Source organism: Cryobacterium sp. TMT1-2-1, assembly GCF_004403955.1.
Lineage (GTDB): Bacteria > Actinomycetota > Actinomycetes > Actinomycetales > Microbacteriaceae > Cryobacterium > Cryobacterium psychrotolerans.
The window spans coordinates 1-56,519 of sequence record NZ_SOHC01000024.1 but is presented as its reverse complement, the minus strand read 5'-3'; the positions used below and the strand labels follow the sequence as shown (position 1 = coordinate 56,519).

Below are 56,519 nucleotides of genomic sequence, written 5' to 3'. Positions count from 1 at the left end.
GCGGCGCTGGTTGTCGTGCACGTCCCAGGTGAGGGTGGGGTTGTCCGGGTCGCCGGTGTAGTAATCCTGCGTGTAGATCTCGATCCGGTGCCCGTCGGGGTCGCGCAGGTACAGGTAGAACGCGTTCGAGACGCCGTGCCGGCCCGGACCGCGCTCGATCTTGTCCGATTGGCGCAGGGCTCCGAGGTGGTCGCAGATGTGCAGGATCTGGTGCTGCTCGTGCGTGGCGAAGGCGATGTGGTGCAGGCGCGGGCCGTCGCCGCCGGTGAGGGCGACGTCGTGCACGGTGGGCTTGCGGTACATCCACGCGGCGTAGGTGGTGCCCTCGGCATCCTGGATGTCCTCGGACACGGTGAAGCCGAGGCCCTCGTGGTAGGCGCGGGCGGCCTCGACGTCGGGGGTCATCACGTTGAAGTGGTCGAGGCGGGAGATCGCCCCGGCACCGTGCACGTCGTAGCGGCGGGTGAAGCGTTCGACGTGCTCGGAGTCGTAGAAGAACTCGACCGGGAAGCCCAGCGGATCCTCGACCCTGACCGCCTCGCCGACGCCGCGGGTCGCGCCGGCCGGGCGTGGCTCGACGCGGGCGCCGAGCTCGCGGTAGTAGTCGGCCGCAACCGCGACCTCGTCCTGCGACCGCACCCGGTAGGCGAGGGCGGCGAGGGCGGCGACCGGGCCGAGGCGCAGCACCAGGGAGTGGTGCAGGTATTCCTCGAAGGCGCGCAGGTAGATGGCCTCGTCGTCCTCGTAGGTGACGACGAGCCCGAGCACGCCCACGTAGAACGCGCGGGACTCGGCGAGGTCGGTCACGATCAGCTCCGCGTAGGCGGCGCGGATGATGTCCGGCGGGGTGGAGGTGGGCTGGGGGTTCATGGGAGATCTCCTCGTTGAGTGGGTTCGTGACGGTGCGGGACGGGGCCCCGCCCGTGAGGGGTCGCATATCGACCTTCCTGACGGCAATGAAGGTCGATATGCCACCCCTCACAGCCCGAGCGGGGGCTAGCGCGCGCCGAAGCGGGGGGTGTGCACGACGCCGAGCGAGATGTGCACGGCCTGCTGGTCGGTGTAGAAGTCGATCGACCGGTAGCCGCCCTCGTGGCCGAGACCGGAGGCCTTCACCCCGCCGAACGGCGTGCGGAGGTCCCGCACGTTGTGCGAGTTCAGCCAGACCATGCCGGCCTCGACCGCGTGCGCGAAGGTGTGCGCGCGGGTGAGGTCCGAGGTCCAGAGGTAGGCGGCCAGCCCGTACTTCACGCCGTTGGCCAGTTCGAGGGCCTCCGCGTCGGTGTCGAACGGGGTGATCGTCACGACCGGGCCGAAGATCTCCTCCTGGAAGATCCGCGCCGTCGGGGCGACATCCGCGAACACCGTCGGCGCCACGTAGTTGCCCTCCGGAAGGCCGGCCGGGCGGCCGCCGCCGGCGAGCAGGCGGCCCTCGGACTTGCCGAGCTCCACGTAGCTCATCACCTTGGCGAAGTGCTCGGGGTGCACGAGCGCGCCCACCTCGGTCTTCGGGTCGTGCGGGTCGCCGACCACGATCTGCTGGGCGCGCGCCGCGAAGCGGGCGCAGAAGTCCTCGTAGATGCTGCGCTCGACCAGGATGCGGCTGCCGGCGGTGCAGCGCTCGCCGTTGAGCGAGAAGACACCGAACAGGGTCGAGTCGATCGCCGCGTCGAGGTCGGCGTCGGCGAAGACGACGGCGGGCGACTTGCCGCCGAGCTCCATCGACATGCCCTTGAGGTTCGCGGCGCAGTTGCGGTAGATCAGCTGGCCGGTTGTGGTCTCGCCGGTGAACGAGATCAGGGGGACTCTCGGATGCTTCACCAGCGCGTCGCCGGCCTCCTCGCCGATCCCGTTGACCAGGTTGAACACCCCGGCGGGCAGCCCGGCGGCGGCGAAGATCTCCGCCCACAGGCTCGCCGACAGCGGAGTGAACTCGGCCGGCTTGAGCACGACGGTGCAGCCGGAGGCCAGCGCGGGGGCGAGCTTCCAGCTCTCCAGCATGAACGGGGTGTTCCACGGGGTGATCAGGCCGGCGACACCGACCGGCTTGCGGTTGACGTAGTTGATCTGCCGCCCGGGCACGCTGTACGTGTCGTCGGCCTGGGCCACGATCAGGTCGGCGAAGAAGCGGAAGTTCTCGGCCGCGCGGTGCGCCTGGCCGAGGGCCTGCGTGATCGGCAGCCCGGTGTCGAAGGTTTCGAGTTCGGCCAGCCGGGCATCCTGCGCCTCGATCGCTTCGGCGATGCGGTTCAGCACCTGCGCGCGGGCGCGGGGGAGCATCCGGGGCCAGGGCCCGTCGGTGAACGCGCGCGTCGCCGCGGCGACGGCCAGGTCGATGTCCTCCGCCTGCCCGGCGGCGGCCGTGGCGTAGCTCCGGTTCGACACCGGGTCGAGCACGTCGAACGTCTTCCCCGACACGCTGTCGACGAACTCGCCGTCGATGAAGTGCTGGATCCGGGTCGGCAGGTTCTCCGGGATGTAGTGGGCGGCGGCCGCGTGGTGGGTGGGCGCGGCGTGCATCTGGGCCGCGCGGGCGGCGGCGGAGGCGGGGTCGGGCATGGTCATGCTCCCTTCACGGTGAAGCCGTCGACCGGGGAGAGGTATTTCTCGCCCGCGGCCAGCAGCCTGGTCATTTTTTCGATGCCTTCAGGCGTCGGCGTGATCAGCGGCGGGCGCACGAAACCGGATGCGATCAGGCCGCGCTGCTCGAGCACCCATTTGCCCGGCGCCGGGTTGGTCTCGACGAAGAGCAGGTCGACGAGCGGGTGCAGGCCGTAGTGGATCTCCCGTGCGCGTTCGATGTCGCCCTCGATCCACGCGTTGTACATCTCGACGTGGGCGACCGGGGCGATGTTCGAGGTGGCGCTGATGTAGCCGACGCCGCCGAGGGCGAGCAACGGCAGGCAGAGCAGCTCGATGCCGCTCCAGACCAGCAGGTCGGGACCGCAGAGCTGGAGCACCCGGGAGAAGTGCTCGAAGTCCTTGGTCGTCTCCTTGACGCCGACGAAGTTGTCGAAATCGCGGTAGAGGCGCGCGATGGTCTCCGGGCCGATGTCGACAGCGGTGCGGCTGGGCACGTTGTAGGCCACGATCGGCAGGTCGGGGAACTCCTCGGCGACCGTTTTGTACCAGACGTAGAGCGCCTCCTGGGTGGGGCGGGCGTAGTACGGCGTGATGATCAGGGCGGCGTCGACGCCGGCATCCTGCGCGGCAGCGGTGAGCTCGAGGGTCTCGTCGAGCTTGGCCGAGCCGGTGCCGGGCATGAACGGCACCCGGTCGTCGATCGCGGCGGCGACCGTGCGGATGGCGTCGGCGCGCTCGGCGATGGTCTGCGAGCTGGGCTCGCCGGTCGAGCCGCCGATCGAGATTCCGTGGGTGCCGGATGCCAGCTGCCAGTTCACGAGGTTGACCAGGCCCGCGTGGTCGACGGCCCCGTCCGCGGTGAACGGCGACATCAGGGGCGCGATGGAGCCCTTGATCTGGGCTGGATTGCTGCGGAACTTCATTGTCTCTGCTCTCTGATCCGGTGCTTGCGTGCCCGGATCGGTGTTACGCGTGGTGGGCGAGGAAGGCGTCGAGGGTGGACAGGCGGTGGTTGCGGGCGCAGAGCTCGATGTCGAGCGGGTCCGCTCCGCCCTCGATCAGGTCGAGCAGCGCGTCGTGCTCGGCGACGGATTCGGGGGCACGGCCCGGCACGAAGCTGAAGGTCGAGCTGCGCAGCGCGTTCAGGCGGGTCCAGCCGCGGTGCACCAGGTCGAGGATGTGCGGGTTGGGGCAGGTCTCGAACAGGAGCGTGTGGAACTCGGCGTTCAGCCGGGTGAAGCTGGCCGGTTCGAAGTGGGTGAGGTTCTCCCGCATCGCCTGGTTCACGGCCCTGGCCTTGCGCAGGGTGACGACGCTGATCGTGGGGGCGGCGAGGGCGGTGGCGTACCCCTCGACCAGGCCGAGCGTCTGCATGGTGACTTCGTACTCGGCGGCGTTCAGCATGGCCACCTGGGCGCCGACATTGCGTTCGAAGGTGATCAGGCCCTCGGCCTCGAGTTTCCGGATGGCCTCGCGCACCGGAACCGCGCTGACCCCGAGGTCGCCGGCGATCTGGCCGAGCACGAGCCGGTAGCCCGGGCTGAACCGGCCGTCGGCGATGCGCTCCCGAATCCACCCGTAGGCGAGCTGGGACTTGCTCACGCCGGCGGCATCCGAGGCGCTCATGCGTCCCGCTCCTCCAGGTAGCGTGCCCGCCAGGCCGCGTTCATCGGGTACAGGCCGTCGACGCCCTCGCCGGCGGCGACCATGGCGGCGATGAACGTTTCCTCGCGTTCCTGTTCGATCCCCGCGGTGACGACTTCCTCGACCAGGTGCGGCGGGATGACGAGCAGCCCGTCGGCATCGCCGACGATGACGTCGCCGGGCTGCACCGACGTGCCGCCGCAGGCGACGGTCACGTCCACGTCCCAGGGAACGTGGCGGCGCCCGAGCACGGCCGGGTGCCCGCCGGCGTGGTAGGTGGGGATGTCCAGGGCGGAGACGGCCACGAGGTCGCGCACGCCGCCGTCGGTGACGAGGCCGGCGGCTCCGCGCACCTGGGCGCGCAGGGCGAGGATGTCGCCGACCGTGCCCGTGCCGCGCTCGCCGCGGGCCTCCATCACCAGCACGTCGCCCGGGCCGAGCCCGTCGAAGGCGCGTTTCTGGGCGTTGTACCCGCCGCCGTGGGACTCGAACAGGTCTTCCCGGTTCGGAATGTAGCGCAGCGTGCGGGCGCGGCCGACGAGGCGGGCCTCCGGCCGGGTCGACCGGAGCCCGTCGATGGACACGTTGTTCAGGCCGCGCTTACGCAGCTGGGAGCTGAGGGTGGCCGTGCCGACGCTGTTGATCCGGGCGATGAGCTCGGGCGTGAGGGTGAACGCGGCCGGGGCATCCGCCGGCGCGTCCGCGGGGGCATCCGCCGACACGAGGCCGGCGGCCTCGGCCGAGCCCCAGGCCTCCGCGCGCTGCAGGTCGTCGACCCTGGGCCCGGCGCCCCACGGGGCGAGCGGCACGGTGCCCCCGGTGATGGGGGTGACGAGACGGCCCGTTGTCGGCGCGCCGGGGGCGTCGGGGGCATCCACCTCGACCTCGACGACGTCGCCGGGCGAGACGACGGATGACCCCGCCGGAGTTCCGGTGAGGATGACGTCCCCGGGCTCGAGCGTGATCAGCTGGGAGAGGTCGGCCACCAGCCGGCCGAACGGAAAGAGCAGGTCGGCGGTCGTGTCGTCCTGCACGAGCTCGCCGTTGACCCAGGTGCGCAGGCGCAGGCCGGCCGGGTCGAGGCCCTCGGCGGGCAGGAAGACCGGGCCGAGCGGGGTGAAGCCGTCGCCGCCCTTGGAGCGCAGGTTCGAGCCCTTATCGGCGTGGCGCAGGTCGTAGACGCCCAGGTCGTTGGCCGCGGTGACGTGCGAGACGGCCGCCCAGCCCTCCTCGGGTGTGACGCGGCGGGTGAGGCGCCCGATGACCAGCGCGATCTCTCCCTCGAACGCGAGCAGCTCGCATCCGGCCGGGCGTTCGACCGGAGCCCCGCTCACGGCGAGCGAGGTGGCCGGCTTCAGGAAATACCCGGGCTGCTCCGGAGTGCGGCCGCGCTGGGCGACGCGGCTCGGGTAGTTGAGGTGCACGGCAATGATCTTGCCCGGCGCACCCCCTGTGCCGTGTTCGCCGGCACCCGGAACCTGTGGAATCAGCATGATCTGGTGGTCGCTACCGATCGAGGCGTCACTGCCATGGAATACTCCCTTGTATCTCCGATACGATCCGGCCAACGTATCACAGATCGTATATCATCCGCACTCGAGCCGCCGGTGGATCCCCTCGCCGAGAATCGCCGATTACGCCGAGAATCCCCGGTGCAACGGCGACTGTCGGCAGGAACGGCGACTCTCTGGCGCCCGGTGATCGACCGCCGGAACCTGCGCGCATCCGCGAAGTGCGGGCCGGCACGGACCGAATGCAGCGGATCTGAGCGTATTTTCGTCCGGCTGCCGCGGAATCCGTCGTCGTCAGTCACCGAGACGACTCTCTTCCGCTGCGGCCGGGCGAAGTTCTTGCTCAGACCGGCTAGATTTGAAGCAGACTTTCCGAGGAGGCATTGTGTTGCACATTTCAGAATCCGAATTGCTCGCGCAGGTACCCAACGAGCTGTACATCAACGGCCGGTGGGTACCGGCTGCCGATGGCGGCACGCTCCAGGTGTTCGACCCCGCCACGGGCAAGGTGATAAAGACGATCGCCGACGCCCGGGTCGAAGACGGCGCCGCCGCACTCGACGCCGCCGTGGAGGCTCAGGACAGCTGGGCCGCCACCCCGCCGCGGGTGCGCGGCGAGATCCTGCGCCGCGCGTTCGACCTGCTGCAGGAGCGCAAGCACGAGTTCGCGATGCTGATGACGCTCGAGATGGGCAAGCCGCTGGCCGAGGCGCACGGCGAGGTCGCCTACGGCGGCGAGTTCCTGCGCTGGTTCAGCGAGGAGGCCGTGCGGATCAGCGGCCGCTACGGCACCAACCCCGAGGGCACCGGCCGGATGATCGTCACCCAGCACCCGGTGGGGCCGAGCTTCCTGATCACCCCGTGGAACTTCCCGCTCGCCATGGCGACCCGGAAGATCGCCCCGGCGCTCGCCGCCGGCTGCACGGTCGTCATCAAGCCGGCCGAGCTCACCCCGCTGACCACCCTCTACCTGGTCAAACTGTTCGAAGAGGTCGGTCTTCCGGCCGGTGTCGTCAATGTGATCACGACCTCGACCTCCTCGGCCGTGGCCGGGCCGATCATCGCCGACCCGCGGCTGCGCAAGCTCTCCTTCACCGGCTCGACCGCCGTCGGCCAGAAGCTCATCCAGCAGTCCGCCCAGGGCGTGCTGCGCACCTCGATGGAGCTCGGCGGCAACGCCCCGTTCATCGTGTTCGAGGACGCAGACCTCGACCGGGCCGTTGACGGGGCGATCATGGCCAAGTTCCGCAACATCGGCCAGGCCTGCACCGCCGCGAACCGGTTCGTCGTGCACGCCTCCATCGCCGAGGAATTCGCGCGCCGCGTCACGGAGCGTGTGAACGGCTTCACCGTCGGGCGCGGCACCGAAGACGGCGTCACGATCGGCCCGCTGATCAACGACGACGCCGTGGCGAAAGCCGACACGCTCGTGCAGGACGCCGTCCGGCGCGGCGCCACGCTGCTCACCGGCGGCTCCGCGATCGAGGGCGTCGGCACCTTCTACCAGCCCACCGTGATCAGCGGGGTGAAGGCCGGCAGCGACATCCTGCGCGAAGAGATCTTCGGGCCGGTGCTGTCGATCATCCCGTTCGTCGACGAGGATGACGCGGTGCGGATCGCCAACGACACCGAATTCGGGCTGATCAGCTACGTGTTCACGAAGGACCTGGCCCGCGGGCAGCGGATGATTGAGCGCCTGCAGACCGGCATGATGGGGCTCAACATGGGCGTCATCTCCAACGCGGCCGCCCCGTTCGGCGGGGTCAAGCAGTCGGGTCTCGGCCGTGAGGGCGGCTTCGAGGGCATCCACGAGTACCTCTCGACGAAGTACACGCTCACGCCCGATCCCTTTACCGTCTAGCCCCGCCCCGCCCCACCCTGAGGAGCTCCCGCGCACCGCGCGGGAGCTCCGGCTGCGTGTGTCCGTGTCCGTGTCCGTGTGTGTGTGTGTGTGACTAACTCAGGAGAATCGGTGTCGCATCCGGAACTTGCCGCGCTGGTCCGCGGACTGGGGACCCGCGGGAACGGATTCTCCTGAGTTGGCCACAACGGCCGGCGGGCACGAGGGGGCGCGTGGGCCGCGGCCTAGACTTTGCGGATGCCCGTCATCGAGATCACAGAGCTCAGCGACCCGCGGCTGGCCGACTACGCGCACCTGACCGATGTGGCGCTCAAGAAGGCCCGCGGCACCGAACACGGGCTGTACCTCGCCGAGTCGTTGCTCGTCTTCGAGCGGGCGCTCCGGGCCGGGCACCAGCCGCGCTCGGTGCTCGCCCTCGGCGGCTCTGCCGAGGAGGCCCTGGCCGCCCTCGGCGATCGGGCCGCAGACGTTGCGGTTTTCGTCGGGCCGGGGGAGCTGCTCGCGGAGCTGACCGGGTACATCCTGCACCGCGGCCTGATTGCCTCGATGCACCGGCCGGCCCTGCCCGACCCGGACGAGCTGCTCGCCGGCGCCCGCCGCATCGTCATCCTCGAGGACGTCGCCGATCCCACCAACGTCGGGGCCATCTTCCGCTCGGCCGGCGCGATCGGCGCGGACGCGATCCTGGTCACGCCGCGCTGCTCCGACCCGTTCTACCGCCGCGCCATCCGGGTCTCGATGGGCACCGTGCTGCAGGTGCCGTGGACCCGAGTCGGCGACTGGCCGGCCACCCGCGGGCTGCTGACCCGGCACGGCTTTCATGTGGCCGCGCTCGCCCTGACCCCGGATGCCGTGAGCCTGCGTGACTTCGACGGCCGCGCGCACGAGCGGCTCGCCCTCGTGCTCGGCGCCGAGGGGCACGGGCTCACCGACGAGGCGCTCGCGGCATCCGACACCGTGGTGCAGATCCCGATGAAGCACGGCATCGACTCGCTCAACGTGGCCGCGGCCAGCGCCGTCGCCATGTGGGCCCTCTCCGACTAGCCCCGACCCCCCGCGAAACCGCAGTTGTGCGCGTTAAAACGCCCGCTTAGCGCGCACAACTGCGGTTTCGCGGGGGTGTCCTAGGCTGGGGACATGAGCAACGAAGCCGTAATCGTGGATGTCGTCCGCACCCCGTCGGGCCGCGGCAAGCCCGGCTGCGCCCTCTCCGGCGTGCACCCCGCCGACCTGCTCGCGGGCGTGCTGGGCGAGCTGGTCAGCCGCAACGGCCTCGATCCGGCCCTCGTCGACGACGTGATCGGCGGATGCGTCAGCCAGGCCGGCGAACAGGGCTTCAACATCACCCGCACCGCGCTCCTCGCCGCGGGCTTCCCCGACTCCGTCCCCGCCGTCACGATCGACCGGCAGTGCGGCTCCAGCCAACAGGCCGCCACCTTCGCCGCCCAGGGCGTGATCGCCGGCAGCTACGACATCGTCATCGCCTGCGGCGTCGAATCGATGAGCCGGGTGCCGCTCGGCTCCTCCCTCAGCGGAAAGGACCCCTACGGCGAGCTCCTCCGCGAGCGCTACCCGGAGGGCCTGGTCAGCCAGGGCGTCTCGGCCGAGCTGATCAACGAGAAGTGGGGCCTCGGCCGGCAGGAGCTCGACGCCTTCGCCGCCCGCTCGCACCGCCTCGCCGCGGCCGCGGCCGGGCGCGGCGACTTCGCCCGCGAGATCGTGCCCGTGGCCACGCCGGACGGCAGCGTGGTCAGCCTCGACCAAACCGTCCGGGCCGGCACCACCGTCGAATCCCTGGCCGGCCTCCAGCCGGCCTTCCGCACCGACGCCCTCGCCGAGCGCTTCCCCGACCTCGACTGGCAGATCACCGCCGGCAATTCCTCCCCGCTGACCGACGGCGCATCCGCCGCGCTGATCATGAGCGCCGCCCGCGCCGAACAGCTCGGCCTCACCCCCCGCGCCCGCTTCCACAGCTTTGCGGTCACCGGCAGCGACCCCCTGCTCATGCTCACCGGCGTGATCCCGGTGACCCGCCGCATCCTCGACCGCGCGGGCCTCGGCATCGACGACCTCGACGCCTACGAGGTCAACGAGGCCTTCGCCTCCGTGCCGCTGGCCTGGCTCCAGGACCTGCACGCCGACCCGGAGCGGCTCAACCCGCGCGGCGGCGCGATCGCCCTCGGCCACGCGCTCGGCTCCTCCGGAACGCGCCTGCTCGGCACCCTGCTGAACCACCTCGAAGCCACCGGCGGCCGCTTCGGCCTCCAGGCAATGTGCGAAGGCGGCGGCATGGCCAACGCCACCATTATCGAAAGGCTCTAACCCCATGCAGATCGACGCATGCTCCGCCCTCGTCACCGGAGGCGCCTCCGGCCTCGGCCTGGCCACCGCGACGGCCCTGCACGAGGCCGGCGCCATCGTGGTGCTGCTCGACCTCCCCGGATCGCCGGGCGAGCGGATCGCCGCCGATTTCGGCGGTCGCGCCGTCTTCGCGCCGGGCGACGTGACCAACCCGGCCGACGTTCAGGCCGCGGTGGATGCCGCGACCGCGCTGGCCCCGCTGCGGATCGTCGTCAACTGCGCCGGCATCGCCCCCGGCGCGCGCACGGTCGGCCGGGGCGGCCCGCTGCCGCTGGAGGACTTCGAACGCGCCATCCGGATCAACCTCGTCGGCACGTTCAACGTGATCCGGCTGGCCGCCGCCGCCATGCAACAGACGGAACCGCTCGGCGGCCCCGGACAGGGAGCATCCGAGCGCGGCGTGATCGTGAACACCGCGTCGGTCGCGGCCTTCGACGGCCAGATCGGGCAGGCCGCTTACGCGGCGTCCAAGGGCGGGGTGGCCGCGATGACACTGCCGCTCGCCCGCGAGTTCGCCCAGTCGTTCATCCGGGTGATGACCATCGCGCCGGGCATCTTCGACACCCCGATGATGCAGGGCATGGCGCAGGAGGTGCGGGACTCCCTCGGCGCGCAGGTGCCGCATCCGTCCCGGCTCGGCGACCCGTCCGAATATGCGGCCCTCGTGCGCCACATCGTCGAGAACCCCATGCTCAACGGCGAGACCATCCGGCTCGACGGCGCCATCCGGATGCAGCCGCGCTGACCGTTCCGTGAACCGCCGAGGTTCAGGTTGAGTTGCGGAGAAAGTGCCTTCAATGTCGAAACGAAGGTACTTTCTCCGCAACTGAATCGAGTGATTCCGCGAGGGGGCGACTCCGTCCGGCCCGGGGCGCTCAGCCGAGCAACTCCGGCCGCTTCCACGCCGCCCCGTGCACGTGCTGGTCGAGGAAGGCGAACACCGTTTCGTACCAGACGACGGCGTGCTGGGGCTTCAGCACCCAGTGGTTCTCGTCGGGGAAGTACAGGAATTTGTGCCGAGTGCTCCCGTCGGGCTCGGCGTGATGCTCGGCGAGTTCGGACCACAGCCGCAGGCTCTCGCCGATCGGCACCCGGTAGTCGTGGTCGCCGTGGATGACGAGCATCGGCGTCGCGATCTCGCGCACGCTGTGGTGCGGCGAGTTGTCGATCATGCCCTGCGGCGAAAAGATGCTCTGCCAGTAGTGCGAGCTGTCCGTCGTGCCGTTGAACTGGTCGAGCGCCCACAGGCTCGCGTGGCTGACGATGGCGCGGAACCGGTCGGTGTGCCCGGCGACCCAGTTCGCCATGTACCCGCCGAACGAGCCGCCCAGCGCGGCGGTTTTCGTGGCGTCGATGTCGGCGCGGGCCTCCGCGGCATCCGTGATCGCCAGGAGGTCGGTGTACGGCCTGGCGCCCCAGGCATCCCAGCCGCGGGCGATGAAGTCGAGCCCGTAGCCGGTCGAGAGCGCGGGGTCGGGCAGCAGCACCGCGTAGCCCCGGGCGACCGCGAGCAGCGGGCTCCACCGCCAGCTCCAGGCGTTCCAGCTGTTCAGCGGGCCGCCGTGGATCCAGAGCAGCAGCGGCGCCGGATGCTCGGCCGAGGCCCCCTCGGGCAGCAGCAGCCAGGCCCGAACCCGCGCGCCGTCCTCGGCCGACGTCTCGACCTCGGTGATCGTGCCCGGGGCGGCCGGCAGCGTCGCCGGCGTCGCGAGCACGGTGACCTCGCCGGACCGATTGATCCGAACCGGATGCGACGGCGCCGTCCACGAGGACCGCAGCGCCACGAGGTCTCCGGTTGCAGCGTCGACGGCCACGTCGGTGTAGCTGAACTCGTCGGTCGTCACCCGTCGCACGGCCGAACCGTCGAGCGGCACACGGAACACGGGGCCGCGGCCGTCGTGGTCGGCCGTGACGACGAGGGCCTCGTCGTCGGCGTCGAAGATCAGGCTCGAGGCCCAGCGGTCCCAGCCCTGGGCGAGGCGGCGGGGGTTGCCGCCGTCGATGTCGGCAACCCAGATCTCCCGGTCGGCGGGGCCCTCGGGGGTGCTGTCCTCGGCGCGCACGAACGCGATGCTGCTGCCGTCGCGGCTGACTGCCGGGGCCTCGAAGTCCACGTGCTCTTCGTCGAAGAGCACGGTCTGCGCGCCGGATCCCAGGTCGATCGACACGAGGATGGAACGGCCGGAGCGCTGTTCCTGCACACGCAGCGCGGTGATCAGGGTGCGGCCGTCGGGAGTGAGGTCCGCCCCGGCGGTGTCGCCCGAGCGGCCGGGGCCGGGGGTGAGGTCCCTGGGGCGGGGGAGGTCCGCCGGGTAGGGGGCGGGAGCATCCGTTTTCTTGTCCGAGCCGGCCGCTTCGGGGGTCGAAGCCGCCAGGACGTCCTCGAGCGCGGACAGGTCGAGTGAGAACAGGTGCGGTTCGGCGGGACCGAGGTCCTGGTCCCAGTACCGCACCGGGTAGCTTTCGTGCAGGATGGCGGCGACCTTCTTGTCCTTGCGCAGGGCGCGCGCCGTGGCGTCGGCCTCGAGGTCGGTCGCGCTGACGAGCAGGTTAGCGGCGATCACGACCGTGTCCGAGGCTGTCGCCGTGGCGGCGATTCCGGACACGCCGCCGGCCAGGCGGGTGACCGCACGGGCCTCGCCGCCGGCGGCGGGGAGCACCCACAATTGGGCGGCCTCGGTGTCTTTCTCGGCGTCGGCGTCGGGGCGCCCGGAGACGAAGAGGATGTCCCCGGACCCGGTGAAGGCAACGCCGGATTCGCCCTTGGCGGAGCGCGTCAGCCGGGCGGGCGTCCCGGAGCCGTCGGCGGGCACGGACCAGAGCGCGCGGTCATAGCCGGTGCGGTCGCGGGAGAGCGTGGCGACCGTGAGCACCACCCGCCGGCCGTCGGGCGAGAGCGCGAGGCCTTCCACCCGGGGGAGCGCGATGTAGTCATCGAGGGCAGAGAACGGCGAGAACGGGGACGTCAGTGTCATGGCCCCACGCTAGCGGGTGCGCCGGCCCCCCCCCATTCGCCAACGGATGCCGTTGACTTGCGGAAAAAGTACCTTCCGCGGCCTCGGGAAGGTACTTTTTCCGCAACTCAGCGTCGAATGACGCACCTGTGGGGAGTCAGGAGGTACGGGGGAGTTTGCGGCCCCTGATGAGGAGCCAGAAGATCATTGCGGTCTCGCCGACGAATCCGAACAGGCCGAAGACGGGCGTGAAGCCGGGTACGAGGATCAGGCCGACGAGGTCGGCGATGTAGCCCAGGCCCGCAATGCCGATGAGGATCCCGAAGATCTTCGGCATGAAGCCGGAGCGGATCGACAGGTAGGCGACCATGAGGAGATACACGCCGAACAGGCCGAGGGCGGTGTTCCAGATCGAGGTGAACGCCTCGATGTTGTGGAGCGCTGCCTCCGGGGTGCCGAGGTTGTTGAAGGCGATCACGAGCTGGCCGAGGGCGATCATGAACCAGACCGCAAAGGCGGTCCTCGTCAGGCCGGCCACGGTGGAGACGAGGCTGTTGACGGGCTTGAAGAGCGCGGCGGTTCCGGCGGCTGCGACGACGTCCAGCACGGCGACGAGATACATCGCGACGATGCCGGCGATCCACAGCGCCGGCGAGGCCGCGATCGCTTCCGCGGTCTTCTCTGCGTCTCCGGCGGTCACGAGACCCTCGATGGCGACGAAGTTGCCGAAGATGGCCAGGAACACCATGAGCGTCAGGGCGATGCCCGACACGAGTGCTCCCGTGGCCTGCGACCAGCGGAAGGGGTTCAGGGTGAACGCCCGTGCCGTGATGGTCGGTGCGAACTGCAGGCGAGTTGTCATGATCATTTCCTTACGTTGTAGGGTGTCCATACTTACGACGTATGTTTAGGTTGTAAGTACGGTACATGTACGAAGTAAGGTTGTCAATGACTGAGGAAAAATAGGGGAGAGCGACATGGCATCACCGCGCAGGGCAGCGCCAGAGGCGCGAGTCCGACTGAACCGCGATCGGGTGATTGAGGCGGCCGTGAGGCTCGCCGACGTCGGGGGACTCGATGCGCTCACGATGCGGCGGCTGGGCGAAGAGCTGAACGTCGAAGCAATGTCGATCTACAATCACGTCGCCAACAAGGAAGACCTCATCAACGGCATGGCAGACGCGGTCTTCAGCGAGATCGAATTGCCTTCGCATAGCGACGACTGGAAGACGGCCATCCGGAAACGCTCGATCTCTTTTCGCGAGATTCTCGCCCGGCACTCCTGGGCGACAACCGTGCGGGACTCCGGCGCGAACCCCGGTGCGGCCACCCTCCGGCACCACGACCGGGTGATCGGCACGTTCCGCAACGGCGGCTTCTCCGTCATGATGGCGGCGCACGCGTTCTCAGCGGTGGACAGCTACATCTATGGTTTCGCAATGCAGGAAAAGAGTCTGCCCTTCACCACACCGGAAGAAGTCGCCGCGATGGCCGAAATCATGCTCGCGCAGCTCCCCAGGAGTGAGTACCCATACCTTGCCGAGCTCACCGCCGACTATGTGCTGAAGCCGGGCTACTTCTACGGCGACGAGTTCCTCGTAGGACTCGACCTCATACTCGACGGGCTCGAGGCGATGCGAAACGCGTCATAGTCCGACGGTGCCCGCCGCCCGCGGCTCCGGCTTCGCGCGGTCGCGGATGCCGTTGAGTTGCGGACAATGTACCTTCCGCGGGCTCGGGAAGGTACTTTTTCCGCAACTCAGTAACTCAGTAACTCAGTAACAGCAACTCAGCCAGCGCGAGGGCGGGCGCCCGACGGGGCTACTCCGCGGCGTGCGCCTCGAGGAACTCGTAGACCTCGGTGTCGTCGACGCCCGGGAAGGTCCCGGAGGGCAGCGGCGAGAGCACATGGGCGTGCAGTCTGGCGCTCGGCCAGGCCTTCCCGACCCAGCGAGACGACACCGCGGATACCGGGCGCCGGCAGCAGGACTCGTCCGGGCAGCGGGACACGGCCCGCTGGGTCGTCTCCCGGCCGCGGAACCACTTCGCCTGCGCGAACGGCACGCCGACGGTGATCGAGAACTCGCCGGCATCCGTCGCCCCGGTCTGCGTCGCGCACCAGAACGTGCCGGCCGGCGTGTCGGTGTACTGGTAGAACTCGGTGGTGCGGTTGGTGTGGGTGAAGGCGCTGCGGGCGCTCCACTGCTTGCACACGTACTGGCCCTCGATCGAGCCGGTCACGTCGACCGGCAACGGGAGGCCGTCGTTCTCGTAGCCCTTCTGCAGGGCGCCGTCGCCGGTGACGCGCAGGAAGTGCAGCGTCATGTCGAGGTGGCTCGTCGCCAGGTTCGTCAGCCGGAGGGCCGCGGCCTCGTGCGTCACCCCGAAGGCGTCGCGGAAGTCTTCGACGGCCAGCTCGCGCTCGCGCTTGGCGGTGGAGAGGAAGGCGAGGGATGCCTCGCGTGGCATCAGCGCTGCCGCCGCGAAGTAGTTGATCTGCAGCCGCTGCCAGAGGAACTCGGCGTAGCTGGAGGGCCGCTCGTGGCCGAGCAGCCGGTGCCCCATCGCCTGCAGCGCCATCGACCGCAGGCCGTGGCCGCCGGGGATGGACGCCGGCGGCAGGTAGATCCGGTGATTGACCAGGTCGGTCACCGAGCGCGTGGAGTTGGGCAGGTCGTTGACGTAGATGAGGTTGAAGCCCAGGCGCTCGGCCATCACGCTCACCTCCCGGTGGGTGAGCGCGCCCGAGACGTGCCCGGAGGCCCGCACCTGGTCTTCGGCCAGCTGCTCGATGTCGGGCATGTAATTGTCGCGGTCGCGCATCAGCTCGCGCAGCTCGGTGTTCGCGCGCCGCGCCTCCTCGGGCGTGGCGATGGCCTCGCTGGCCCGGCGGGCGAGCTCCCGGTGCAGCCCGACGAGGGACTCGACGGCCGCCAGCGGGGTGCCCTTGGTCACCTTGACCTGGGGCAGGCCGAGCGCGCCGTAGAGCGGGTTTTTCTGCGCCCTGGCCAGCTCAATCTCCAGCGCCGCCCGCGTGTTCGGAGCGTCGCGGCTGAGCAGCTCGGTGAGGTCGACGCCCAGGGCGGCCGCGACATCCTGCAGCGTCGAGAGCTTCGGCTCCCGCCGCCCATTCTCGATCAGGGAGAGCTGGCTGCCGGCCAGCCCCACCCGGTCACCGAGCTGGTCCAGGGTGAGCCCGCGCTGGCCGCGGAAATGACGGATGCGATGGCCGAGGGTGATGAGATCAGAGGCTTGCGACGACATTCCTTAACAATACCGAAAGAAACGACTTTCTTAACGGCTGGTTCTCGCTTTCTGTCCGGATTTCTGCCGCACACTGGATCAAGAGGGCAAATTTTCACGCCCTGTAACGTCGCACCCGAGCGAGATCGACCTGAAATCAACGATGAAAGGCCAGGAGATGACCATCGCTAATTTCCCCATCCAGACCGGCGGAGAACAATCCAGCACGGGTTCGGGCACGACCGACCCCAACCTCCAGGCCTGGGTTGACGAGGTCGCCCGCCTGACCCAGCCGGACGCAATCGTCTGGTGCGATGGTTCCATGCGCGAAGCCGACGCCCTGGCCAAGCAGCTCGTCACCGAGGGCAAGCTCATCCGCCTGAACCCGGAGTGGCGCCCCAACAGTTTCCTCGCCCGCACGGATCCCTCCGATGTCGCCCGCGTCGAGGACCGCACGTTCATCTGCTCCGCGGACCCCGACGACGCAGGCCCCACGAACAACTGGGCCGACCCCGAGCTGATGCGCGACGAGCTCCAGGTCGTCTTCGCCGGCAGCATGCGCGGCCGCACGATGTACGTCGTGCCGTTCTCGATGGGCCCGCTCGGCGGCCCCATCTCGCAGCTCGGCGTCGAGATCACCGACTCGCCCTACGTCGTTCTGAACATGGGCATCATGACCCGCATGGGCGACAAGGTCCTCCGCCTGATCGAGGGCGGGGCGCGCTGGGTGCAGACCGTGCACAGCGTCGGCTTCCCGCTGATCGAGGAAGACGGCCACAAGCGCGACGACGTGCAGTGGCCCTGCAGCGAGCTCAAGTACATCGTCCAGTTCCCGGACACCCGCGAGGTCTGGTCGTACGGCTCGGGCTACGGCGGCAACGCGCTGCTGTCGAAGAAGTCGTTCGCGCTGCGCATCGCATCCGTCATGGCCCGCGATGAGGGCTGGCTCGCCGAGCACATGCTGCTGATCAAGGTCACCTCGCCGGAGGGCGGCGTGTCCCACGTGGCCGCCGCGTTCCCCTCCGCCTGCGGCAAGACGAACCTCTCGATGCTGCGCCCGACCATCCCCGGATGGAAGGTCGAGACCATCGGCGACGACATCGCCTGGCTGCGCCCCGGCCCCGACGGCAAGCTCTACGCGATCAACCCGGAGGCCGGCTTCTTCGGCGTCGCCCCCGGCACCGGCGAGATCACGAACCCGACGGCCGTGAACACGGTCTGGGGCAACACGATCTTCACAAACGTGGCGCTGCGCGACGACGGCGATGTCTGGTGGGAGGGCCTCACCGAGACGGCCCCGAGCCACCTCATCGACTGGCAGGGCAACGACTGGACGCCCGATTCCGGACGCCCGGCCGCGCACCCCAACTCCCGGTTCACCGTCGCTGCCGCGCAGTGCCCGTCCATCTCCGAGGACTGGGAGGCGTTCGGCGGCGTGCCGATCGATGCCATCCTGTTCGGCGGCCGTCGCGCCACCAACGTCCCGCTCGTCGCTCAGGCGCGCAGCTGGAAGCACGGTGTGTTCATGGGTGCCACGATCTCTTCCGAGAAGACCGCGGCCGCCGAGGGCACCGTCGGCGAGCTGCGCCGCGACCCGTTCGCGATGCTCCCGTTCTGCGGCTACAACATGGCCGACTACTGGGCCCACTGGCTCAAGGTCGGCAAGGGACTCGGCGTCAACGCCCCGGCGATCTTCCAGGTGAACTGGTTCCGCAAGGGCGCGGACGGCAGCTTCCTCTGGCCCGGCTTCGGCGAGAACTCGCGCGTGATCGAGTGGATCGTGCGTCGCATCGAGGGCAAGGCGGATGCCGTCGACACCCCGATCGGACTGCTCCCGTCCGACGACGCGCTCAACCTCGACGGACTCGACCTGTCCGAGCACCAGGTCGAGCAGCTGTTCCGCATCGACAACGAGTCCTGGATGGAGGAGTGCGACATGACGGAGGAATACTTCAAGAAGTTCGGCAGCCGCGTTCCCCCGGCGCTGCTCGCCGAGCTGGCCAGCGTGCGCTACAACCTCCGCGCGGAGTAGCCGCGCCACCTCGCCAACTCGCCGAACTGTGAGTTTGGCACCTTCCCGGGCCCCGGGAAGGTGCCAAACTCACAGGTCGGCGTGGGGGGATTAGCGTGCGGGGAGCGCCGGTTAGACGAGGAGCTGGTGCTTGGCGAGCTCGCGGTAGAGCGGGGTCGAGGCGACGAGCTCGGAGTGGGTGCCGGTGCCGACGACCTGGCCGTGGTCGAGCACCACGATCTGGTCCGAATCGACCACTGTCGAGAGCCGGTGCGCGATCACGATCAGGGTGCGGTTGACGGCGACCGCGTCGATCGCCGCGCGCATCTTCTGCTCGTTGACGCCGTCGAGGCTCGAGGTGGATTCGTCCAGCAGCAGGATGGGCGGCGCCGCGAGCAGGGCCCGGGCGATCGCGAGCCGCTGGCGTTCGCCGCCGGAGAGCATGACGCCCGACTCGCCGACCGCCGCGCCGAGCCCGGCCGGGTCACGGTCGAGCACCTCGCCGAGGTTGACGGCGTGCAGCACGGCGATGCACTCCTCGTCGGTGGCGTCCGGCGTGGCCAGGGTGAGGTTGTCGCGCAGCGACCCGGCGAGCACAGGGGCGTCCTGCTCGACGTAGCCGATCTGCGACCGGAGCGCGGTGCGGTCGAGGGTGCGGATGTCCAGCCCGCCCAGTCGCACGATGCCGGCGGTGGGGTCGTAGAACCGCTCGATCAGGGCGAGGATCGTGCTCTTGCCGGCGCCGGACGGCCCGACCAGGGCCGTGCGCAGACCGCGCGGGGCGCTGAACGAGACCCCGCGGAGCACCGCGCGCGGACCGGCCGGCGCCGGTCCCGACGTGCCGGCGCCGTCGGCTGCGGCCAGGTTGGCGTCGATCAGATCGGGTTCGGCGAGCACTTCCTCGAGTACGCCGGGGGCGATGATCAGGGTTTCGAGCACCGCGGGCACGTCCGCGGCGGCGACCGGGGCTTCTGCGGCGGCCGGTGGCGTGGCCCCGGGCTCGGGCGTGCCACCCGGCGCGGCCGGAACCGCGTAGCCGAAGTGCACCTCCTCGAAGGCGATGGCGGGGGCATCCGGCAGCATCGACGCGTTCGCGGCGCCGACCGTGAGGGCCAGCGGGGCGATGTCGCGGTCGAACTGGTCCTCGGCGGGCAGGTCGATGATCTCCTCGATCCGGCCGAGCGCGCCGAGGGCCGCGTTCACGGAGGTGATCGCGCCGAAGGCCTGGCCGAGCGGCATGATCATCATGAACAGGAAGAGGATGAAGGCCACCAGGTCGGCGACGGTGATGGCGCCGCTGGCGACCCGGAAGCCGCCGACGCCGAGCACGACGAGGAATGACACCTGCATGGCGATGCCGGCGATGGGCACGACCAGGGCGGAGATCTTCGCGACCTTGATGCCCATCCGCCAGGCGCCCCTGGCGTCCTCCTCGACGACCGCGATCTCGCGCTCGGTCGCGTTCGAGGCGCGCACGGTGCGCACGGCGCTGATGGCCCGTTCGACGCTGGCGGCGAGGTCGCCGACTTTGGCCTGCGCCGCGGCGCTGGCGGTACGGATGCGCTGGGACAGCAACGTCACCGTCACCACCGACACGGTGATCACGAGCACCGTCAGCCCGAGCAGCACCGGGTCGATGATGAGCATGGCGATGAGCGCGCCGACGAAGGTGAGGGAGCCGCCGACCGCCTCGACGAGTCCCTGGGTGAGCACGGCACGCAGCAGGGTCGTGTCGGAGCCGACCCGGGAGACGAGGTCGCCGGTGCGCCGGGTGTCGAACTCGCTGATCGGGAGCCGCAGCATCCGCCCGATCAGCTTGCGGCGACTGGAGAGCACGACGCCCTCACCGGTGCGCTGCAGCAGGTAGTGCTGGTAGCCGCTGATCAGGCCGGAGACGACGACGAGCGCGATCAGGGCGCCGACGAGCCCGCCGAGCGGGTCCTCCTTCTGCACGATCGTGATCACCTGGCTGACCAGCAGCGGCTGCGCCAGGCTGGCCGCGGCGCCGAGAATGCTCAGCACGATCACGACGCCGAGCACCTTCTTGTGCTCGAGGAGGTAGGGCATGAGCTGGCTGAATTTCGCGCGCGGCCCCTCGGGGGTTCCGCCGCGGCGCCCGAACCGGGACGTCGTCGGGGGACGCCCCGAGGAGGGGAGGGAGGAAGGGGCGGATTCGGCGCTGGGTGTCGTGCTCACCAACCGAGTTTACTTCCCGGGAGATGACCTCCGACCGGTCTACAGTGGGGAACTGTGCCGGAGCCCGTGATCATCGCCCAAAACCTCGTCAAAAAGTACAAGGACTTCGCCGCCGTCGACGGCATTTCCTTCGAGGTGGCGCCAGGGGAGTCCTTCGGCCTGCTCGGCCCGAACGGCGCCGGCAAATCGACCACTATGCGGATGGTCGGCGCGGTCTCCACCCGCACAAGCGGCGACCTCAGCATCCTCGGCCTCGACCCGAACGGCTACGGGCCGGAGATCCGCTCCCGCCTCGGCGTCGTGCCGCAGTCCGACAACCTCGACACCGAGCTGCGCGTGCGCGAGAACCTGCTCGTCTACGGCCGCTACTTCGGCCTGCCGCGCAAGCAGGTGGCCGAGCGCGCCGACGAACTGCTCGCCTTCGCGCAGCTCGAGGACAAGGCCAAATCGAAGGTGGACGCCCTCTCCGGCGGCATGAAGCGCCGCCTCACGATCGCGCGCGCGCTGATCAACGACCCGAAGATCCTGCTGCTGGACGAACCGACCACCGGCCTCGACCCGCAGGCCAGGCACATCCTCTGGGACCGGCTCTTCCGGCTCAAGGAGCAGGGCACCACCCTGCTGCTGACCACCCACTACATGGACGAGGCCGAGCAGCTCTGCGACCGGCTCGTCGTGGTCGACAAGGGCACGATCATGGCCGAGGGGTCCCCGGCCGAGCTCATCCGCAAGCACTCCTCCCGGGAGGTGCTCGAGGTGCGGTTCGGCTCCGAGCGCAACGCCCAGGTCGCCGAGCAGATCGCCGGTTTCGGCGACCGGATCGAGGTGCTGCCCGACCGCATCCTCGTCTACAGCGGCAACGGCGAGCGTGAAATGGAACGGATGACCCAGGCCGGGCTGCACCCGATCACCAGCCTCGTGCGGCGCTCGAGCCTGGAAGACGTCTTCCTCCGGCTGACCGGACGGACCCTGATCGAATGAGCGCCGTGGTCGACCAGGCCGAACAGGCCATCGCGGCGACGGTCAAACCACGCCGCTGGGGGTCCTGGTATGTCGCCGAGCACCGGTTCCGGGTCATGCGCTCCTACGCGCAGACGGTCGTGGTCACGGCCATCGGCAACCCGCTGATCTACCTCTATGCCATGGGCGTCGGCCTGGCCACGCTCGTCGACGGCAACCTCGGCGCGGAGGCGGTCGACGGCGTCAGCTACCTCACCTTCGTCGCCCCGGCCCTGCTCGCCAGCGCGGCCGTCGCCGTCGCGTCCGAGGAGTTCAGCTACCCGGTCCTGCTGGGCTTCAAGTGGAACCCGGTCTTCTACGGCATGAACGCCTCCCCGATCCAGCCGGGCCAGATCATCAACGGCATCGTCATCTCGGTGACCGTTCGGATGCTCGTCACCCTGGGCATCTACTTCGGCTTCATGCTGCTCTTCGGCGCGGTCCCGTCGCCGACGGGCTTCCTCGCCGTCTTCGCGGCGCTGCTCACCGGCCTCGGGCTCGGGGCCCTGCTGATGGGCTACACGGCCAGGATCATCGACGACAACGGCCAGCTGGTGATGGTCATGCGCTTCATCATCCTGCCGATGACCCTGTTCTCGGGCACCTTCTTCCCGCTCGGCGTGCTGCCGATCTACCTGCAGTGGATCGGCTGGATCTCCCCGCTCTGGCACGGCACCGAACTGGCCCGGGTCTTCGCCTACGGCGCGAGCGAACCGATCTGGCTGACCGTCGTGCACGTGCTCTACCTGGCCGTGCTGCTCGGCATCGGCTGGACCTGGGCCCGGCGCGTCACCGTGAGGAGGCTGAACAAGTGACGGATTCCGAGACCGCGGTGGCAGCATCCGTCGCCGCCGCCCGGCCGATGCGCGCCCTCTACGCCGGCAACGCGCGCAGCGTCATGCAGCGCGGCTGGCGCGCGACGAGAAGCTCGAACTGGATGATCGTGGTGAGCGGCTTCTTCGAGCCGATCTTCTACCTGCTCTCGATGGGCCTCGGCCTCGGCGCGCTGATCGGCACGATCACCACCGAATCGGGCGATGAGGTGCCGTACGCGGCGTTCATCGCGCCGGCGCTGCTGGCCGTGTCGGCGATGAACGGCGCGATCTACGACTCGACCTGGAACGTGTTCTTCAAGATGCAGTTCGCGAAACTGTACGAGGGCATGCTGTCCACCTCGCTCGGGCCGCTGGATGTCGCGCTCGGCGAGATCTCGCTGGCCCTGCTGCGCGGCGGGATCTACGCGACCGGCTTCATGCTCGTGATGCAGGCGCTCGGGCTGAACCTGTCCTGGTGGGCGCTGCTGGCGCTGCCGGCCGTGCTGCTGATCGCGTTCGGCTTCGCCAGCGTCGGCATGGCGATCACCAGCTACATGAAGACGTTCCAGCAGATGGACTGGATCAACCTGTTCCTGCTGCCGATGTTCCTGTTCTCGGCGACGTTCTACCCGCTCAGCGTTTACCCGCAGGGCATCCAATACGTCATCCAGGCGCTGCCGCTCTGGCACGGGGTGGAGCTCGTGCGCGGGCTGACCACGGGACTGGTCGGGCCGGGGATGCTCTGGCACGTGCTCTACTACGTCGTGATGATCCTCGTCGGCCTGGTCTTCACCACCCGCCGCCTGCGCGTGCTCTTCCTCGACTGACCTCTCCCCGCGAAACCGCAGTTGTGCGCCCTAAAACGTCGTTTTAGCGCGCACAACTGCGGTTTCGCGGGGACTACTTCCAGAGAACCGCGACGGCGATGTTGGCGACGGTGAGGCCGCCGATGGCCCAGAGTGCCCACGACGGGGCGACGGGCTTCTTGCGGTACATGATCACGAGCACCGTGATCACGATGAGGACGACCAGTTTGACGGCGATCTTGGCATTGTCGATCTCGCCGGGCTCGGCCATCTGCACGAGGCCGACGAGCAGCAGGCCGGTCACCAGCTGGGTCAGGGCGCCGTGGAACATCGCGGCGACGACGGTGCCCTTGCCGGCGATGATGTCCTTCACCTGCACCAGGAACCCGCCGAGCAGCGAGGCGAGGCCGATGAAGTGCAGAATGACGAGAATACCGATCAGGATGTCCATGCCGCCAGCCTAGGGGACGGCACCATCGCTCACCGGCAGGCGAGGCTCACCGGGACGCGAGGCTCACTGGGAGGCGAGGCTCACTGGGAGGCGAGCTCCCGCAGCAGCCGAGCCGTCGCGATCGCCGCCGACGCGGCCTCCTCGCCCTTGTCCTCCTTCGAGCCGGGCAGCCCGGCCCGGTCGAGCCCCTGCTGCTCGTCGTCGAGGGTGAGCACGCCGAACCCGACGGGCTTGCCGGCGTCCAGCGCCACCCGGGTCAGGCCATCCGTCGCCGCCGCCGACACGTATTCGAAGTGGGGGGTGCCGCCGCGGATGATCACGCCGAGCGCGACCACCGCATCCGCCCCGTTCTCGAGGGCGATCTTGCAGGCGACCGGCAGCTCGAAGCTGCCGGGCACGCGCACCAGGGACCAGCTTGCGCCGGACGCCTCGAGCACGCGGGTCGCCCCGGCGATCAGCCCGTCGGTGATCACGTCATGCCAGCGCCCGGCCACGATCACGACGCTGAGGCCGGTTCCGTCGACGGTCAGTTCGGGCGATCCTGCTCCGCTCACAGTGCGATTCCCTTCAACATGTGGTGCTCCTCGATGTGGTGGCCCATCTTGTCGCGCTTGGCGGCCAGGTAGTCCTCATTGTGGCTGCCGATCCCGACGACGAGCGGCACGCGCTCGGTCACGGCGACGCCGTGCAGCTCGAGCTGGCGCACCTTCTCCGGGTTGTTGGTCAGCAGGCGCACCGAGGTCAGCCCCATCTGGTGCAGGATGCCCGTGGCCGCGCCGTAGTCGCGGGAGTCACCGGGCAGGCCCAGGGCCAGGTTCGCGTCGAGCGTGTCCAGGCCGTCTTCCTGCAGTTTGTAGGCGCGGAGCTTGTTGATCAGGCCGATGCCGCGACCCTCCTGGCCGCGCAGGTAGACGACGACGCCGCCCTCCCGCTGGATGGTCTCCAGCGCCGCGTCCAGCTGGGGGCCGCACTCGCATTTGAGCGAGCCGAACGCCTCGCCGGTCAGGCACTCGGAGTGCACCCGGACGAGGGCGCCGTTGGCCGGGACTCCCGAAACGACGGCGACGTGGTCGGCCCCGGTCATCCGGTCGCGGTAGGCCCGCATCTGGAATGCGCCGTGCCTGGTCGGAACCGTCGTCTCCACCTCGAAGTCCACCCGCGGCGATTCGAGGATCGGGCTGATCGTGGGCAGGTCGGTGTCGCAGTGGAATTCCTGCAGGTACTCGATCAGCTCCTTGATCGTGATCACGAGCACGCCCTCGCGCTCGCCGAGCTCGATCAGGCCGGGCAGACGCATCATCTCGCCGTCCTCGGCGACGATCTCGGCGATCCCGGCGACCGGCACGAGGCCGGCCAGCTTCATCAGGTCGACCGCGGCCTCGGTGTGGCCGTCGCGCTCGCGCACCCCGCCGTCCACGGCGCGCAAGGGCAGGATGTGGCCCGGCCGGTGCAGGCTGGCCGGGGTGGAGATCGGGTCGGCCAGCACCCGCAGGGTGTGCGCCCGATCGGCGGCGCTGATGCCCGTGCTCAGGCGATCGGCCGCGTCGACCGACACGGTGTAGGCGGTGCCGCGCACGTCCTCGTTGTTCAGAACCATGACGGGCAGGTCGAGCTGGTCGGCGATGTCGTTGGTCATCGGCGCGCAGATGAAGCCGGACGAGTATCGAACCGTCCAGGCGATCCACTCCTGGGTGGCCATCTGGGCGGAGATGATGACGTCGCCCTCGTTCTCGCGGCCTTCGTCGTCGGCGACGATGACCGGCTTGCCCAGGCGCAGCGCCTCGAGGGCGGTGGGGATGTCGGCGAGGCTCATAATGCGCTCCTTTGTGTTGCGGGTGCTTGGGGTGCTTGGGGTGCTTGGGGTGCTTGGGGTGCGGGTGCTTGGGGTGCGGCGTCGGCGGCGCCTGCGCCTGCGGCTGTGGGTCGTGCGGCCGCCGCCAGGTCGAGGATTCGCAGGGCGTGGCGGGCCAGGATGTCGGTCTCGAGGTTGACCTGGTCCCCGACCCCGAGGGCGCCGAGGGTGGTCGCAGTGAGGGTCTCGGGGATCAGCGAGACCTCGAACCACTGCTCCGGTTCGCTCGCCGGGCTGATGTTGCTCACGGTGAGCGACACTCCGTCGATCGCGATTGACCCCTTGCCGGTGACCAGCGGGGCGAGCTCGGGGGAGAGGTCGAACCTCAGCACCCGCCAGGCGTCGCCGGGGGTGACCCGGAGCACGGTGCTCGTGCCGTCGATGTGGCCCTGCACGATGTGCCCGCCGAGGCGGTCGCCGACGAGCGCGGCGCGTTCGAGGTTGACCGGCGTGCCCTCGGCCAGGCCATCGAGCGTGGACATGGCCAGGGTCTGCGCCATGACGTCGGCCGTGAAGCCCTCCGGGGTGCGGTCGACGACGGTGAGGCACACGCCGTTGACCGAGATCGAGTCGCCGTGCCCCGCGCCGGCCACGACCAGGGGGGCGCGGAAGGTGAGGCGTGCGGCATCCGTCGAACGCTCGATCCGTTCGATGCTGCCGAGTTCCTCAATGATTCCGGTGAACATGGTCGTTCCTTTCCAGGGGGCGCGCGATGACGAGGATGTCGTCGCCGAGCCGGTCGAGGTGGGTGATGGCCAGCCGCCGCTGTTCAGCGATGCCCTGGACACCGATGTCATTCAGGGCGAGCCGGCCGCCGCCCAGCAGGGTGGGGGCCAGGTAGATGAGGTATTCGTCGGCGAGGCCGGCGGCCACGAACGCGCTGGCGAGGGTGGGGCCGCCCTCGACGAAGACGCGACGGATGCCGCGCTCGTGCAGGTCGCCGAGCACGGCGCCGAGGTCGGAGCCGTCGAAGAAAAGAGGGGCCTGCGGGTGCGAGAGCACGGCGGAGCCCGCGGGGATCGGACGGGTGCCGAGCACGACGGGAATCGGCTGGCCGGGCAGGAGGCCGCCGTCGGCGTCTCGGGCGGTCAGCGCCGGGTCATCGGCGAGGACCGTGCCGGTCCCGACGACGATGGCGTCGGCCTGCGCTCGCCGCCGGTGCACGTCCTGGCGGGCCTCGGGGCCGGTGATCCACTGGCTGGACCCGTCGGCGGCGGCCGCGCGGCCGTCGAGGCTGGAGGCCCATTTGACGGTCACGAACGGGCGGCCGAGGCCCGCGGCGAAGAGCCAGTCGGCCAGGAACGCCGTGGCTTCCTCGGCGAGCACCCCGCCCTGGATCGCCACGCCGGCCGCGCGCAGCCGTTCGGCCCCGCCGGAGGAGCGTTCGCCGGGGTCGGCGACCGCGTAGACGACGCGGCTGATGCCGGCGTCGAGGAGGGCGACCGAGCAGGGGCTGGTGCGACCGGTGTGGTTGCACGGCTCGAGGGTGACCACGGCGGTTGCGCCGCGGGCGCCGCCGGCCGGAAGCTTGGAGAGGGCGTCGACCTCGGCGTGCGGGGTGCCGGCGCCGCGGTGCCAGCCTTCGGCGAGTGTCTCGCCGTCGGCGCCCAGGATGATGCAGCCCACGCGCGGGTTGACGCCGGTCGCCGGGCCGTTGCCGGCGAGGTCGAGGGCGCGACGCATGGAGCGTTCGTAGTCCGCGTCCTGTGTCATTCCCGTCCCCGTTCGTGGTCCGCACGAACTCCGGGGGTAGGGGCATCGCGAAACGCGAAACCCGCCGATCGATCTCGAAAGATCAACCGACTCGTGCGCCTCCCATCCGGACTTTAACCGTCGGTGCTGGAGTTTCACCAGCTCAACCGCTTCGCTCCGAGGAGCGTCACGGGTCGCGGACTTTAACCGCCGGCTCGGATTTTCACCGACCCCGGAGCACGTTTCTTACTTCTAGTTATATCCCAACGCGTGCGGCTCCGGATAATTCCCGCCCGCATCGTCACCTCCCGCCTCCCGCGCCCGCTTCCCGCTTCCCGCGTCGGCTGCTGTGTGGCCAACTCAGGAGATTTCGGATGTTCGGGCCCGGTTCCCCCGGATGAGTGCGGCCTCCGGGCGCCGGCGCACGGATTCTCCTGAGTTGGCCACACAGCGAACCGGCCGCTGGTCGGCGGATTGCGGCGGTGGCGGCCGTGGGACCGGGCGACGGCGGATTGGTGCGGCGGCGACCGGCGGACCGCGTGCCGGCCGGTCAGGGGGTCGCGACCAGTGCCCGCGCCGTGCCCTCGTCGAGGAACAGGTCGGTGATGAGGTCGGCACACAGGGCTCCGCGCAGGCTCGGCAGCTTGGAGTTGCCCGAGACGACGCAGATCCGGCGTGGCGTGCGCTGCAGCACGGCGAAGTCCGGGCCGGTGCCGCGTTCGTTCAGCGGGATGCCGCCGGTCGACCCGTCAGCGCGGAAGAACACCGTCGCCACGTCGCCGACCACCCCGTCGCGGTTGAGCGCGTCGAAGTCGTCCGGATCGAGGTAGCCGCCGGCGTAGACGTGGCTGGGCACCTCGGAGAAGGGCGACCCCAGCCCGAACAGCGCGACGTCCATCCGCCCCTGCATCTCGATCAGCCGGGCCATGCTGCGCTCGCGCCAGAGCGCCTGCCTGGTCAGCGGGTCGTCGAAGAACGCGGGCACCGGGAACTGCTGCACATGGGCGCCGAACGCGTTGCCGAACCGGCCGAGGATTTCGCTCGCGTAGCCGAGCCCGGTGGTGCTCATATTGCCGGCGCCATTGAGTTGCACGATCTGCGAATTGTGGGTCGGCTTCGGCGTGATGTGCCGGCTGATCGCACTCATCGTCGAGCCCCAGGCGATGCCCATGATCATGTTCGAGTCGAAGTACTGGCCGAGAATTCGTGCAACCGAGAGGGCGACGCGCTCAAGCCGGTCGACGTCGTTGGCACGGTCGGACACCGGAACGACATGCGCCGTGACCCCGTAGCGGGCCTGGATTTCCTGCTCCAGCCGGCTCGGCGCATCCAGCGGGGACCGGATCTGGATGTCGACGAGCCCGGTCGCCCTGGCGTGGCTGAGCAGCCGGGAGACCGAGGATCTCGAGGTGTGCAGCTCCTGCGCGATGGCCTCCATCGTCAGGTCCTGCAGGTAGTACAGCTGCGAGGCGGTGAGCGCGTCGCGGGTGCGGTCGGACTGCGCCGGGTCGTCGTCGAGCAGCATTCTCACTCCTTGCACGTATGTGCAATCCGACTGAATGTTTGTGTCGGACTGTCAGGCTGTATTCATTCACATGTCTTGCCGTCAGCGCAAGCGCCCCTGCATGCTCCCATCCCGAGAGGCCAGAGAACAGTGACGTCCACCCAGTCTCAGTCAGCCCAGTCAGCCATCCGCACCCGCCCCGAGGCGCAGGTGCTCATCATCGGGGCCGGCATCAACGGCATCGCGACCTTCCGCGACCTGGCACTGCAGGGTGTCGACGTGGTGATCGTCGACAAGGGAGACTACGTCTCGGGCGCCTCGGCCGCGTCCTCGCACATGATCCACGGCGGCGTCCGCTACCTCGAGAACGGTGAGTTCCGCCTGGTCAAGGAGTCCGTCGAGGAGCGCAACGGGCTGCTGAAAATCGCGCCGCACTACGTCAAGCCGCTCAAGACGACGGTGCCGATCTTCTCGACCTTCTCCGGTGTGCTGGCCGCGCCGCTGCGGTTCCTCACCCACAGGCAGGGCAAGCACCAGGAGCGCGGCGCCCTGCTGATCAAGGTCGGCCTCTCCCTTTACGACTCCTTCTCCCGCGACGGCGGCAGCGTTCCCCGCCACGAGTTCCACGGCGCCCGCGAGTCGCTGGCCCAGCTGCCCCGGCTGAATCCGGGCCTCAAGTACACGGCCACCTACTACGACGCGGCGATGCACGACCCGGAGCGCCTCGCGCTTGACGTGCTGCGCGACGGCCTGGATGCCGGGCTGCACGCCCGCAGCGCCAACTACACCGAGGCGATCGGGATGGATGCCGACGGCGTGCGCCTGCGGGACGTCGTCACCGGCGAGGAATTCAGCGTGACGGCCGATGTCGTGGTGAACACCTCGGGGCCGTGGACCGACCTCACCAATGCCGCGCTCGGCCGGGCCAGCGAGTTCATGGGCGGCACCAAGGGCTCGCACATCGTCGTCGACCATCCCGAACTGCTCGCCGCGACCGGCGGGCGGGAGATCTTCTTCGAGCACAGCGACGGCCGCATCGTGCTGATCTACCCGCTGAAGGACCGCGTGCTGATCGGCACGACCGACCTCGAGCACGACATGACCCAGCCGATCCGCTGCACCGAGACCGAGATCGACTACTTCTTCGAACTCGTCTCGCACGTATTCCCAGACATCACGGTCGGCCGTTCCGACATCGTCTTCCGCTTCGCCGGGGTGCGGCCGCTGCCCCGCCACGACGACGAACAGCCCGGCTTCGTGTCCCGCGACTACCGGATCGAATCCCGCCCGCTCGGCGCCCGGACCGGCACCCTGCTCAGCCTGGTCGGCGGCAAGTGGACGACCTTCCGCGCCCTCGCCGAGAACCTGGGCGGCGACATCCTGACCCTGCTGGGCATGCCGAGAACCGTCTCGACGGTCGGGCTCCCCATCGGCGGCGGGCGCGACTTTCCGGTGACGGATGACGCGCTGCAGGTCTGGCTGGCCGCGAACGGCGACGAGGTGGGCCGGCCCAGGGCCGCACTGCTTCTGGCCCGGTACGGCACTCGGGCGGTGCAGGTCATCGAGCACCTCACGGCCGGGCCGGATGCCCCGCTGGAGCACGCCTCGGACTACACCCGGCGCGAGATCGAATACCTCGCCGCCACGGAGTCGGTCGTGCGACTCATCGACGTGCTGCTGCGGCGCACGAGCATCGCATTCGTCGGCGGCACGACCAGCGCCCTGGTCGGGGAGCTCGCCGATGTGGTCGCACCGGTGCTCGGCTGGGATGCCGCGCGCCGGGCGGCCGAGATCGAGCTCGCGGTCGGCATCCTGCGCCAGGTTCACGGAGTCGACCTGGCTCCGATCGAACGGGACGCCCACGCGGCCGCCTGACGCCCGGCGGGCCGGATCTGCACGAACGTGCAGCCCAAACCCCCCAAACGGGTACCGGGGGACCGGTACGGTTTCACAGGATTGCTGATTCACCCCTGGTGAATCGGATCCTCAGCTTCACCCCATCAGAAAGGTCAATGTGGACAATCTCGGTGTTGTATTCCTGTCGGAGGTAGTCGGAACGGCCATCCTCGTGCTGCTCGGCTGCGGCGTTGTCGCCAACGTCGCGCTCGCAAAAACCAAGGGTTTCGGCGGTGGCTTCCTCATGGTCACGATCGGCTGGGGCCTCGCCGTCTTCGCCGGTGTGATCGTCGCCTACAACTCGGGCGCGCACCTGAATCCGGCGGTGACGCTCGGGCTCGTGGCCTCCGGCGCCACCGAGTTCGGCTCGGGAGTGCCGGTCACGTTCCTGTCGGTGCTCGTCTACATTGCCGCCGAGATGCTCGGCGCGATTTTCGGCGCCGTGGTCGTCTGGCTTGCCTACAAGCAGCACTTCGACGCCGAACCGGATGCGGGCAGCAAACTCGCCGTGTTCTCGACCGGCCCGGCGATCCGGTCCTACGGCTGGAACCTGGCCACCGAGATCATCGGCACCTTCGTGCTCGTCTTCGTCGTCATCGCCTTCGGCGGCGGACGCCAGGGCGAAGCCGGCGGCCTCGCCGCCCTCGGCGCCCTGCCGGTGGCCCTGCTCGTGATCGTGATCGGCACCTCGCTCGGCGGCCCGACCGGCTACGCCATCAACCCGGCCCGTGACCTCGGGCCGCGGATCGCGCACTTCCTGCTGCCGATCAAGGGCAAGGGCGGCTCAGACTGGGCCTACTCCTGGGTGCCGGTCGTCGGACCGGTCATCGGCGGGCTTCTCGCCGGCTGGGCTTCGGTCGTGCTGCTGCCGATCCTCAGCTGACTCGCCCCACAGCTTCACCAGCCACAGTCATACTCGTCACCACCCCCTCGCAGTCTCAACAAAGGAGTTCAGAATGGCCCAGTACGTCCTCGCCATCGACCAGGGAACGACAAGCACGCGCACGATCATCTTCGACAAGACCGGTTCGATCGTGTCCAGCGGGCAGAAGGAGCACGAGCAGATCTTCCCGCAGGCCGGCTGGGTCGAGCATGACCCGAAGGAGATCTGGGACAACACCCGCGAGGTGATCGGACAGGCGCTCTCGAAGGCCAACATCACCCGCCACGACATCGAGGCGGTCGGAATCACCAACCAGCGCGAGACCGCCGTCGTCTGGGACAAGACCACCGGCATCCCCGTCTACAACGCCATCGTCTGGCAGGACACCCGCACCCAGCCGATCGTCGACCGGCTCGCCGCCGACGGCGGGGTGGAACGGTTCAAGCAGAAGGTCGGCCTGCCGCTGGCGACCTACTTCTCCGGCACGAAGATCGTCTGGATCCTCGAGAACGTGCCCGGCGCCCGCGACAAGGCCAACAACGGGGACCTGCTCTTTGGCACGACCGACTCCTGGGTGCTCTGGAACCTGACCGGCGGCGTCGAGGGCGGCGTGCACGCGACGGACGTCACCAACGCGTCCCGCACGATGTTCATGGACCTCGAGACCCTGCAGTGGGACGACGAGATCCTCGGCATCTTCGACGTGCCGAAGTCGATGCTGCCCGAGATCAGGTCCTCGTCGGAGGTCTACGGCGTCGCGAGCGGGCACAGCCTGCTCCGAGAGGTGCCGATCGCGGGCATCCTCGGCGACCAGCAGGCCGCCACCTTCGGCCAGGCCGCGTTCGACCAGGGCGAGGCCAAGAACACGTACGGCACCGGCAACTTCATCATCTTCAACACCGGCACCGAGATCGTGCACTCGAAGAACGGGCTGCTGACCACGCTCGGCTACAAGCTCGGCGATGACGCGCCGCACTACGCCCTCGAAGGCTCCATCGCCGTGACCGGGTCGCTGGTGCAGTGGTTGCGCGACAACCTCGGCCTGATCGGCTCGGCCGACGAGATCGAGGCCCTGGCGAAGACGGTCGACGACAACGGCGGGGCGTACTTCGTGCCGGCGTTCTCCGGCCTGTTCGCGCCGTACTGGCGCTCGGATGCCCGCGGCGCGCTGGTGGGCCTGACCCGCTTCGTGAACAAGGGCCACATCGCCCGGGCGGCGCTGGAGGCGACGGCGTTCCAGACCCGCGAGGTGATCGACGCGGTCAACGCCGACTCCGGCGTTCCGCTGACCGAGCTCAAGGTCGACGGCGGCATGATCGCCAACAACCTGCTGATGCAGTTCCAGGCCGACCTCCTCGGCGTCCCCGTGATCCGGCCGGTGGTCGCGGAAACGACGGCGCTCGGCGCCGCCTACGCGGCCGGCCTCGCGGTCGGCTTCTGGAGCGGGCTGGACGAGCTGCGCGCGAACTGGCAGGAGGACTCGCGCTGGACTCCGTCGATGGACACGGCCGAGAGCGACCGCCTGCTGCGCAACTGGAAGAAGGCCGTCACCAAGACCCTGGACTGGGTCGACGAGGACGTCCGCTAGCAGCGCCGCCCCCTCCCTTCCTCGCGAAACCCGGCGGCCTCCACGGCCGCCGGGTTTCGGCGCATCCGCATCCGCCCGCATCCGCCCGCATCCGCCCGCATCCGCCCGCATCCGCCCGCATCCGCCCGCATCCGCCCGCATCCGCCCGCATCCGCCCGCATCCGCCCGCATCCGCCCCCTGCCGCATCCGCCCTGGGGGCATCCGCATCCGACGCCTGCTCTGCCCGGGGACGGGTTTGGCTAACTCAGGAGAATTCGCATCTGCGTCCGGTGGGCCCGCGGACCAGTGCGGCCGTTTCCCTTCGCCGCACTGGATCTCCTGAGTTAGCCACGAGCGGCGGTGGACACGAGCGGCGGTGGACACGAGGGGCGGTGGAGACGCGGGCGGGAGGGACGAGTTCGCCACAGGGGCGGTGGGCCGGCGTTGTCCCCAGAACCATCGGAGGCCGGAATTCGCGGGCCGCGGGTCGTCAGGCTGCTGGCCATGAGCTGGGCCGAATACTTCCGCGACAACCGAGTGCAGATTGCCGAGACCGCGGCCCTGAACTCTGCCGGTGCCACCTGGCGAGCGCTTCGAGGCGCCGTAGACGCTGGACACCTGATCCGCGTGCGGCGGGGTCACTACGCACTGCCGGATACGGACGTCCACATCCTGGAGGCCGTGCGCGTCGGCGGACGGCTGACATGTGTTTCCGCCGCGGCGGACGTGGGCGTGTTCGCCTTTGACAGCAGGCTCGCGCATGTCCAGATTGATCCCACGGGTTCCCGTTTGCGCACACCTCACGACCGATTCCAGCTCCTCACGGACCAGAACCGACACGGCGTCGAGCTCCACTGGAACGTACTGCTCCAACCTGACGACGGCTCCGAGTACCGAGTCGGGCTCATCGACGCGTTGGTGCAGATTCTTCGCTGCCAGGAGCCCAGGTTCGCGCTGGCCTCCCTGGACAGTGCCCTGCACCAGCGCCTGATGCCTCCGACCGCGCTTTCTGTGATCTTCGCCGCGGTGCCGCGGGAAATCCTGTATCTCAGGCGCCTCGTCGATGCGCGCAGCGAAGCGGGTCAGGAAACCGTGCTTCGCTTCATCGTCGGGCAGGCCGGATACGAATTCGAGATCCAGGTGCGCATTGACGGGGTCGGTCGAATCGACATGATTGTGGAAGGGTGCATCGCCGTCGAGGCGGACAGCCGGCAGTTTCACGATGGCTGGGACGCCCACGCGCGCGACCGGACTCGTGATTGCGAACTGGCGATGCTCGGATACCTGCCCCTTCGGGTGCTCTACCGCGACATCATGTTCCACCCCGAGCGCGTGCTCGCCGCAATCGCAGGCCTGCTCGACGCAAGCCGCCACTACCGCCGCACGTTCGCCTAGCTGGGCCGTCCGCCGCCTGGCCGGCCCGCTCCCGGAGGTGACCCGCCCGGCCCCGGAAATGTGTGACCGGCCCGGTCCCGGAAATGTGGCCAGCCCTCTTCCGAAGGTGTGAGCGGCTCTCTCCCGGACGGTGCCGATGGCCTCCATCAGAGCGACTGCGCGTCCCTCGCGGTGGCTAACTCAGGAGATTCCGGATGCGTCGGGTGCCCTGAACCGCCATTTCGGGGGCCGGAGAACGCCGGATACGAATTCTCCTGAGTTAGCCACACCCGGCGGGTGAGTCGGCGCCGGGCGGGGGATCGCCAAGCGGTTGCTCGAGGGGCCAGCCGTCCTTCGGCTCCCGGGTGTCGGAGGAGCGGAGCACGGCGTGCCAGGACGGGGGATAGGTGCCGTCGCGGTGCGCCTGGATCGCCGGCCCGACCCCGGTGAACGTGAACCCGGCATTTCGCGCGCTGCGCGCGGACGCCATATTCCCCTCGAGGCATTGCCAGCTGATGGTGTCGACCACGCCGTTCGCGAACGCCCACTCGATCACCAGCCGCTGCGCCTCGGGGATGTGGCCGTGGCCGCGGTGGGGGGCGCCGAGCCAGTAGCCGATCGAGGCGCTCGGCAGCCGCAGGCCGATGACCCCCAGCAATTGCGCGGTCTCCGGGTCGCGAACCGCCCAGGTGTACTCCGAGTCCGCCGCCCACGCCGCCGGTATATACCCGGAGACGAATGAGTCGGCGTCGGAGCGCTGGTACGGCCACGGGATGTGCAGGTAGCGCTCGAAAATCGGGTCCTGGCAGTACTCGTAGACGCGCTCGGCATCGGCCGGGAGCAGCTGGTCCAGCCGCAGGAGCGGCGAGGACAGGGTGACGGGCCGCACCATCAGCGCCTCGGCAGCAGGCCGACGGCGTCGTAGGCCCGCGCCAGGGTGACGTCGGCCACGGCCGCGGCCCGGTCGGCGTTGTGCGCCAGCAGGCGGTCCAGCTCCGCCGGGTCGTCCAGCAGCTCGATCACACGCGAACGGATCGGCCCGAAGGTGCCCTCGACGACCTCGACGAGGCCCTTCTTCAGGTCGCCGTAACCGCGCCCCGCGTACTCGTCCTCTAGAGAGCCGATCGTGACCCCCGCCAGCACCGAATAGATCGTGAGCAGGTTCGCCACGCCGGGCTTGTTCTCCCGGTCGAAGACGACGCCGCCCTCCGCGTCGGTGACCGCACGCATGATCTTCTTCTTCGTCACCGACGGCTCGTCGAGCAGCCAGATCACCCCGGCGTGCGACTCGGCCGACTTCGACATCTTCGAGGTCGGGTTCTGCAGGTCGTAGATCTTCGCGGTCTCCTTGACGATGGCCACCTCCGGCACCGTGAAGGTCGAGCCGAAACGCGAGTTGAAGCGTGCCGCCAGGTCGCGGGTGAGCTCGACATGCTGCCGCTGGTCTTCGCCGACCGGCACGATCTCGGTCTGGTACAGCAGGATGTCCGCGGCCATTAGCGTCGGGTAGGCGAACAGTCCGACCGTCGTCGCGTCCTGTCCGTGCCGGGCGGACTTGTCCTTGAACTGGGTCATCCGGCTGGCCTCGCCGAAGCCGGTGATGGTGTTGAGCACCCAGGCCAGCTGCGCGTGAGCGGCGACATGCGACTGCACGTACAGGGTCGACGCCGAGGGGTCGATGCCGGCGGCGATGTACTGCGCCGCGGTGCGCCGGGTGTTCTCCCGCAGTGCGGCGGGGTCCTGCGCGACCGTGATGGCGTGCAGGTCGACGATGGAGAAGAACGCGTCGTGCGTCTGCTGCAGCGCCTTCCAGTTGAGCAGGGCGCCGATGTAGTTGCCGATCTGCAGCGATTCTGCGGAGGGCTGCATGCCGGAGTAGAGGCGGGGCTTGTCCATGAGGTCAGGTCTCTCGTGCGTGTGCCGTGGGCGGCAGGAAGGTCAGATGGCGTAGTCGACGACGACGGGCGTGTGGTCCGACCAGCGCTGGTCGTAGGCGGCGGCGCGGTCGACGGCGTAGTTGGTGACGGATGCCGCCAGCGCCGGGGTAGCGAGCTGGTAGTCGATCCGCCAGCCGGTGTCATTGTCGAAGGCCTGCCCGCGCCAGGACCACCAGGTGAACGGCCCGTCGACCTCGCCCGCCCACTTGCGGCCGACATCCACCCAGCCGAGGCCCGCCCCGGCGTTGTACGCCGGGTCGTCTTCCGCGCCGAGGATCCGGTCGAAGTAGGCGCGCTCTTCGGGCAGGAAACCGGCCCGCTTGACGTTTCCCTTCCAGTTCTTGATGTCGAACCTGCGGTGGCCGACGTTGAGGTCGCCGAGCACCACGACGCGGTCGCTGTGCGCGGCCAGCTCGGGCAGGCGCGCCAGCATGGCGTCGAGGAAGGTGTACTTCTCGACCTGCTTCGGGGTGTCGGCCTCGCCGGAGTGGACATAGGTGCTCACGACGGTGACGATGGTGCCGTTGACCTCGTAGTCGGCCTCGAGCCAGCGTCCGGCGCTGTCGAATTCGTCGGCGCCGAGCTGCACCCGGTGGATCGTGGCCGTCGATCGGCTCGCGATCGCGACACCGGCCCGGCCCTTGGCCGTCGCCGCGTCGTGCACTACGCTCCACTCCGGGCCGAGCAGGCCTTCGAGGTCATCCGTGGATGCCCGCACCTCCTGGATGGCGAGGATGTCGACGTCCCGGCCGGCGAGCCAGTCGCCCATGCCCTTGCGGAAGGCGGCACGCACGCCGTTCACGTTGATGCTGGCGATCCGGAGCGGTTTGGCGGGTGTGGCGGGGGAAGACGGCATGGATCAAGTCTAGTTTGGGCGCAGCCGCTTACCGTTTGGCGATCGGGTCCGCACCGGCTGCGCCTTCCCGCGCTGCGCGGTCGACAGCGGCGCGGAGGCGGCGGGAGGTGCCCCATTTGCGGTACCAGGCGGCTTCCCTGTGGGCGCGGCTGGCCTCGCGCAGTTCGGTGAGCACTGCCGCGCGTGCGGCCTCTGCCTCCTGGCGCAGACGCTCCGCCGCGGCCGCCGCGGAGACCGCGGCGCCCGGCCGCCGCGGGTCGATCCCCGAGTCCTGCATGCCGACGGAGATCCACGAGGCGGCCAGCAGGGTGACCGAGTTCGTCAGGTTGAACCAGATCAGCAGCCCGATGATGACGGCGAAGGTATCCAGCAACGGGTTTCGCCCGGCGCCGCCGAGGAGCGCCCCGCCGAGCACCTTGAGCCCGCCGAGCGCCACTCCGCCCAGCAGGGAGCCAACGAGGAGGCGGCGGAGGGGGATGCGCACCCGCGAGAGCACCCGGAAGAGCACGGCGAGCGTGGCCGTGTCGATGACCAGCACGAGGAGCAGGCCGACCGTGCGCGCTGACGCGCTGAACCAGAAGGACTCCTCCGGGATCCCGGCCAGCGCGAAGATTGCGCCGAGCGCCCAGGTGCTGGCCAGGGACACGAGCGCCGACACGACGAGGGCGAGCCCGAAGAGGAGGCCGAGGCCCAGCTCCCGGAGCTTGACCAGGGCGAAGAATGTCGTGTCGTGAGGCAGGCCGAAGATGGTTCGCACGGCCGTCGCTGTCGTCGACAGCCAGCCGAGTGCGGTGACGAGCAGGCCGACGAGGGCGATGGCGCCGGTCCAGCTGAGCACGCCGGCGCTGGCGAGTTCGGCGGGGTCGATGATGCCCTCGGTGCCGATCAGGCCGGGGATCGACTGGTTGATCAGGGCGAAGAGTTCTTCGGTCAGCGCGGGGTTGGAGTAGAGCCACAGCCCGGCGATGGAGAACCCGACCCAGATCGCGGCGAACATGGCGAAGATCGACTGGTACGACATGCCGCCGGCGAGGATGCCGCCACCGCTGTTCGTGAAGTGCGTGAACACGCGCACCGGTCGCCAGGCCAGGACCCGATTGACAGTCGCGGTGATCTTCACTTGACCAGCCTAGCGAGGCGCGTACCCGGCGGTGCGGTGCACCCCCAGTTCGGGGCGCAAATCATAAGTGAGCGAGTCTCACCTCTTGCGGAGGCTGCCTCGTCCTGCGACTATTCCACTGCTGAACCACTCGAGCCGCCACTCCATACCCCCGAACGTGGAGGGTGACCATGTCTCCGACGTACCCGCAACCTCGGCTACCCGATTCCGGGCATCCGAGTCGACGGATGCGCGCTGCCCAGGTCGCCGCGGTGGCTTTGGCGCTCCTATCGTGTGCCGGCCCGCCGGCGGCGTATGCCGCCGACGGACCGGCCGGGCACGGTGCGGTTGTGGTCGAGGCAGACGCGAATCGCGTCGGCCGGCCGGTGGCGCCGCGACCCGAAGCGGCCCCACCGGCTCCGGCCCGAGTCGCCGAGGCCGCAGCAGCCGAGGCCCCAGTCGCCCAGGACAGGACCGCTCGACCCGGAGCGCTCGACTTCGTCTGGCTTCTCCCGCTGGGCAGCGGCCTGGCCGTGCTCGGTACCGGCTGGGTGCTCAGCCGACGCAACCGCAACGACGATTCCGACTAGGCGAGACCGCCCGGCCGAGACCGATCAGGCGGAAGCTACGGCTTGCCTCGCATCATGGCCTGCTTGACCTCGGCGATGGCCTGGGTGACCTGAATGCCTCGGGGGCACGCCTCGGTGCAGTTGAAGGTCGTGCGGCAGCGCCACACGCCCTCTTCGTCGTTGAGGATGTCGAGGCGCACGGCGGCGTTGTCGTCGCGTGAGTCGAAGATGAAGCGGTGCGCGTTGACGATCGCGGCCGGGCCGAAGTACTGCCCGTCGGTCCAGAACACCGGGCAGCTCGACGTGCACGCGGCGCAGAGGATGCACTTGGTGGTGTCGTCGAAACGCTCACGCTGGGCCACCGTCTGGATGCGCTCCTTGCCGTCCTTGGGCGCCTGCTGCGACACGAGGAACGGCTGCACCGCCTTGAACGACTCGAAGAAGGGCTCCATGTCGACGATGAGGTCCTTCTCCAGCGGCAGGCCCTTGATGGCCTCCACGTAGACGGGCTTCGTGATGTCGAGGTCCTTGATCAGGGTCTTGCAGGCCAGGCGGTTGCGGCCGTTGATGCGCATCGCATCCGAACCGCAGATGCCGTGGGCGCAGGAGCGGCGGAAGCTCAGGGTCCCGTCCTGCTCCCACTTGATCTTGTGCAGGGCGTCGAGCACGCGGTCGGTCGCGTACAGCTCGACGTCGAAGTCCTGCCAGTGCGGCTCGGCGTCGACCTCCGGGTTGAACCGGCGGATCATCAGCGTGACGGTGTACGACTCGATCGCCTCGGGAACGGCGGGCGGCGTAATGGTTGCGGTGGTCACCGTCAGTACTTCCTTTCCATCGGCTGGTAGCGCGTGATCGTGACCGGCTTCCAGTCGAGCGCGATGTGGTCGGCCGCGTCGGCGGAGTGCGGGTCCCCGGTCAGGTAGGCCATGGTGTGCACCAGGTAGTTCTCGTCGTCGCGCAGGGGGAAGTCGTCGCGCATGTGCCCGCCGCGGCTTTCCTTGCGGTTGCGGGCGGAGAAGACGACGACCTCGGCGAGGTCGAGCAGGAAGCCGAGTTCGACGGCCTCGAGCAGGTCGGTGTTGAAGCGGCGTCCCTTGTCCTGCACGCCGATGTTCTTGTAGCGCTCGCGCAGCGAGTGGATGGTGTCGGTCACGTCCTTGAGCGACTCGTCGGTGCGGAACACCTGGGCCTTGGCGTCCATCGTCTCCTGCAGTTCCTTGCGGAGCACGGCGATGCGTTCGGTGCCGGTGGAGCTGCGGATGCCCTCGATCAGTCCGCGGACGAACTTCGCCGGGTCGGCGGGCAGCGGCACGAACTCGGCGGTCTTGACGTACGCGACGGCGTTGTTGCCGGCGCGCTTGCCGAACACGTTGATGTCGAGCAGGGAGTTGGTGCCGAGGCGGTTGGAGCCGTGCACCGACACGCAGGCGCATTCGCCGGCGGCGTAGAGGCCGGGCACGACGGTGGTGTTGTTGCGCAGCACCTCGGCGTTCACGTTGGTGGGGATGCCGCCCATCGCGTAGTGCGCGGTCGGCATGACCGGCACCGGCTCGGTGACCGGATCGACGCCGAGGTAGGTGCGGGCGAACTCGGTGATGTCAGGGAGCTTGGTCTCGAGCACCTCGGCGCCCAGGTGGGTGCAGTCGAGGTAGAGGTAGTCCTTGTTCGGTCCGGCGCCGCGACCCTCCGCGACCTCCTTGACCATGCAGCGGGCGATGATGTCGCGCGGCGCGAGGTCCTTGATGGTCGGCGCGTACTTCTCCATGAACCGCTCGCCGCTGGCGTTGCGCAGGATCGCGCCCTCGCCTCGGGCGCCCTCGGTGAGGAGGATGCCGAGCCCGGCGAGGCCGGTCGGGTGGAACTGGAAGAACTCCATGTCCTCGAGCGGGAGGCCCTTGCGCCAGATGATGCCGACGCCGTCGCCGGTGAGGGTGTGCGCGTTCGAGGTGGTCTTGTAGATCTTGCCGAAGCCGCCGGTGGCGAAGATGAAGGCCTTGGCCTGGAAGACGTGCAGCTCGCCGCTGGACAGGTCGTAGGCGACGACGCCCGAAGGCTGCTCGACCCCGTCGACCTCGGTCATGATCAGGTCGAGCACGTAGTACTCGTTGAAGAAGTTGATGCCGCGCTTGACACAGTTCTGGTACAGCGTCTGCAGGATCATGTGGCCGGTGCGGTCGGCGGCGTAGCAGGCGCGGCGCACCGGGGCCTTGCCGTGGTCGCTGGTGTGGCCGCCGAAGCGGCGCTGGTCGATCTTGCCCTCGGGGGTGCGGTTGAACGGGAGGCCCATGTTCTCGAGGTCGATGACCGCGTCGATGGCTTCCTTGGCGAGGATCTCCGCCGCATCCTGGTCGACGAGGTAGTCGCCGCCCTTGACCGTGTCGAAGGTGTGCCACTCCCAGTTGTCTTCCTCGACGTTTGCGAGGGCCGCGGCCATGCCACCCTGGGCCGCGCCGGTGTGGGACCGGGTCGGGTAGAGCTTGGAGATGACCGCCGTGCTGGCGCCGGGGCCGGCTTCGATGGCGGCACGCATGCCGGCTCCACCCGCTCCCACGATCACGATGTCGAACTGGTGGTAGTGCACGCCGTCAACGACGGTGGACTCCGTGGGCGCTGTGGAAGAGGCAGGCGTTGTCATGATGGGTGTGTGCAGCTCCTAAAGGGCCGAGCAGAACGAGGGGAGAAGGTCGGCGGGCTGGCCGGCCGGGCAGGGGTCGAAGGTGAAGACGACCAGGGTGCCGAGAATGATGAGGACCGCGACGCTGGCGAAGATGGCCCACTTGAGGATGCCGCGGATGAGCGGCTTGGTTGCGTAGTCGTTGACCAGCGTGCGCATGCCGTTGCCGCCGTGGATCAGGGCGAGCCAGAGCATCAGCACGTCCCAGGTCATCCAGAACGGGTTGGTCAGCTTGCCGGCGACGAACGCGAAGTTGAGGGCGCTGACACCCTCGCCCAGCCAGAGGTTGACGAAGAGGTGGCCGAAGATGAGCACGACCAGCACGACGCCGGAGACGCGCATGTAGATCCAGCCCCACTTCTCCCAGTTGACGCCCCGCTTGCGGGGCGCACGGGCGTAGGGACTGCGGGGGGCTTCGATGGTGGTTGACATGTCGTCCCCTCCTAGTGGTTGAACACGTTGGTCAGGTGGCGGGGCACGAAGGCGAGCATCGTGACCACCCAGAGGCCGATGACGACGTAGAACATCACCTTCTGGTACTTCGCGTTCCAGAAGTCGATCAGGATGATCCGGATTCCGTTGAACGCGTGGAACACGATGGCCGCGACGAGGGCGGTCTCACCGAGGCCCATGATGGGCGTCTGGTACTGGCCGATCACCGCGTTGTAGGCCTCGGGGCTCACCCGCACGAGCGCGGTGTCGAGGATGTGGACCAGCAGGAAGAAGAAGATCGCCACGCCCGTGATGCGGTGCAGGACCCACGACCACATGCCTTCTCGGCCCCGGTAAAGGGTTCCGGCGGGGCGACGCGAGGTCGTCTTTTGCTGATATGTCGGGGTTCCTGCCGTTTGCTGTGGCATGAATAACCCTCCCTGGTTGAGATGTGGCCTCGATGAGACGAGGCAGTCGCGCTCATGAGCGCGTGTTCCCAGTCTAGGTGTCGGCGCTCAGTTTTTTTGCGGACGGGCCCGCCTAACGTCGCATCGAGAGCGGCACGAGCGTGCTCGCCCAGACCGCGGCGCGCTCGTCGATGGCTCGTTCGTAGTAGTCGAGGAGGGTCCCGCACACGTTCTCCCACGACCGGCCGAGCACGCTGCGGCGCCCGGCCTCGCCCATCCTTCGGCGCAGCTCCCCGTCTCCGGCCAGGCGCGTCACACAACGCCTCATGTCCCGTTCGTCGTTCGGGGTGAAGAGGTATCCGTCCTCTTCGTGCGAGATGAGGTCGATCGGGCCGCCCGCGCGCGGGGCGACCACGGGGAGGCCTGCGGCGTGGGCCTCCTGGATGGTCTGGCCGAAGGTCTCTTCCGTGCCGGCGTGCAGGAACAGGTCGAAGCTCGCGTAGGCGGCCGAGAGCTCGGCGCCGGCCAGGCGGCCGAGCCAGGTGACGGGCATCCCGGCCAGTTCACGCCGAACGAGGTCGGAGGACGGCCCGTCGCCGACGAGGGCCAGGCGGATGCCGTCCAGCCCGCGCAGCGCCCGGAACCGCTCCACCTGCTTCTCCGGGGCGATCCGGCCGACGTAGCCGACGACGACCTCGCCGCGGGGGGAGAGGCGCTCCCGGAGCGCCCTGGCCGTCGGGTCGCTCCGATGGTTGGGGTGGTAACCGACGAGGTCGACTCCGCGGGCCCAGGGCTCCAGCCGGCGCAGGCCGATGCGACGCAGGTCGGCCATCGACGCCGTCGAGGGCACGAGGGTGAGGTCCGCGCCCTCGTGCACCCACTTGACGAGGCGCCAGGCCAGGCCGGCGGCCTGGCCGAGGTTGTTCCGGCGGGCGTAGCCGGCGACATCCGTCTGGTAGATCGCGACGGTGGGGATGTCCAGGCGGTTGGCCGCGGCGATGCCCTGGGCGCCGAGCAGGAACGGGGACGCGGCGTGCAGCACGTCGGGCCGGAAGTCCTGCAGTAGCCGGGAGACAAAGGGGCTGGGCAGGCCCACCGGGAATTGCCGGTAGGCCAGGGCCGGCACGGTGTGCACCGGAAACCCCGCGTACTCGGGCGGCGCCCCGGCCGGCGCGATGACGATGGCGTCGTGCCCGTGTCGCGCGAGGTGCTCGAGCACCCGGCACACGCTCGTGGTGACCCCGCTGATCGTGGGCAGAAAGCTTTCCGTGATGACCGCGACCCTCATGAGGCGAGCGTACGGAGGCGAGATAGCCGCCGGGTGAATGGCGGGTATCCGGCCGGGCGGCGGCGGTAGTCTGGCCAGATGCCTCAGACCAGCACCCCCATTGAGCGGTTTTACAGCGTGATCCCGGCCGGCGGGATCGGCTCGCGGCTGTGGCCGCTGTCCCGCGCGGACGCCCCCAAGTTCCTGCACGACCTGACCGGGTCCGGCCAGACGCTGCTGCGCGACACCTGGGAACGCCTGGCCCCGCTCAGCGGCGAGCAGCGCGTCATGGTCGTCACCGGCCGGGCCCACCGCGCCGCCGTCGAAGACCAGCTGCCGGAGCTGGCCGACCACAACGTGGTGCTGGAGAGCGAGCCGCGCGAATCGTCCGCCGCAATCGGGCTGGCTGCCGCGATCCTGCAGAAGCGCGAGCCGGGCGTCATCATCGGTTCCTTCGCCGCGGACCACGTGATCAAGGGCTCCGTCCAGTTCCGCGATGCGGTCACCGAGGCCGTGGCCGCCGCCGACGCCGGCTACATCGTGACCATCGGCATCCGGCCGACCGAGCCGGCCGTCGGGTTCGGCTACATCAAATGCGCCGGCCCGCTCGCCATCCCGGGGGCCCACAGCGCCCTCGCGGTCGACACCTTCGTCGAGAAGCCGAGCCTCGAGACGGCAGAGGGCTACCTCGCCGACGGCCGGTACCTCTGGAATGCCGGGATGTTCATCGCCCGGGCCGACCGCCTGCTCGAAGAAATCGGACGGTCAGAACCCGAGCTGCTGGCCGGGCTGCTGGAACTGGCCGAGGCGTGGGACACCCCGCGTCGAGGCGCCGTCGTCGACCAGGTCTGGCCGCGCCTGAAGAAGATCGCCATCGACTACTCGGTCGCCGAACCCGTCGCCGCCACCGGCAAGCTCGCCGTCATTCCCGGCCTGTTCGATTGGGACGATGTGGGCGACTTCGCCTCGATCGCGAAGATCCACTCCGGCGGGCGCAAGCACGACCTGGCCATCCTCGGGGAAGGCGCCCGCGTGCTCGCCGACTCGTCGAGCGGCATCGTCGTCAGCCACACCAAGCGGATGATCGCCCTCATCGGCGTCGAGGACATCGTCGTCGTCGACACCCCGGATGCTCTGCTCGTCACGACGAGCGCCAACGCCCAGAAGGTCAAGGCCGTCGTCGACGCGCTGAAGCTGTCGGGCTCGAGCGACGTTCTCTAGACTCGTTCCACCCCTGTGAAGGAGCGTCACATGACCCGTCGTGGTTTCATCGTCCCGGCCGTCGCCGTTTCCGCCCTGCTGCTCGCCGGCTGCGCGCCGGCGCCGGAGGAGGACGCGCGGCCCAGCAGCACGGCGGCGCCGGACTATTGCGCGCGCATGGTGACCAACTCCGGGGGCCTGGAGGACCGCTCCTTCAACCAGTCGAGTTGGGAGGGGCTCCAGCAGGCCGCCACCGACTTCGACATCGAGGTCGACGCGATCGTCTCCACGTCCGAGACCGACCTGGCGCCCAACGTCGAGCAGGCCGTGGGCACCGGCTGCGACTTCATCCTGACGGTCGGGTACGAGCTCGCCGACGCTACCACGGCCGCGGCGCTGGCGAACCCGGAGGTGCACTTCTCGATCGTCGACGAGCAGGTCGCGGGGGAGAACATCAAGCCCGTCGTCTTCGATACCGCCCAGGCCGCCTTCCTGGCCGGCTACCTGGCCGCTGGGGTCAGCCGCACCGGGATCGTCGCGACGTTCGGCGGCGGCAACCAGCCGCCGGTGACCCTCTTCATGGACGGCTTCGTCGACGGGGTGGCCAAGTACAACGAGCTGCGCGGAACCGCGGTGCGGGTGCTCGGCTGGGACAAGGCCACGCAGGACGGCGTGTTCACCGGCGATTTCGAGGACACCCTGAAGGGCAAGACGACGACCGAGAGGCTCCTCGACCGGGGCGCCGACGTGATCATGCCCGTCGCGGGGCAGGTCGGCGAGGGCGCGGCAGCGGCCATCCTCGAGCACGGCGAGTCCTCGCTGATCTGGGTCGACAACGACGGCTACGACTCGCTGCCGGCCCAGTTCCGGCCGATCCTGCTGACCAGCGTGCTGAAGAACACCCAGGATGCCGTCCTGGCGATCATCGACGCGGACCTCAAGGGCGATTTCTCCAACAAGCCGTACGTGGGCACCCTGGAGAACTCCGGCGTCGACATCGCGCCGTTCCACGATCGGGCCGGGCTTGTCTCCAGCGAACTCGCCGCCGGCGTCGAGGAGCTCCGCGCGGCCATCGTCGCCGGGATCCTCGAAGTAACCGGCCCGAACACCCCCCGCTGACCGGTCTCTTCCGGCTGAGTTTCGGACAAAGTACCTTCGTTTCGCAATTGAGGGTTCCTTTTCCGCAACTCAACCCGAACCGGCTTCGGGGGGTGCTCATTTGAGCAAGTTAGTTCGGCTATGTAACTGTTCGGTCACGACTCCGGTTTGCTCATCTGAGCAGGCAATTGTTCGCTAAGTTGTACCCACATAGCCCCTGCCCACCGCAGGGCCGCATCTTGGAGGTCGCTTTGAGAATCACATCCCGTAAGCCCGCACTGAGCGGCCTTGCCGCGCTGGGTGTCGTCGCTCTCTTCGCCGGGTGTGCTCCGGCACCGGAGGAAGGCGGGGACACAAAGGCCCCCGTCGTCAGCGACTTCCTGCCCTGCATGGTTTCCGACGCCGGCGGGTTCGACGACAAGTCGTTCAACCAGCTGGGCTACGAAGGCCTGGTCAAGGCGGCCGACGAACTCGGCGTCAAGGAAAAGCATGTCGAGTCCGCCACGGCGACCGACTTCAAGCCGAACCTGACCAGCCTGGTCGACCAGGGCTGCAACCTGATCATCACCGTCGGGTTCGCCCTCGCCGAGGCCACCGCGGAATCCGCCAAGGCCAACCCGGACATCAACTACGTCAGCATCGACGACACGATCGACCTCGACTTCGACGGCAAGACCGACGTTCCGAATGTCAAGCCCATCGTCTTCGACACCGCCCAGGCGGCGTTCCTCGCCGGCTACCTCTCGGCGGGCGTCTCCGAGACCGGCAAGGTCGGCACCTACGGCGGAATGCAGTTCCCGACCGTCACGATCTTCATGGACGGTCTCGCCCAGGGCGTCGCACATTACAACAAGGAAAAGGGCGCCAAGGTCGAGATCGTCGGCTGGAACACCGAAACGCAGAAGGGTGTCTTCTCCGGTACCTTCAGCGCCGGCACCCAGCCCCTCACCGACGCGCAGAACCTGATCGACGCTGGCGTGGACGTGCTGCTGCCCGTCGGCGGCCCGATCTACCAGAGCGCCGCTGCGGCCATCCGCGACTCCGGCAAGGAGATCGCCCTGATCGGGGTCGACGCCGACGTCTTCGTGACCGACCCGTCCGTCGCCGACCTGCTGCTCACCTCGGTCCTCAAGGGCATCGACGTCGGCGTGGAGGAAGCCGTCCTCAAGGCCGGCCGCGACGAGTTCGACGTGACGCCGTTCGTCGGCACGCTCGAGAACGACGGCGTCGGCCTGGCCGAATTCCACGACTGGGCCGACAAGGTCCCGGCCGAGCTGCAGGATGAACTCGACAAGCTGCGCGAAGACATCATCAGCGGCGACGTCAAGGTCACGTCCTACCTCGCCGGCTAATTTCGGCACGTAGATCTGTGGGGAGGCAGGCTCCGGCCGGCCTCCCCACAACATCGTTAACCACCCTAGGATCGGGAACATGAAGCTCGAACTGCGCGGCATCACGAAGACGTTCGGTGCCCTGGTCGCGAACGACCACATCGACCTCACGGTCGAGGCGGGAGAGATCCACGCCCTGCTCGGAGAAAACGGCGCCGGCAAGTCAACGCTGATGAACGTGCTCTACGGCCTCTACCAGGCCGACGCCGGTGAGATCGTGCTCGACGGAGTGGTGCAGAAGTTCGCCGGTCCCGGTGACGCGATGAACGCCGGCATCGGCATGGTGCACCAGCACTTCATGCTGATCCCCGTGTTCACCGTCGCCGAGAACGTCATGCTCGGCCATGAGGAGACGAACGTCCTCGGCCGGCTCAATCTCGGCGCGGCCCGCAAAAAGGTCAAGGAGATCTCCGACCGATTCGGCTTCCATATCGACCCGAATGCGCTCATCGAGGACCTCCCCGTCGGCGTGCAGCAGCGGGTCGAGATCATCAAGGCGCTGTCCCGGGAGGCGCGCGTGCTCGTGTTCGACGAGCCGACCGCCGTGCTGACCCCGCAGGAAACCGACGAGCTGATGGCCATCATGCGCCAGCTCAAGGAAGCCGGGACCTCGATCGTGTTCATCACCCACAAGCTCCGTGAGGTGCGCGAGGTCGCCGACCGGATCACGGTGATCCGGCGCGGCAAGGTCGTCGGCGAAGCGTCCCCGACGGCGACGAACACCGAGCTGGCCTCACTCATGGTGGGCCGGGCCGTCGAACTGACCGTGCACAAGGACGAACCGAAGCTGGGTCACGAAGCCCTGGTCGTGCGGGACCTCTGCGTCATCGACGCGCGCCACCAGCTCGTCGTCAACCACGTCAGCTTCGAGGTCCAGGCCGGGGAAGTGCTCGTCATCGCCGGCGTGCAGGGCAACGGCCAGACCGAGCTGATCGAGGCCCTGATGGGCCTGCAGCCCCGGGTGACGGGCACGATCGAGCTCAACGGCACATCCCTGCGCGGCCTCAGCGTGCGCAAGATCCTCGACGCCGGCGTCGGATTCGTGCCGGAGGACCGCACCGAGGACGGCCTGGTCGCCGCCTTCACCGTCGCCGAGAACCTCATGCTCGACCGCAGCACCGGAGCACCGTTCGTCAAGGCGGGCACCCTGCAGCGCGGCTTCCTCGCGGATTTCGCCCGGGAGAAGGTGACCGAGTTCGACATCCGCACCCAGGGCATCGACTCCCTCGCCGGCCAGCTCTCCGGCGGCAACCAGCAGAAGGTCGTGCTCGCGCGCGAACTCAGCCGGGAACTGCACCTGCTCGTAGCGACGCAGCCGACCCGCGGCCTGGACGTCGGCTCGATCGAATTCGTGCACAAGCGCATCATCGCGACCCGGGACGCCGGCATCCCCGTCATCGTCGTCTCCACCGAACTCGACGAAGTCGTTGGACTCGCGGATCGAATCGCGGTCATGTACCGCGGAGGAATCGTAGGTATCGTGCCCGGAACCACCCCACGCAGCGTCCTTGGACTCATGATGACGGGCGAACCCGCCCCCGGAACGGAGGCCGTGGCATGAGCGACAGCACCCGGCCGCCCGCCGAGCCCGCCGGCGCCGTGGCGGCGCCAGCCGACCACCCCGACGCCCCCCGGGGGCAGGACGCCGGCTCGGAGCGCTGGTCGCAGGCCATGCGCGACATCGTGGGCGGGAGCGCCGCCATCTCGGTGCTCGCCGTGTTCCTCGCCCTCGTCGTCGGCGCCATCCTGATCGCCCTCACCGATGAGCCGGTCCAGAAAGCCTCCGGCTATCTCTTCGCCCGGCCGGGGGACATGTTCGCCGCCGTGTGGGATTCCGTCTCCGGCGCCTACTCGGCGCTCTTTCAGGGCTCGATCTACAACTTCCGCCGGCCGGGATTCGCCGCCGGAATCCGTCCGCTCACCGAGACCCTCACCTTTGCCACGCCGCTGATCGCTGCCGGTCTCGGCGTCGGCCTGGCCTTCCGGGTCGGGATGTTCAACATCGGTGGCCGCGGACAGATGCTGATCGCCGCCGCCAGCGCCGGCTGGGTGGCATTCGCCGTCGACCTGCCCGCCGGGATCCACCTCATCGTCGCCGTGCTCGCCGGCCTCGTCGGCGGTGCGCTGTGGGGCGGCATCGTCGGCCTGCTCAAGGCCCGCACCGGCGCACACGAGGTCATCGTCACGATCATGCTCAACTTCGTGGCGCTGTACCTGGTCTCGTACCTGCTGCGCACCCCCGGGCTGCTGCAGGAACCGGGGTCAAGCAACCCGCAAACGCCGCCGATGAAACCCACCGCCGTCTTCCCCGACCTGCTGGGGCCGACGTACAACCTGCACGCCGGCTTCCTCACGGTCGTCGCCGCAACGATCTTCGTCTGGTGGCTGCTCAGCCGCTCGAACCTCGGGTTCCAGTTCCGGGCCGTGGGTGAGAACCCGAACGCCGCGCGAGTCGCCGGAATCAACGTGCAGAGCGTGTATGTGAGCGCGATGCTCATCTCCGGCGGGCTCGTCGGCCTGGCCGGGATCAACCAGGTGCTCGGCACCGTGACCACCGGTTTCGGCGCCGGGATCGACGCGAACATCGGCTTCGACGCCATCACGGTGGCCCTGCTGGGCCGTTCGCGTCCCTGGGGGATCTTCTTCGCCGGCGTTTTGTTCGGCGCGTTCAAGGCCGGGGGCTTCTCGATGCAGGCGGCCGAGGGCGTCCCCATCGACATCGTCCTCGTCGTGCAGTCCCTGATCGTGCTCTTCATCGCGGCGCCGCCGCTGGTGCGCGCGATCTTCCGGCTCCCGACACCGGGAACCAAACCCAGGTCGCGACCGACCGTCGTGAAGAAGGAGGTGACGGCGGGATGAGCACCATCACCCAGACCGTCCAGCCGAGCCAGGGCCAGCCGGCCCTGAGCACGGTCGTGCTCCGCAGCTGGAAGGCCGCGATCGCCCTCAGCATCTTCGCGGTCCTCGGCCTGCTCATCTTCGTCCTCCTCGGCGTGGACACCCAGGGGCAGGTGAGCACCTTCCGGCTGTCCCAGTCGCGCGATCTTATCCAGCTCCCGGACCTGGTGCTGCCGACCTTCGTCACCGCTGTCGTCTCCAGCATCCTGCTGTTTGCCATGGCCGCCTGGTCGATTTGGATCACCACTCACTCCCGCAAGGTGCCGCTCTGGCTCGTCGTGGTCTTCGCGGTGGTCTTCATGATCGGGTTCCTCACCTGGGCGGCAGCAGGCTCGACGATCCCCGTCCCGGGGCTCTTCGTGGGCACCATCACCCTCAGCGTCCCGCTGATCTTCGGGGCGCTCGGCGGTGTGATCTCCGAACGTTCCGGGGTCGTGAACGTGGCCATCGAGGGTCAGCTCCTCGCCGGGGCGTTCAGCTCCGCCGTCGTCGCCTCGATCACCGGCAACCCGTACCTCGGGCTCGTCGCCGCGGCGATCGCCGGCGTACTCGTCTCGTTCGTGCTCGCCGCGTTCTCGATCAAGTACCTCGTCGACCAGGTCATCGTCGGTGTCGTGCTCAACGTGCTCGTGATCGGGCTGACGAGCTTCTTCTTCTCCCAGCTTCTCTCACCCAATGCCGCGGCGCTCAACACACCGGAGCGTTTCCCCCGGATCAACATCCCGCTGCTGAGCGAGATCCCGATCCTCGGCCCGGCGCTCTTCCGCCAGACGTTCATCGTCTACTTCATGTATGTCGCCGTCGCCGTGATCTACTTCGGGCTGTTCCACACGAAGTGGGGACTGCGGCTGCGCTCCGTCGGTGAGCACCCCAAGGCCGCCGACACCGTGGGCATCAACGTCAACGGCACCCGGTTTTGGAACGTGTCCCTGGCCGGTGCCATCGTCGGCTTCGGCGGCGCATACTTCACCCTCGGATCCGTCGGCGCATTCAACAAGGAAATGACAGCCGGCCTCGGCTTCATCGCCCTCGCCGCCGTCATCTTCGGCCGGTGGGACCCGCTGAAGGCGACCCTCGCGGCGCTTCTGTTCGGTTTCGCCAGCAACCTGCAGAACGTGCTCAGCATCATCGGGTCACCGGTGCCGAGCGAGTTCATGCTCATGCTCCCGTACGTCGTGACGATCTTCGCCGTCGCCGGCCTCGTCGGCCGGTCCCGGCCGCCTGCCGCCGACGGCAAGCCGTATATCAAGTGATGACTTCAGGATCGGATGACGTGACCCCACCAGCGGGCGACATTGACTGGGATGCGCTGCGCGAAGCGGCCATGACGGCGATGGCCCTGGCCTATGTGCCGTACTCGAATTTCCCGGTCGGGGTGGCGGCACTCGTCAGCGACGGGCGGATCATCAGCGGCTGCAACGTGGAGAACGCGTCCTACGGGCTCACGCTCTGCGCCGAATGCGCCCTCGTCTCGTCGCTGCACATGACCGGGGGCGGCCGGCTGGTCGCGTTCACCTGCGTCGACGGCCACGGGCAGGCGCTGATGCCGTGCGGCCGCTGCCGCCAGCTGCTCTACGAACACTCCGCGCCCGGCATGCTGCTGGAGACGGTCTCGGGCCTGCGCACCATCGATGAGGTGCTGCCGGATGCCTTCGGGCCCAGGCAGCTGGCCGAGTACCAGGGAGAATGACGGGGATGACCATGGACTCCAGTGCCGGCGCCAGCGCCGCCGCCCTTCCGGCCGGTTCGGCCGGGAGCATCGAGGCGTTCGACACCGTCGACCTCATCCACGCCAAACGCGACCGCGGCGAACTCAGCACCCCGCAGATCGACTGGCTGATCGACGCGTACACCCGCGGCTATGTGGGCGACGAGCAAATGGCCGCCATGACCATGGCCATCTTCCTCAACGGCATGACCCGCCGGGAGATCCGCGACCTGACCATGGCGATGATCGACAGCGGCGAACGGATGAGCTTCGAAGGCCTCGGCAAGCCGACCACCGACAAGCACTCCACCGGCGGCGTCGGCGACAAGATCACCCTGCCGCTGATGCCCCTCGTCGCGGTGTTCGGCGTGGCCGTGCCTCAGCTGTCCGGCCGCGGCCTCGGCCACACCGGCGGCACCCTCGACAAGCTCGAATCCATCCCGGGCTGGCGCGCCAACCTCAGCAACGAGGAGATGATCGCCCAACTGCGCGAGGTCGGCGGCGTGATCTGCGCCGCGGGCAGCGGCCTGGCCCCGGCCGACGGCAAGCTCTACGCCCTGCGCGACATCACCGGCACCGTCGAGGCGATCCCGCTGATCGCATCCTCGATCATGTCGAAGAAGATCGCCGAGGGCACCAAGGCGCTCGTGCTCGACGTGAAGTTCGGCTCCGGCGCCTTCCTGAAGAACATCGAGCAGTCCCGGGAACTGGCCCGCACCATGGTCGCGCTCGGCCACGATGCCGGGGTCGCGACCTCCGCGCTGCTCACCAACATGAACGTCCCGCTCGGCCTCGCCATCGGCAACGCGAACGAGGTGCGCGAGTCGGTCGAGGTGCTTGCGGGCGGCGGGCCGGCCGACATCGTCGAGCTCACGATCACGCTGGCGCGCGAGATGCTCGCCCTCGCCGGGAAGACCGACGTCGACGTGGAGGCCGCCCTGAAGGACGGCCGGGCGATGGACAAGTGGCGCCAGGCCATCCGCGCCCAGGGCGGCGACCCGGATGCCGCGCTGCCGGTCGCCCGCGAAACCCACGTCGTTCTCGCCGACCGGGACGGCATCCTCGTGCAGCAGGACGCCCTGCCGTTCGGCATCGCAGCCTGGCGGCTCGGCGCCGGCCGCGCCCGCAAGGGGGACCCGGTGCAGCACTCGGCCGGCGTCGACCTGCACGCCAAGCCGGGGGACGCCGTCACGAAGGGCCAGCCGCTGTTCACGCTGAGCGCCGACGAGCCCGCCCGGTTCCCGCGCGCGCTCGAGTCGGTTGAGGGCGCCTGGCGGATCGGCGACCCGGGTGAGCCGGTGCTGACCGGCGGCCCGCTGATCGCCGAGCGCATCACCGCCGACGACTGACCCGTCTGCTACTCCGGGTCGCCGATTCGCTCGAGCGCGTCGACGATCAACGACCAGAACTTCTCGTGGTCGAGGTCGACGGCGACCTGCGTGGTGCAGTCCGCCGGGGCGGGGGCTCGGAAGTCGGCGACGGTCATGCCCAGGGTGAGCGTGCCGGTAAGTTCCACATCGAGCGGGGTGCGGCGCACCGCCATCACGCTGGGATCGATCACGTAGGCCACCGCGCACGGGTCGTGCACCGGCGGGTGGTCGAAGCCCTGCGCCTCCTTGTAGGTCCCGGCGAAGAACTCGAGAAGCTCCCCGACGAACCTGGCCGGCCCGGTGCCGACCGCGGCGATCCGCGCCGCCACGGCGGGCGTCGCGAGCGCCTGGTGGGTGAGGTCGAGGCCGATCATGGTGAGCGGCCACTTCTCGTTGAAGACGATGTGCGCGGCCTCCGGGTCGATCACGATGTTGAACTCGGCCGTCGCCGACCAGTTGCCCACGTGGTATCCGCCGCCCATCAGCACGACCTCCCTGACCCGCTGGGCGATCCGGGGTTCCTTGCGCACGGCCAGGGCGATGTTGGTGAGCGCGCCGGTGGGCACGAGGGTGATCTCGCCGGGCTCGTGCGCCATGATCGTGTCGATGATGAGGTCGACGGCGTGCCGGGGGTCGAGCGGGATGACGGACTCGGGGAGTACCGGCCCGTCGAGGCCGGACTCGCCGTGGATGCTCGGCGCCGTCTCGATCCGGCGCACGAGCGGACGCGCGCAGCCGGCCGCGAACGGCACGCCGGTGATGCCGGCCACGCGCGCGACGGACAGGGCGTTGCGGGTGACCTTGTCGAGGGTCTGGTTGCCCATCACGGTGGTGACGGCGACGAGGTCGATGTCGGGGTTGCCGTGCGCGAGCAGCAGCGCGATCGCGTCGTCGTGGCCCGGGTCGCAGTCGAGGATGATTTTGGTCGGCATGTGCCCAATCTATCCGCGCGTCGCTAGTGGCCCGCCCCGAGTGGGCGACCGGTTGAGTTGCGGGGAAAGTACCTTCGTCAGCACTGTGAAGGTACTTTCTCCGCGATTCGGCGTGGCACCCAGCGAGCATTCAGGAAACAGGGAGGCTCGCGGGGCGCTCCGCCGGTAGATTAGGGGGGTGAACACGAGCCCAGACGAATACCTGCTGCCCGGCGGCGGAGCGAGCATCAACGCCCTGCCCAAGATCTCCCTGCACGACCACCTCGACGGCGGGCTGCGCCCCGCGACGATCGTCGAGCTGGCCGACTCCGCCGGCGTCGACCTGCCGACGACGGATGCCGCGAGCCTGGGCTCCTGGTTCGTCAGGCAGGCCAACTCCGGCTCCCTGGTCGAGTACCTCAAGACCTTCGACGTGACCACCGCCGTCATGCAGACCCGCGAGGGGCTCGTGCGCGTCGCCCGCGAATTCGTGGAAGACCTGGCCCGCGACGGCGTGATCTACGGCGAGGTCCGCTGGGCCCCCGAACAGCACCTCACCCGCGGACTGACCCTCGACCAGGCCGTCGAGGCGGTGCAGGAGGGTCTTGACGCCGGTGTCGAGCACGTCGGACAGGCCGGCCACGACATCCGCATCGGCCAGCTCATCACGGCCATGCGGCACGCGAACCATAGCCTCGAGATCGCCGAACTGGCCGTTCGCCACCGGGGGAACGGCGTCGTCGGCTTCGACATCGCCGGAGCGGAGCTGGGTTTCCCGGCCCGCAACCACGTGGCCGCCTTCGACTACCTCGCCCACGAGTTCATGCCGGTCACCGTGCACGCCGGCGAGGCCGACGGGCTGGAGAGCATCCGCGGGGCCCTGTTCGACGGTCGCGCCCTGCGCCTCGGTCACGGCGTTCGCCTCGCCGAAGACGTGAAGATCGGCCGCGCCGACGGCGACAACACATTCGTCACGCTCGGCCCGCTCGCCCAGTGGGTGCGCGACCGCGAGATCGCCCTGGAGCTGAGCCCGTCCTCCAACCTGCAGACCGGCGCGATCGCGGCCTGGGGCAAGGACCTGCTCGACCACCCGTTCGACCTGCTCTACCAGCTCGGCTTCCGGGTCACCGTCAACACCGACAACCGCCTGATGAGCAATACCACCCTCTCGAAGGAGATGGCGCTGCTCAGCGACGCCTTCGGCTACGACATCGACGACCTCGAGGTGTTCCAGCTCAACGCGGCCGCGGCGGCGTTCCTCCCGCTCGAAGAACGCGAGGAACTGGCGGATGCCATCGTCGCCGGATTCGAGAACGAGTAGGCGTCGGCCGCTCCGGTCGAGCCCGCGCGAACCGTGACACGATGACGCTCCTGCCCCTTCCCCTCGACGCGATCGAGATCGGCGTGCATGCCGATACCTGGCGTGCCGCAGTGACCGCGGCGGGAGACGCGCTGCAGCGCTCCGGCGCCACCGAGGCCGGCTACACCGAACGGATGATCCGCGTCATCGACGAATTCGGTGCCTACGTCGTGATCGCCCCCGGGCTGGCCCTGGCCCACGCCCGGCCGGGGCCCGATGTGATCACCGAAGGCCTGAGCATCGTCACCCTGGCCGAACCTGTCGCGTTCGGGCATCCGCACAACGACCCGGTCGGCGTCATCGTCGGCCTGGCCGTCCGGAACGGCGACGAGCACCTGCATGTCGTCGCCCAACTCGCCAATGTGTTCAACGATCCGCAGGTGATCCCCGCGATCGCGGCGGCGACGGATGCCGAGGCCATCCGTTCCCTGCTCGGAATGACCGACCCCGCGAAGGAACCGGAATGAAAATCGTCGTCATGTGCGGTGTCGGAATCGGGACGTCCGCCATTCTCAAGGTCAACGCCGAGCGCGCGCTGGAACGGCTCGACATCGACGCCGACGTGACGGCCACCGACGTCGCCGGCGTGCAGGCGGCCGGCTCGGACGCGCAGGTCATCCTCACCTCGCCGGAGCTCGTGCACGCGATCGGCAAGACCAACGCCGACGTCATCGTGATCGACAACTACTTCGACCTGGACGAGCTCACCGCGAAGCTGGAAGCGGCCCTGGGCTAGTTCAGGCGACGCCCGGAGCCGCCGGGCCGAGGGCCCGCCTGGGCCGATTGAGCCGCGGGAACACAACGGCTGCGAGCACAACGGCGAGCACCGGAGACGCGAAGGCTGCGAGGAGCAGAGCCGCGCCGGTGAGCACGGTCAGGCCGAGGCCGATCAGGGCCGCGGTGGAGGCCCGGCCCGGTCCGACCAGCGGCAGCCGGGCGAACACGCCCACCGCGATCGCCAGCCCGTAGAGGAGCAGGCCGAGGGCGGCGAGAATCCAGCCCACGGATGACCCCGTGCCGGCGGTCAGCACGTTGTCGGCGGAGAACGCCGCCGCGGCCAGGAGCGCGCCGGCCAGCAGCGCGGCCGGAGCCCAGGCGACCCACCGCGGCGCGTGCCTCGTCCGGCGCCGGTGCGCCA

50 protein-coding genes, 1 pseudogene and 1 riboswitch (1 of these 52 running past the window's edge) are annotated in these 56,519 nt (G+C 69.1%); of the genes and pseudogenes, 25 read left to right on the top strand and 26 right to left on the bottom strand.

The window, feature by feature from the left end:
- The 5 genes from hpaD to E3T33_RS04195 all read right to left on the bottom strand — a co-directional run.
- A protein-coding gene (hpaD, locus tag E3T33_RS04215) for a 3,4-dihydroxyphenylacetate 2,3-dioxygenase (protein ID WP_134474745.1) crosses the window boundary here: on the bottom strand, nt 1–870 show its 5' portion. The gene continues 195 nt to the left of window position 1, outside the view; the window shows 870 of its 1,065 coding nt (coding positions 1–870); it begins with the start codon at nt 868–870; its stop codon lies off the left edge, out of view.
- Between the two features lie 126 nt (nt 871–996).
- Nucleotides 997–2,520 (bottom strand): 5-carboxymethyl-2-hydroxymuconate semialdehyde dehydrogenase, encoded by a 1,524-nt coding sequence (hpaE, locus tag E3T33_RS04210; protein ID WP_092323013.1) that lies wholly within the window; start codon nt 2,518–2,520, stop codon nt 997–999.
- A 41-nt stretch (nt 2,521–2,561) separates the two neighbouring features.
- The gene (dapA, locus tag E3T33_RS04205) at nt 2,562–3,506 is read right to left on the bottom strand and encodes a 4-hydroxy-tetrahydrodipicolinate synthase (RefSeq protein WP_092322966.1); all 945 of its coding nucleotides are present in this window, start codon (nt 3,504–3,506) and stop codon (nt 2,562–2,564) included.
- Nucleotides 3,507–3,549: 43 nt separating this feature from the next.
- Nucleotides 3,550–4,209, bottom strand: coding sequence for a GntR family transcriptional regulator (locus E3T33_RS04200; protein ID WP_092322967.1), 660 nt, complete (start codon nt 4,207–4,209; stop codon nt 3,550–3,552).
- Nucleotides 4,206–5,720 (bottom strand): fumarylacetoacetate hydrolase family protein, encoded by a 1,515-nt coding sequence (locus E3T33_RS04195; RefSeq protein ID WP_092322969.1) that lies wholly within the window; start codon nt 5,718–5,720, stop codon nt 4,206–4,208. The genes E3T33_RS04200 and E3T33_RS04195 overlap by 4 nt, the downstream gene beginning before the upstream one ends.
- A 403-nt stretch (nt 5,721–6,123) precedes the next feature.
- Here E3T33_RS04195 and E3T33_RS04190 point away from each other — a divergent pair, with 403 nt between their 5' ends.
- From E3T33_RS04190 to E3T33_RS04175, 4 genes are all read left to right on the top strand, one after another.
- Nucleotides 6,124–7,599, top strand: a complete 1,476-nt coding sequence (locus tag E3T33_RS04190; protein WP_092322970.1) for an NAD-dependent succinate-semialdehyde dehydrogenase — start codon at nt 6,124–6,126, stop codon at nt 7,597–7,599.
- 237 nt (nt 7,600–7,836) lie between these two features.
- Nucleotides 7,837–8,643 carry an RNA methyltransferase gene (locus tag E3T33_RS04185; protein WP_092322972.1) on the top strand — a complete coding sequence of 269 codons (807 nt, stop codon included), beginning with the start codon at nt 7,837–7,839 and terminating at the stop codon, nt 8,641–8,643.
- A gap of 93 nt (nt 8,644–8,736) precedes the next feature.
- Entirely contained in the window at nt 8,737–9,921 is a 1,185-nt protein-coding gene (locus E3T33_RS04180) for a thiolase family protein (protein ID WP_092322973.1), read from the top strand.
- A 4-nt stretch (nt 9,922–9,925) separates the two neighbouring features.
- Nucleotides 9,926–10,705, top strand: a complete 780-nt coding sequence (locus E3T33_RS04175) for an SDR family NAD(P)-dependent oxidoreductase (RefSeq protein ID WP_134574821.1) — start codon at nt 9,926–9,928, stop codon at nt 10,703–10,705.
- A 130-nt stretch (nt 10,706–10,835) separates the two neighbouring features.
- Here the strand turns inward: E3T33_RS04175 and E3T33_RS04170 are convergent, their stop codons facing one another.
- Both E3T33_RS04170 and E3T33_RS04165 read right to left on the bottom strand, forming a co-directional pair.
- Nucleotides 10,836–12,935, bottom strand: a complete 2,100-nt coding sequence (locus tag E3T33_RS04170; RefSeq protein ID WP_134574820.1) for a S9 family peptidase — start codon at nt 12,933–12,935, stop codon at nt 10,836–10,838.
- A gap of 136 nt (nt 12,936–13,071) precedes the next feature.
- Complete coding sequence (locus tag E3T33_RS04165; RefSeq protein WP_166784389.1) at nt 13,072–13,776, bottom strand: DUF4386 domain-containing protein; 705 nt, start codon at nt 13,774–13,776, stop codon at nt 13,072–13,074.
- A gap of 187 nt (nt 13,777–13,963) precedes the next feature.
- Between E3T33_RS04165 and E3T33_RS04160 the strand changes: the two genes are divergently transcribed.
- Nucleotides 13,964–14,566: a TetR/AcrR family transcriptional regulator C-terminal domain-containing protein gene (locus tag E3T33_RS04160; RefSeq protein WP_241982817.1), complete on the top strand. Its 603-nt coding sequence runs from the start codon at nt 13,964–13,966 to the stop codon at nt 14,564–14,566.
- A 169-nt stretch (nt 14,567–14,735) separates the two neighbouring features.
- Here E3T33_RS04160 and E3T33_RS04155 read toward each other — a convergent pair whose 3' ends face one another.
- Nucleotides 14,736–16,178 carry a helix-turn-helix transcriptional regulator gene (locus E3T33_RS04155; protein WP_092322980.1) on the bottom strand — a complete coding sequence of 481 codons (1,443 nt, stop codon included), beginning with the start codon at nt 16,176–16,178 and terminating at the stop codon, nt 14,736–14,738.
- A 157-nt stretch (nt 16,179–16,335) separates the two neighbouring features.
- On the opposite strand from E3T33_RS04155, the gene E3T33_RS04150 reads away from it, so the two are divergent.
- Nucleotides 16,336–18,189 (top strand): phosphoenolpyruvate carboxykinase (GTP), encoded by a 1,854-nt coding sequence (locus E3T33_RS04150; RefSeq protein ID WP_134574817.1) that lies wholly within the window; start codon nt 16,336–16,338, stop codon nt 18,187–18,189.
- 111 nt (nt 18,190–18,300) lie between these two features.
- Here E3T33_RS04150 and E3T33_RS04145 read toward each other — a convergent pair whose 3' ends face one another.
- Nucleotides 18,301–20,364: an ABC transporter ATP-binding protein gene (locus E3T33_RS04145; RefSeq protein ID WP_241982816.1), complete on the bottom strand. Its 2,064-nt coding sequence runs from the start codon at nt 20,362–20,364 to the stop codon at nt 18,301–18,303.
- Nucleotides 20,365–20,418: 54 nt separating this feature from the next.
- On the opposite strand from E3T33_RS04145, the gene E3T33_RS04140 reads away from it, so the two are divergent.
- Genes E3T33_RS04140 through E3T33_RS04130 form a run of 3 tightly spaced genes read left to right on the top strand, consistent with a single transcriptional unit; the run spans nt 20,419 to nt 23,005 of the window.
- The gene (locus E3T33_RS04140) at nt 20,419–21,345 is read left to right on the top strand and encodes an ATP-binding cassette domain-containing protein (RefSeq protein WP_092322985.1); all 927 of its coding nucleotides are present in this window, start codon (nt 20,419–20,421) and stop codon (nt 21,343–21,345) included.
- A complete protein-coding gene (locus E3T33_RS04135; RefSeq protein WP_092322987.1) occupies nt 21,342–22,178 on the top strand; it encodes an ABC transporter permease in 837 nt (278 codons plus the stop codon). Before E3T33_RS04140 ends, E3T33_RS04135 begins: the two co-directional genes overlap by 4 nt.
- A 47-nt stretch (nt 22,179–22,225) precedes the next feature.
- Nucleotides 22,226–23,005, top strand: a complete 780-nt coding sequence (locus E3T33_RS04130) for an ABC transporter permease (RefSeq protein ID WP_092323016.1) — start codon at nt 22,226–22,228, stop codon at nt 23,003–23,005.
- Between the two features lie 73 nt (nt 23,006–23,078).
- Here the strand turns inward: E3T33_RS04130 and E3T33_RS04125 are convergent, their stop codons facing one another.
- The 6 genes from E3T33_RS04125 to E3T33_RS04100 form a co-directional block, all read right to left on the bottom strand.
- Entirely contained in the window at nt 23,079–23,435 is a 357-nt protein-coding gene (locus E3T33_RS04125) for a hypothetical protein (RefSeq protein ID WP_092322988.1), read from the bottom strand.
- Nucleotides 23,436–23,515: 80 nt separating this feature from the next.
- Nucleotides 23,516–23,989 carry a 6,7-dimethyl-8-ribityllumazine synthase gene (gene ribH / locus E3T33_RS04120; RefSeq protein ID WP_134574816.1) on the bottom strand — a complete coding sequence of 158 codons (474 nt, stop codon included), beginning with the start codon at nt 23,987–23,989 and terminating at the stop codon, nt 23,516–23,518.
- Nucleotides 23,986–25,248, bottom strand: coding sequence for a GTP cyclohydrolase II (gene ribA / locus E3T33_RS04115; protein WP_092322991.1), 1,263 nt, complete (start codon nt 25,246–25,248; stop codon nt 23,986–23,988). The genes ribH and ribA overlap by 4 nt, the downstream gene beginning before the upstream one ends.
- Nucleotides 25,245–25,973, bottom strand: a complete 729-nt coding sequence (locus E3T33_RS04110) for a riboflavin synthase (RefSeq protein ID WP_134574815.1) — start codon at nt 25,971–25,973, stop codon at nt 25,245–25,247. Before E3T33_RS04110 ends, ribA begins: the two co-directional genes overlap by 4 nt.
- Nucleotides 25,954–27,000 (bottom strand): bifunctional diaminohydroxyphosphoribosylaminopyrimidine deaminase/5-amino-6-(5-phosphoribosylamino)uracil reductase RibD, encoded by a 1,047-nt coding sequence (gene ribD / locus E3T33_RS04105; RefSeq protein ID WP_166784387.1) that lies wholly within the window; start codon nt 26,998–27,000, stop codon nt 25,954–25,956. The genes E3T33_RS04110 and ribD overlap by 20 nt, the downstream gene beginning before the upstream one ends.
- Nucleotides 27,001–27,090: 90 nt before the next feature.
- A riboswitch (FMN riboswitch) is annotated at nt 27,091–27,223 on the bottom strand.
- Nucleotides 27,224–27,529: 306 nt separating this feature from the next.
- Nucleotides 27,530–28,504 carry a sugar-binding domain-containing protein gene (locus E3T33_RS04100; RefSeq protein ID WP_092322994.1) on the bottom strand — a complete coding sequence of 325 codons (975 nt, stop codon included), beginning with the start codon at nt 28,502–28,504 and terminating at the stop codon, nt 27,530–27,532.
- Between the two features lie 129 nt (nt 28,505–28,633).
- On the opposite strand from E3T33_RS04100, the gene E3T33_RS04095 reads away from it, so the two are divergent.
- From E3T33_RS04095 to E3T33_RS04080, 4 genes are all read left to right on the top strand, one after another.
- Entirely contained in the window at nt 28,634–30,358 is a 1,725-nt protein-coding gene (locus E3T33_RS04095; protein WP_092322996.1) for a glycerol-3-phosphate dehydrogenase/oxidase, read from the top strand.
- 139 nt (nt 30,359–30,497) lie between these two features.
- Nucleotides 30,498–31,262: an MIP/aquaporin family protein gene (locus E3T33_RS04090; protein ID WP_134574814.1), complete on the top strand. Its 765-nt coding sequence runs from the start codon at nt 30,498–30,500 to the stop codon at nt 31,260–31,262.
- A gap of 73 nt (nt 31,263–31,335) precedes the next feature.
- Nucleotides 31,336–32,850, top strand: coding sequence for a glycerol kinase GlpK (glpK, locus tag E3T33_RS04085; protein WP_092321861.1), 1,515 nt, complete (start codon nt 31,336–31,338; stop codon nt 32,848–32,850).
- 484 nt (nt 32,851–33,334) lie between these two features.
- Nucleotides 33,335–34,225, top strand: coding sequence for a hypothetical protein (locus E3T33_RS04080; RefSeq protein ID WP_092323212.1), 891 nt, complete (start codon nt 33,335–33,337; stop codon nt 34,223–34,225).
- A gap of 259 nt (nt 34,226–34,484) precedes the next feature.
- On the opposite strand, the gene E3T33_RS04075 is transcribed toward E3T33_RS04080, so the two are convergent.
- The 4 genes from E3T33_RS04075 to E3T33_RS04060 are packed head-to-tail and all read right to left on the bottom strand — an operon-like array spanning nt 34,485 to nt 38,117.
- Nucleotides 34,485–35,096, bottom strand: a complete 612-nt coding sequence (locus E3T33_RS04075; RefSeq protein WP_092323211.1) for a GNAT family N-acetyltransferase — start codon at nt 35,094–35,096, stop codon at nt 34,485–34,487.
- The gene (trpS, locus tag E3T33_RS04070; protein ID WP_092323209.1) at nt 35,096–36,100 is read right to left on the bottom strand and encodes a tryptophan--tRNA ligase; all 1,005 of its coding nucleotides are present in this window, start codon (nt 36,098–36,100) and stop codon (nt 35,096–35,098) included. The genes E3T33_RS04075 and trpS overlap by 1 nt, the downstream gene beginning before the upstream one ends.
- A 42-nt stretch (nt 36,101–36,142) precedes the next feature.
- On the bottom strand, nt 36,143–36,997 hold the full coding sequence (locus tag E3T33_RS04065; protein WP_092323208.1) for an exodeoxyribonuclease III: 855 nt from the start codon (nt 36,995–36,997) through the stop codon (nt 36,143–36,145).
- Between the two features lie 28 nt (nt 36,998–37,025).
- Complete coding sequence (locus E3T33_RS04060) at nt 37,026–38,117, bottom strand: YihY/virulence factor BrkB family protein (RefSeq protein WP_092323206.1); 1,092 nt, start codon at nt 38,115–38,117, stop codon at nt 37,026–37,028.
- 227 nt (nt 38,118–38,344) lie between these two features.
- Between E3T33_RS04060 and E3T33_RS04055 the strand changes: the two genes are divergently transcribed.
- Complete coding sequence (locus tag E3T33_RS04055) at nt 38,345–38,686, top strand: hypothetical protein (RefSeq protein ID WP_134574813.1); 342 nt, start codon at nt 38,345–38,347, stop codon at nt 38,684–38,686.
- Between the two features lie 35 nt (nt 38,687–38,721).
- Here the strand turns inward: E3T33_RS04055 and E3T33_RS04050 are convergent, their stop codons facing one another.
- From E3T33_RS04050 to E3T33_RS04030, 5 genes are all read right to left on the bottom strand, one after another.
- Nucleotides 38,722–39,480 (bottom strand): succinate dehydrogenase iron-sulfur subunit, encoded by a 759-nt coding sequence (locus E3T33_RS04050; protein WP_092323203.1) that lies wholly within the window; start codon nt 39,478–39,480, stop codon nt 38,722–38,724.
- A 2-nt stretch (nt 39,481–39,482) separates the two neighbouring features.
- The gene (gene sdhA, locus E3T33_RS04045; RefSeq protein WP_092323202.1) at nt 39,483–41,300 is read right to left on the bottom strand and encodes a succinate dehydrogenase flavoprotein subunit; all 1,818 of its coding nucleotides are present in this window, start codon (nt 41,298–41,300) and stop codon (nt 39,483–39,485) included.
- A gap of 18 nt (nt 41,301–41,318) precedes the next feature.
- On the bottom strand, nt 41,319–41,771 hold the full coding sequence (locus tag E3T33_RS04040) for a succinate dehydrogenase hydrophobic membrane anchor subunit (protein ID WP_092323200.1): 453 nt from the start codon (nt 41,769–41,771) through the stop codon (nt 41,319–41,321).
- Between the two features lie 11 nt (nt 41,772–41,782).
- Nucleotides 41,783–42,199: a succinate dehydrogenase, cytochrome b556 subunit gene (sdhC, locus tag E3T33_RS04035; protein ID WP_092323199.1), complete on the bottom strand. Its 417-nt coding sequence runs from the start codon at nt 42,197–42,199 to the stop codon at nt 41,783–41,785.
- A gap of 112 nt (nt 42,200–42,311) precedes the next feature.
- Nucleotides 42,312–43,466, bottom strand: a complete 1,155-nt coding sequence (locus E3T33_RS04030; protein ID WP_092323197.1) for a glycosyltransferase family 1 protein — start codon at nt 43,464–43,466, stop codon at nt 42,312–42,314.
- Between the two features lie 78 nt (nt 43,467–43,544).
- On the opposite strand from E3T33_RS04030, the gene E3T33_RS04025 reads away from it, so the two are divergent.
- The 8 genes from E3T33_RS04025 (at nt 43,545) to E3T33_RS03990 (ending at nt 53,089) form a co-directional block, all read left to right on the top strand.
- Nucleotides 43,545–44,666, top strand: a complete 1,122-nt coding sequence (locus tag E3T33_RS04025) for a mannose-1-phosphate guanylyltransferase (RefSeq protein WP_092323196.1) — start codon at nt 43,545–43,547, stop codon at nt 44,664–44,666.
- 30 nt (nt 44,667–44,696) lie between these two features.
- Complete coding sequence (locus E3T33_RS04020; RefSeq protein WP_092323194.1) at nt 44,697–45,764, top strand: BMP family ABC transporter substrate-binding protein; 1,068 nt, start codon at nt 44,697–44,699, stop codon at nt 45,762–45,764.
- Nucleotides 45,765–45,994: 230 nt separating this feature from the next.
- Nucleotides 45,995–47,095: a BMP family ABC transporter substrate-binding protein gene (locus E3T33_RS04015; protein ID WP_134574812.1), complete on the top strand. Its 1,101-nt coding sequence runs from the start codon at nt 45,995–45,997 to the stop codon at nt 47,093–47,095.
- 79 nt (nt 47,096–47,174) lie between these two features.
- Nucleotides 47,175–48,695 carry an ABC transporter ATP-binding protein gene (locus tag E3T33_RS04010; protein WP_134574811.1) on the top strand — a complete coding sequence of 507 codons (1,521 nt, stop codon included), beginning with the start codon at nt 47,175–47,177 and terminating at the stop codon, nt 48,693–48,695.
- On the top strand, nt 48,692–49,993 hold the full coding sequence (locus E3T33_RS04005) for an ABC transporter permease (RefSeq protein ID WP_134574810.1): 1,302 nt from the start codon (nt 48,692–48,694) through the stop codon (nt 49,991–49,993). The genes E3T33_RS04010 and E3T33_RS04005 overlap by 4 nt, the downstream gene beginning before the upstream one ends.
- Nucleotides 49,990–51,285 (top strand): ABC transporter permease, encoded by a 1,296-nt coding sequence (locus tag E3T33_RS04000; RefSeq protein ID WP_092323190.1) that lies wholly within the window; start codon nt 49,990–49,992, stop codon nt 51,283–51,285. The genes E3T33_RS04005 and E3T33_RS04000 overlap by 4 nt, the downstream gene beginning before the upstream one ends.
- Before the next feature lie 20 nt (nt 51,286–51,305).
- A complete protein-coding gene (locus E3T33_RS03995; protein ID WP_255452888.1) occupies nt 51,306–51,722 on the top strand; it encodes a cytidine deaminase in 417 nt (138 codons plus the stop codon).
- A gap of 11 nt (nt 51,723–51,733) precedes the next feature.
- Nucleotides 51,734–53,089 (top strand): thymidine phosphorylase, encoded by a 1,356-nt coding sequence (locus E3T33_RS03990; RefSeq protein ID WP_092323228.1) that lies wholly within the window; start codon nt 51,734–51,736, stop codon nt 53,087–53,089.
- An 8-nt stretch (nt 53,090–53,097) separates the two neighbouring features.
- Here E3T33_RS03990 and E3T33_RS03985 read toward each other — a convergent pair whose 3' ends face one another.
- Nucleotides 53,098–54,042: a nucleoside hydrolase gene (locus tag E3T33_RS03985; protein WP_134574809.1), complete on the bottom strand. Its 945-nt coding sequence runs from the start codon at nt 54,040–54,042 to the stop codon at nt 53,098–53,100.
- A 178-nt stretch (nt 54,043–54,220) separates the two neighbouring features.
- On the opposite strand from E3T33_RS03985, the gene E3T33_RS03980 reads away from it, so the two are divergent.
- The 3 genes from E3T33_RS03980 to E3T33_RS03970 are packed head-to-tail and all read left to right on the top strand — an operon-like array spanning nt 54,221 to nt 56,117.
- The gene (locus E3T33_RS03980) at nt 54,221–55,342 is read left to right on the top strand and encodes an adenosine deaminase (protein WP_134574808.1); all 1,122 of its coding nucleotides are present in this window, start codon (nt 54,221–54,223) and stop codon (nt 55,340–55,342) included.
- A gap of 41 nt (nt 55,343–55,383) precedes the next feature.
- On the top strand, nt 55,384–55,848 hold the full coding sequence (locus E3T33_RS03975) for a PTS sugar transporter subunit IIA (RefSeq protein WP_092323184.1): 465 nt from the start codon (nt 55,384–55,386) through the stop codon (nt 55,846–55,848).
- The gene (locus tag E3T33_RS03970; protein WP_092323182.1) at nt 55,845–56,117 is read left to right on the top strand and encodes a PTS sugar transporter subunit IIB; all 273 of its coding nucleotides are present in this window, start codon (nt 55,845–55,847) and stop codon (nt 56,115–56,117) included. The genes E3T33_RS03975 and E3T33_RS03970 overlap by 4 nt, the downstream gene beginning before the upstream one ends.
- 1 nt (nt 56,118) lies before the next feature.
- Here the strand turns inward: E3T33_RS03970 and E3T33_RS15180 are convergent.
- Nucleotides 56,119–56,519: pseudogene (locus E3T33_RS15180) on the bottom strand (hypothetical protein); the annotation flags it as partial.

Excerpts from the sequence above, each read along its gene's own strand:
- E3T33_RS04020 (WP_092323194.1), top strand. The coding sequence starts at position 44,697 with ATGACCCGTCGTGGTTTCATCGTCCCGGCCGTCGCCGTTTCCGCCCTG.
- ribA (WP_092322991.1), bottom strand. The coding sequence starts at position 25,248 with ATGAGCCTCGCCGACATCCCCACCGCCCTCGAGGCGCTGCGCCTGGGC.
- E3T33_RS04055 (WP_134574813.1), top strand. The coding sequence starts at position 38,345 with ATGCGCGCTGCCCAGGTCGCCGCGGTGGCTTTGGCGCTCCTATCGTGT.
- E3T33_RS04130 (WP_092323016.1), top strand. The coding sequence starts at position 22,226 with ATGCGCGCCCTCTACGCCGGCAACGCGCGCAGCGTCATGCAGCGCGGC.
- E3T33_RS04005 (WP_134574810.1), top strand. The coding sequence starts at position 48,692 with ATGAGCGACAGCACCCGGCCGCCCGCCGAGCCCGCCGGCGCCGTGGCG.
- E3T33_RS04165 (WP_166784389.1), bottom strand. The coding sequence starts at position 13,776 with ATGACAACTCGCCTGCAGTTCGCACCGACCATCACGGCACGGGCGTTC.
- E3T33_RS04170 (WP_134574820.1), bottom strand. The coding sequence starts at position 12,935 with ATGACACTGACGTCCCCGTTCTCGCCGTTCTCTGCCCTCGATGACTAC.
- sdhA (WP_092323202.1), bottom strand. The coding sequence starts at position 41,300 with ATGACAACGCCTGCCTCTTCCACAGCGCCCACGGAGTCCACCGTCGTT.
- E3T33_RS04000 (WP_092323190.1), top strand. The coding sequence starts at position 49,990 with ATGAGCACCATCACCCAGACCGTCCAGCCGAGCCAGGGCCAGCCGGCC.
- dapA (WP_092322966.1), bottom strand. The coding sequence starts at position 3,506 with ATGAAGTTCCGCAGCAATCCAGCCCAGATCAAGGGCTCCATCGCGCCC.
- trpS (WP_092323209.1), bottom strand. The coding sequence starts at position 36,100 with ATGGACAAGCCCCGCCTCTACTCCGGCATGCAGCCCTCCGCAGAATCG.
- E3T33_RS04110 (WP_134574815.1), bottom strand. The coding sequence starts at position 25,973 with ATGTTCACCGGAATCATTGAGGAACTCGGCAGCATCGAACGGATCGAG.
- E3T33_RS04150 (WP_134574817.1), top strand. The coding sequence starts at position 16,336 with ATGACCATCGCTAATTTCCCCATCCAGACCGGCGGAGAACAATCCAGC.
- E3T33_RS03990 (WP_092323228.1), top strand. The coding sequence starts at position 51,734 with ATGGACTCCAGTGCCGGCGCCAGCGCCGCCGCCCTTCCGGCCGGTTCG.
- glpK (WP_092321861.1), top strand. The coding sequence starts at position 31,336 with ATGGCCCAGTACGTCCTCGCCATCGACCAGGGAACGACAAGCACGCGC.
- E3T33_RS04040 (WP_092323200.1), bottom strand. The coding sequence starts at position 41,771 with ATGTCAACCACCATCGAAGCCCCCCGCAGTCCCTACGCCCGTGCGCCC.
- ribD (WP_166784387.1), bottom strand. The coding sequence starts at position 27,000 with ATGACACAGGACGCGGACTACGAACGCTCCATGCGTCGCGCCCTCGAC.
- E3T33_RS04125 (WP_092322988.1), bottom strand. The coding sequence starts at position 23,435 with ATGGACATCCTGATCGGTATTCTCGTCATTCTGCACTTCATCGGCCTC.
- E3T33_RS04175 (WP_134574821.1), top strand. The coding sequence starts at position 9,926 with ATGCAGATCGACGCATGCTCCGCCCTCGTCACCGGAGGCGCCTCCGGC.
- E3T33_RS04200 (WP_092322967.1), bottom strand. The coding sequence starts at position 4,209 with ATGAGCGCCTCGGATGCCGCCGGCGTGAGCAAGTCCCAGCTCGCCTAC.
- E3T33_RS03975 (WP_092323184.1), top strand. The coding sequence starts at position 55,384 with ATGACGCTCCTGCCCCTTCCCCTCGACGCGATCGAGATCGGCGTGCAT.
- E3T33_RS04080 (WP_092323212.1), top strand. The coding sequence starts at position 33,335 with ATGAGCTGGGCCGAATACTTCCGCGACAACCGAGTGCAGATTGCCGAG.
- E3T33_RS03985 (WP_134574809.1), bottom strand. The coding sequence starts at position 54,042 with ATGCCGACCAAAATCATCCTCGACTGCGACCCGGGCCACGACGACGCG.
- E3T33_RS04195 (WP_092322969.1), bottom strand. The coding sequence starts at position 5,720 with ATGCTGATTCCACAGGTTCCGGGTGCCGGCGAACACGGCACAGGGGGT.
- sdhC (WP_092323199.1), bottom strand. The coding sequence starts at position 42,199 with ATGCCACAGCAAACGGCAGGAACCCCGACATATCAGCAAAAGACGACC.
- E3T33_RS04075 (WP_092323211.1), bottom strand. The coding sequence starts at position 35,096 with ATGGTGCGGCCCGTCACCCTGTCCTCGCCGCTCCTGCGGCTGGACCAG.
- E3T33_RS04030 (WP_092323197.1), bottom strand. The coding sequence starts at position 43,466 with ATGAGGGTCGCGGTCATCACGGAAAGCTTTCTGCCCACGATCAGCGGG.
- hpaE (WP_092323013.1), bottom strand. The coding sequence starts at position 2,520 with ATGCACGCCGCGCCCACCCACCACGCGGCCGCCGCCCACTACATCCCG.
- E3T33_RS04065 (WP_092323208.1), bottom strand. The coding sequence starts at position 36,997 with ATGCCGTCTTCCCCCGCCACACCCGCCAAACCGCTCCGGATCGCCAGC.
- E3T33_RS04010 (WP_134574811.1), top strand. The coding sequence starts at position 47,175 with ATGAAGCTCGAACTGCGCGGCATCACGAAGACGTTCGGTGCCCTGGTC.
- E3T33_RS04180 (WP_092322973.1), top strand. The coding sequence starts at position 8,737 with ATGAGCAACGAAGCCGTAATCGTGGATGTCGTCCGCACCCCGTCGGGC.
- E3T33_RS04100 (WP_092322994.1), bottom strand. The coding sequence starts at position 28,504 with ATGCTGCTCGACGACGACCCGGCGCAGTCCGACCGCACCCGCGACGCG.
- E3T33_RS03970 (WP_092323182.1), top strand. The coding sequence starts at position 55,845 with ATGAAAATCGTCGTCATGTGCGGTGTCGGAATCGGGACGTCCGCCATT.
- E3T33_RS04185 (WP_092322972.1), top strand. The coding sequence starts at position 7,837 with ATGCCCGTCATCGAGATCACAGAGCTCAGCGACCCGCGGCTGGCCGAC.
- E3T33_RS04025 (WP_092323196.1), top strand. The coding sequence starts at position 43,545 with ATGCCTCAGACCAGCACCCCCATTGAGCGGTTTTACAGCGTGATCCCG.
- E3T33_RS04135 (WP_092322987.1), top strand. The coding sequence starts at position 21,342 with ATGAGCGCCGTGGTCGACCAGGCCGAACAGGCCATCGCGGCGACGGTC.
- E3T33_RS04155 (WP_092322980.1), bottom strand. The coding sequence starts at position 16,178 with ATGTCGTCGCAAGCCTCTGATCTCATCACCCTCGGCCATCGCATCCGT.